Origin of the sequence: Variovorax sp. PBL-H6 (genome assembly GCF_901827155.1) — a bacterium.
GTDB lineage: Bacteria > Pseudomonadota > Gammaproteobacteria > Burkholderiales > Burkholderiaceae_C > Variovorax.
In genome coordinates this window covers 4104761-4159779 of the sequence record NZ_LR594659.1, presented here as the reverse complement: position 1 = coordinate 4159779, position 55019 = coordinate 4104761, and the positions used below count along the sequence as shown (strand labels likewise).

General features: G+C 66.7%; 53 protein-coding genes (2 of these 53 running past the window's edge). 29 read left to right on the top strand and 24 right to left on the bottom strand.

The features are described 5' to 3' along the window. The 6 genes from G3W89_RS19705 to G3W89_RS19680 form a co-directional block, all read left to right on the top strand. A protein-coding gene (locus G3W89_RS19705; protein ID WP_162575767.1) for a CaiB/BaiF CoA transferase family protein crosses the window boundary here: on the top strand, positions 1-1083 show its 3' portion. 147 nt of this gene lie to the left of the window's left edge; only the last 1083 of its 1230 coding nucleotides appear in the window; its start codon lies off the left edge, out of view; its stop codon occupies positions 1081-1083. Further along, complete coding sequence (locus tag G3W89_RS19700) at positions 1084-1950, top strand: alpha/beta fold hydrolase (protein ID WP_162575766.1); 867 nt, start codon at positions 1084-1086, stop codon at positions 1948-1950. 705 nt (positions 1951-2655) lie between these two features. Next, positions 2656-3840 carry a lipid-transfer protein gene (locus tag G3W89_RS19695; RefSeq protein ID WP_162575765.1) on the top strand — a complete coding sequence of 395 codons (1185 nt, stop codon included), beginning with the start codon at positions 2656-2658 and terminating at the stop codon, positions 3838-3840. Positions 3841-3949: 109 nt separating this feature from the next. Next, a complete protein-coding gene (locus G3W89_RS19690) occupies positions 3950-4975 on the top strand; it encodes a CaiB/BaiF CoA transferase family protein (RefSeq protein ID WP_162575764.1) in 1026 nt (341 codons plus the stop codon). Between the two features lie 171 nt (positions 4976-5146). Next, complete coding sequence (locus tag G3W89_RS19685) at positions 5147-5314, top strand: hypothetical protein (protein WP_162575763.1); 168 nt, start codon at positions 5147-5149, stop codon at positions 5312-5314. 66 nt (positions 5315-5380) lie between these two features. Further along, positions 5381-5749 (top strand): hypothetical protein, encoded by a 369-nt coding sequence (locus G3W89_RS19680; RefSeq protein ID WP_162575762.1) that lies wholly within the window; start codon positions 5381-5383, stop codon positions 5747-5749. 19 nt (positions 5750-5768) lie between these two features. Here G3W89_RS19680 and G3W89_RS19675 read toward each other — a convergent pair whose 3' ends face one another. Genes G3W89_RS19675 through G3W89_RS19665 form a run of 3 tightly spaced genes read right to left on the bottom strand, consistent with a single transcriptional unit; the run spans position 5769 to position 8942 of the window. Further along, complete coding sequence (locus G3W89_RS19675; protein ID WP_162575761.1) at positions 5769-6776, bottom strand: Bug family tripartite tricarboxylate transporter substrate binding protein; 1008 nt, start codon at positions 6774-6776, stop codon at positions 5769-5771. Positions 6777-6807: 31 nt separating this feature from the next. Continuing rightward, on the bottom strand, positions 6808-8145 hold the full coding sequence (locus G3W89_RS19670) for a Rieske 2Fe-2S domain-containing protein (protein ID WP_162575760.1): 1338 nt from the start codon (positions 8143-8145) through the stop codon (positions 6808-6810). Then, positions 8139-8942 (bottom strand): hydroxypyruvate isomerase family protein, encoded by an 804-nt coding sequence (locus tag G3W89_RS19665; protein ID WP_162575759.1) that lies wholly within the window; start codon positions 8940-8942, stop codon positions 8139-8141. Before G3W89_RS19665 ends, G3W89_RS19670 begins: the two co-directional genes overlap by 7 nt. A gap of 89 nt (positions 8943-9031) precedes the next feature. Here G3W89_RS19665 and G3W89_RS19660 point away from each other — a divergent pair, with 89 nt between their 5' ends. Beyond that, the gene (locus G3W89_RS19660) at positions 9032-9955 is read left to right on the top strand and encodes a LysR family transcriptional regulator (RefSeq protein WP_162575758.1); all 924 of its coding nucleotides are present in this window, start codon (positions 9032-9034) and stop codon (positions 9953-9955) included. 17 nt (positions 9956-9972) lie between these two features. Here G3W89_RS19660 and G3W89_RS19655 read toward each other — a convergent pair whose 3' ends face one another. Next, positions 9973-10254, bottom strand: a complete 282-nt coding sequence (locus G3W89_RS19655) for a hypothetical protein (RefSeq protein WP_162575757.1) — start codon at positions 10252-10254, stop codon at positions 9973-9975. Positions 10255-10379: 125 nt separating this feature from the next. On the opposite strand from G3W89_RS19655, the gene G3W89_RS19650 reads away from it, so the two are divergent. Next, positions 10380-10817 (top strand): DUF1810 domain-containing protein, encoded by a 438-nt coding sequence (locus G3W89_RS19650; RefSeq protein ID WP_162575756.1) that lies wholly within the window; start codon positions 10380-10382, stop codon positions 10815-10817. After that, complete coding sequence (locus tag G3W89_RS19645) at positions 10807-12426, top strand: phospholipase D family protein (RefSeq protein ID WP_162575755.1); 1620 nt, start codon at positions 10807-10809, stop codon at positions 12424-12426. Before G3W89_RS19650 ends, G3W89_RS19645 begins: the two co-directional genes overlap by 11 nt. A gap of 48 nt (positions 12427-12474) precedes the next feature. Here G3W89_RS19645 and G3W89_RS19640 read toward each other — a convergent pair whose 3' ends face one another. The 4 genes from G3W89_RS19640 to G3W89_RS19625 all read right to left on the bottom strand — a co-directional run bounded on the left by G3W89_RS19640 (position 12475) and on the right by G3W89_RS19625 (position 14926). Further along, positions 12475-13008 carry a peptidoglycan DD-metalloendopeptidase family protein gene (locus tag G3W89_RS19640; RefSeq protein WP_162575754.1) on the bottom strand — a complete coding sequence of 178 codons (534 nt, stop codon included), beginning with the start codon at positions 13006-13008 and terminating at the stop codon, positions 12475-12477. A gap of 174 nt (positions 13009-13182) precedes the next feature. Further along, positions 13183-13653 (bottom strand): CreA family protein, encoded by a 471-nt coding sequence (locus tag G3W89_RS19635; protein WP_162575753.1) that lies wholly within the window; start codon positions 13651-13653, stop codon positions 13183-13185. Further along, positions 13650-14201, bottom strand: coding sequence for an NUDIX hydrolase (locus tag G3W89_RS19630; protein WP_162575752.1), 552 nt, complete (start codon positions 14199-14201; stop codon positions 13650-13652). The genes G3W89_RS19635 and G3W89_RS19630 overlap by 4 nt, the downstream gene beginning before the upstream one ends. A 23-nt stretch (positions 14202-14224) precedes the next feature. Next, a complete protein-coding gene (locus tag G3W89_RS19625) occupies positions 14225-14926 on the bottom strand; it encodes a fumarylacetoacetate hydrolase family protein (RefSeq protein ID WP_162575751.1) in 702 nt (233 codons plus the stop codon). A gap of 105 nt (positions 14927-15031) precedes the next feature. Between G3W89_RS19625 and maiA the strand changes: the two genes are divergently transcribed. Both maiA and pgeF read left to right on the top strand, forming a co-directional pair. Then, positions 15032-15670, top strand: coding sequence for a maleylacetoacetate isomerase (gene maiA / locus G3W89_RS19620; RefSeq protein WP_162577556.1), 639 nt, complete (start codon positions 15032-15034; stop codon positions 15668-15670). A gap of 2 nt (positions 15671-15672) precedes the next feature. Further along, on the top strand, positions 15673-16428 hold the full coding sequence (gene pgeF / locus G3W89_RS19615; RefSeq protein ID WP_162575750.1) for a peptidoglycan editing factor PgeF: 756 nt from the start codon (positions 15673-15675) through the stop codon (positions 16426-16428). On the opposite strand, the gene G3W89_RS19610 is transcribed toward pgeF, so the two are convergent. Beyond that, complete coding sequence (locus G3W89_RS19610; protein WP_162575749.1) at positions 16360-16656, bottom strand: hypothetical protein; 297 nt, start codon at positions 16654-16656, stop codon at positions 16360-16362. The genes pgeF and G3W89_RS19610 overlap by 69 nt on opposite strands. A gap of 104 nt (positions 16657-16760) precedes the next feature. On the opposite strand from G3W89_RS19610, the gene phaC reads away from it, so the two are divergent. Both phaC and G3W89_RS19600 read left to right on the top strand, forming a co-directional pair. Next, the gene (gene phaC, locus G3W89_RS19605) at positions 16761-18485 is read left to right on the top strand and encodes a class I poly(R)-hydroxyalkanoic acid synthase (protein ID WP_162575748.1); all 1725 of its coding nucleotides are present in this window, start codon (positions 16761-16763) and stop codon (positions 18483-18485) included. A 59-nt stretch (positions 18486-18544) separates the two neighbouring features. Beyond that, positions 18545-19723 (top strand): acetyl-CoA C-acetyltransferase, encoded by a 1179-nt coding sequence (locus G3W89_RS19600; RefSeq protein WP_162575747.1) that lies wholly within the window; start codon positions 18545-18547, stop codon positions 19721-19723. 52 nt (positions 19724-19775) lie between these two features. Here the strand turns inward: G3W89_RS19600 and G3W89_RS19595 are convergent, their stop codons facing one another. Beyond that, positions 19776-20687, bottom strand: coding sequence for a LysR substrate-binding domain-containing protein (locus G3W89_RS19595; RefSeq protein WP_162575746.1), 912 nt, complete (start codon positions 20685-20687; stop codon positions 19776-19778). A 140-nt stretch (positions 20688-20827) separates the two neighbouring features. Here G3W89_RS19595 and G3W89_RS19590 point away from each other — a divergent pair, with 140 nt between their 5' ends. Genes G3W89_RS19590 through G3W89_RS19580 form a run of 3 tightly spaced genes read left to right on the top strand, consistent with a single transcriptional unit; the run spans position 20828 to position 24562 of the window. Further along, on the top strand, positions 20828-21997 hold the full coding sequence (locus tag G3W89_RS19590; protein WP_162575745.1) for an acyl-CoA dehydrogenase family protein: 1170 nt from the start codon (positions 20828-20830) through the stop codon (positions 21995-21997). 11 nt (positions 21998-22008) lie between these two features. Then, positions 22009-23190: a CaiB/BaiF CoA transferase family protein gene (locus G3W89_RS19585; protein WP_162575744.1), complete on the top strand. Its 1182-nt coding sequence runs from the start codon at positions 22009-22011 to the stop codon at positions 23188-23190. 1 nt (position 23191) lies between these two features. Further along, entirely contained in the window at positions 23192-24562 is a 1371-nt protein-coding gene (locus G3W89_RS19580; protein ID WP_162575743.1) for an MmgE/PrpD family protein, read from the top strand. Positions 24563-24593: 31 nt separating this feature from the next. On the opposite strand, the gene G3W89_RS19575 is transcribed toward G3W89_RS19580, so the two are convergent. Then, positions 24594-25469 carry an endonuclease/exonuclease/phosphatase family protein gene (locus G3W89_RS19575; RefSeq protein ID WP_162575742.1) on the bottom strand — a complete coding sequence of 292 codons (876 nt, stop codon included), beginning with the start codon at positions 25467-25469 and terminating at the stop codon, positions 24594-24596. Between the two features lie 156 nt (positions 25470-25625). Here G3W89_RS19575 and phbB point away from each other — a divergent pair, with 156 nt between their 5' ends. The 3 genes from phbB to ybaL all read left to right on the top strand — a co-directional run bounded on the left by phbB (position 25626) and on the right by ybaL (position 29575). Then, on the top strand, positions 25626-26363 hold the full coding sequence (phbB, locus tag G3W89_RS19570; RefSeq protein ID WP_162575741.1) for an acetoacetyl-CoA reductase: 738 nt from the start codon (positions 25626-25628) through the stop codon (positions 26361-26363). Between the two features lie 116 nt (positions 26364-26479). Further along, positions 26480-27847 (top strand): dicarboxylate/amino acid:cation symporter, encoded by a 1368-nt coding sequence (locus G3W89_RS19565; RefSeq protein WP_162575740.1) that lies wholly within the window; start codon positions 26480-26482, stop codon positions 27845-27847. A gap of 36 nt (positions 27848-27883) precedes the next feature. After that, positions 27884-29575, top strand: a complete 1692-nt coding sequence (ybaL, locus tag G3W89_RS19560) for a YbaL family putative K(+) efflux transporter (RefSeq protein WP_162575739.1) — start codon at positions 27884-27886, stop codon at positions 29573-29575. A 20-nt stretch (positions 29576-29595) separates the two neighbouring features. Here the strand turns inward: ybaL and G3W89_RS19555 are convergent, their stop codons facing one another. The 4 genes from G3W89_RS19555 to G3W89_RS19540 all read right to left on the bottom strand — a co-directional run bounded on the left by G3W89_RS19555 (position 29596) and on the right by G3W89_RS19540 (position 31409). Continuing rightward, a complete protein-coding gene (locus tag G3W89_RS19555) occupies positions 29596-30003 on the bottom strand; it encodes a hypothetical protein (protein WP_162575738.1) in 408 nt (135 codons plus the stop codon). 124 nt (positions 30004-30127) lie between these two features. Then, positions 30128-30433, bottom strand: coding sequence for a hypothetical protein (locus tag G3W89_RS19550; protein WP_162575737.1), 306 nt, complete (start codon positions 30431-30433; stop codon positions 30128-30130). 91 nt (positions 30434-30524) lie between these two features. Beyond that, positions 30525-30902 carry a helicase SNF2 gene (locus G3W89_RS19545; RefSeq protein WP_162575736.1) on the bottom strand — a complete coding sequence of 126 codons (378 nt, stop codon included), beginning with the start codon at positions 30900-30902 and terminating at the stop codon, positions 30525-30527. 309 nt (positions 30903-31211) lie between these two features. Beyond that, positions 31212-31409: a hypothetical protein gene (locus G3W89_RS19540; RefSeq protein WP_162575735.1), complete on the bottom strand. Its 198-nt coding sequence runs from the start codon at positions 31407-31409 to the stop codon at positions 31212-31214. Between G3W89_RS19540 and G3W89_RS19535 the strand changes: the two genes are divergently transcribed. Both G3W89_RS19535 and G3W89_RS19530 read left to right on the top strand, forming a co-directional pair. Further along, a complete protein-coding gene (locus G3W89_RS19535; protein ID WP_162575734.1) occupies positions 31408-31953 on the top strand; it encodes a hypothetical protein in 546 nt (181 codons plus the stop codon). The two genes, G3W89_RS19540 and G3W89_RS19535, sit on opposite strands and share 2 nt — an antisense overlap. Continuing rightward, on the top strand, positions 31950-32315 hold the full coding sequence (locus G3W89_RS19530) for a hypothetical protein (protein ID WP_162575733.1): 366 nt from the start codon (positions 31950-31952) through the stop codon (positions 32313-32315). Before G3W89_RS19535 ends, G3W89_RS19530 begins: the two co-directional genes overlap by 4 nt. 36 nt (positions 32316-32351) lie before the next feature. Here G3W89_RS19530 and G3W89_RS19525 read toward each other — a convergent pair whose 3' ends face one another. Together G3W89_RS19525 and G3W89_RS19520 are read right to left on the bottom strand one after the other, a co-directional pair. Then, positions 32352-32807, bottom strand: a complete 456-nt coding sequence (locus G3W89_RS19525) for a response regulator transcription factor (protein WP_162575732.1) — start codon at positions 32805-32807, stop codon at positions 32352-32354. 154 nt (positions 32808-32961) lie between these two features. Beyond that, positions 32962-37356, bottom strand: coding sequence for a DEAD/DEAH box helicase (locus G3W89_RS19520; RefSeq protein WP_162575731.1), 4395 nt, complete (start codon positions 37354-37356; stop codon positions 32962-32964). 368 nt (positions 37357-37724) lie between these two features. Between G3W89_RS19520 and dusA the strand changes: the two genes are divergently transcribed. Beyond that, on the top strand, positions 37725-38711 hold the full coding sequence (dusA, locus tag G3W89_RS19515; RefSeq protein ID WP_269474978.1) for a tRNA dihydrouridine(20/20a) synthase DusA: 987 nt from the start codon (positions 37725-37727) through the stop codon (positions 38709-38711). A gap of 3 nt (positions 38712-38714) precedes the next feature. Here dusA and G3W89_RS19510 read toward each other — a convergent pair whose 3' ends face one another. Together G3W89_RS19510 and G3W89_RS19505 are read right to left on the bottom strand one after the other, a co-directional pair. Continuing rightward, positions 38715-39593 carry a TauD/TfdA dioxygenase family protein gene (locus G3W89_RS19510; RefSeq protein ID WP_162575730.1) on the bottom strand — a complete coding sequence of 293 codons (879 nt, stop codon included), beginning with the start codon at positions 39591-39593 and terminating at the stop codon, positions 38715-38717. 19 nt (positions 39594-39612) lie between these two features. Next, positions 39613-40605, bottom strand: coding sequence for a tripartite tricarboxylate transporter substrate binding protein (locus tag G3W89_RS19505; protein WP_162575729.1), 993 nt, complete (start codon positions 40603-40605; stop codon positions 39613-39615). Between the two features lie 97 nt (positions 40606-40702). Here G3W89_RS19505 and G3W89_RS19500 point away from each other — a divergent pair, with 97 nt between their 5' ends. Further along, positions 40703-41488 (top strand): IclR family transcriptional regulator, encoded by a 786-nt coding sequence (locus G3W89_RS19500; protein ID WP_162575728.1) that lies wholly within the window; start codon positions 40703-40705, stop codon positions 41486-41488. A gap of 6 nt (positions 41489-41494) precedes the next feature. Here the strand turns inward: G3W89_RS19500 and G3W89_RS19495 are convergent, their stop codons facing one another. Continuing rightward, positions 41495-42142 carry a GntR family transcriptional regulator gene (locus G3W89_RS19495; RefSeq protein WP_162575727.1) on the bottom strand — a complete coding sequence of 216 codons (648 nt, stop codon included), beginning with the start codon at positions 42140-42142 and terminating at the stop codon, positions 41495-41497. Positions 42143-42262: 120 nt separating this feature from the next. Between G3W89_RS19495 and scpA the strand changes: the two genes are divergently transcribed. The 5 genes from scpA to G3W89_RS19470 are packed head-to-tail and all read left to right on the top strand — an operon-like array spanning position 42263 to position 49626. Next, positions 42263-44425, top strand: a complete 2163-nt coding sequence (gene scpA / locus G3W89_RS19490; protein WP_162575726.1) for a methylmalonyl-CoA mutase — start codon at positions 42263-42265, stop codon at positions 44423-44425. A gap of 26 nt (positions 44426-44451) precedes the next feature. Then, positions 44452-45528, top strand: coding sequence for a methylmalonyl Co-A mutase-associated GTPase MeaB (meaB, locus tag G3W89_RS19485; protein ID WP_232076638.1), 1077 nt, complete (start codon positions 44452-44454; stop codon positions 45526-45528). Then, positions 45525-47057, top strand: a complete 1533-nt coding sequence (locus G3W89_RS19480) for an acyl-CoA carboxylase subunit beta (protein WP_162575725.1) — start codon at positions 45525-45527, stop codon at positions 47055-47057. Before meaB ends, G3W89_RS19480 begins: the two co-directional genes overlap by 4 nt. An 18-nt stretch (positions 47058-47075) precedes the next feature. Then, on the top strand, positions 47076-49124 hold the full coding sequence (locus G3W89_RS19475) for an acetyl-CoA carboxylase biotin carboxylase subunit (protein ID WP_162575724.1): 2049 nt from the start codon (positions 47076-47078) through the stop codon (positions 49122-49124). Positions 49125-49137: 13 nt separating this feature from the next. Then, a complete protein-coding gene (locus G3W89_RS19470; protein ID WP_162575723.1) occupies positions 49138-49626 on the top strand; it encodes a VOC family protein in 489 nt (162 codons plus the stop codon). A gap of 4 nt (positions 49627-49630) precedes the next feature. Here G3W89_RS19470 and G3W89_RS19465 read toward each other — a convergent pair whose 3' ends face one another. The 4 genes from G3W89_RS19465 to G3W89_RS19450 all read right to left on the bottom strand — a co-directional run bounded on the left by G3W89_RS19465 (position 49631) and on the right by G3W89_RS19450 (position 53625). Continuing rightward, positions 49631-50266 (bottom strand): LysE family translocator, encoded by a 636-nt coding sequence (locus G3W89_RS19465; RefSeq protein WP_162575722.1) that lies wholly within the window; start codon positions 50264-50266, stop codon positions 49631-49633. Further along, positions 50263-50889, bottom strand: a complete 627-nt coding sequence (locus G3W89_RS19460; protein WP_162575721.1) for an RnfABCDGE type electron transport complex subunit B — start codon at positions 50887-50889, stop codon at positions 50263-50265. Before G3W89_RS19460 ends, G3W89_RS19465 begins: the two co-directional genes overlap by 4 nt. Positions 50890-50904: 15 nt before the next feature. Continuing rightward, entirely contained in the window at positions 50905-52317 is a 1413-nt protein-coding gene (locus tag G3W89_RS19455; protein WP_162575720.1) for a polyhydroxyalkanoate depolymerase, read from the bottom strand. A gap of 111 nt (positions 52318-52428) precedes the next feature. Next, a complete protein-coding gene (locus tag G3W89_RS19450) occupies positions 52429-53625 on the bottom strand; it encodes an amino acid aminotransferase (RefSeq protein WP_162575719.1) in 1197 nt (398 codons plus the stop codon). Between the two features lie 127 nt (positions 53626-53752). Here G3W89_RS19450 and uvrB point away from each other — a divergent pair, with 127 nt between their 5' ends. Further along, on the top strand, positions 53753-55019 hold the 5' portion of the coding sequence (gene uvrB, locus G3W89_RS19445; protein ID WP_162575718.1) for an excinuclease ABC subunit UvrB. It continues 842 nt past the right edge of the window; only the first 1267 of its 2109 coding nucleotides appear in the window; the start codon lies at positions 53753-53755; its stop codon lies off the right edge, out of view.

Genomic DNA, 55019 nt, shown 5'->3' with positions numbered 1-55019 from the left:
GATTCCAGCCGCACGATCCCACCCTATTTCGTCGAAGGTGACAGCGCGTATTTTCTGGGGATCAACAGGAGCAAACGCAGCATTGCGCTGGACTTGAAGTCGCCACATGGCGTCGCGCTGCTGAAAGAGATGATCGCAGTCTGTGACGTGGTGGTTGAGAACTACCGTCCCGGTGTCGCCGCGCGCATGGGCCTGGATAGCGAGAAGCTGAGAGCGCAGCACCCTCGCTTGATCTGGGCTTCGATAAGCGGCTTCGGACAGACCGGGCCGTGCAAGGATCACCCTGCCTACGACATGATCGTTCAGGCCTTGTCAGGCGTCATGAGCTTGACGGGGGAGGCCGGCCGCCCTGCGGTGAGACTCGGCATCCCTGCCGGGGACATCGTGGCCGGCATGTACGCCTCCATCGCGATCAATGCAGCGCTGGCGGACCGCGAGCGGACCGGGAAGGGGCGTGCGATCGACATCTCCATGCTGGACTGCCAGCTAGCGATGCTCTCTTACCAGAGTACGTATGCCTTGGTGGCCGGGATCACGCCACAACCGCAAGGTGCGAAGCATGACTCGATTCCCACCTACCGGTCGTTCGTCGGCAAGGACGGACGCGAATTGGTCGTGACCGCCAACACTGAGCGCATGTGGCGGGGGATGTGTTCGGCGATTGGGTGCCCGGAATTGGCTGACGACGTCCGCTTTTGCGATGCGCGCAGCCGCCTCGCCAACCGCAACGCGCTATGGCCCATCCTGGAAGCCGCATTCAGCAGCAAGTCCGCCGCCGATTGGATCGAGCCGCTACAGGTTCAGGGCGTCCCGGTTGCGCTCATCAAGAAGGTCCCGGAAGCATTGGCGGACGCGCGCGAAGCCGGCCGCGGCATGGTCATGCAACTCGACGACCTCGACGGGCGCTCCGTTGAAGTCGTGGGCAATCCGATCAAGCTGCAAGGTGAGTCGCCGCTGCTTCCACGATATCCGCCAAGACTCGGCGAAGGCGCCCACCCAGTGCTCGCATCCTGGTTGGGAAAAACGGAGCGGGACGTCGAGTCGATTGCCGCATTGGGTGCCTTGCAGTTGTCACGTGCGTGAATGAATCCCGTGTCGCAGGCATATGCGTCCACCTCTCCCTTTGCCTGCAAGGTCACGAAGTCGAGTTGCTGGACCTCGCGAGGGCGGATCGCCTACGACATCGCGGGCGAAGGGCCGTGCGTTGTCCTTCTGCACCCGATTGGCATCGACCGTTCCTGGTGGGACAGCTTTGCGACCGCTTGGTCGCCAGTGCGAACCCTCATCGCCATAGACATGCTGGGCCATGGCGAATCCGAGCTCCTGACGTCATCCATCACGTTGGCTGAGCATGCGCATTGCGTCTGGGAGGTCCTGGATGCGCAGGGAATCGGGGCAGCATCTTTCCTGGGCGTTTCCATGGGCGGCATGGTTGCGCAGCATGTCGCCATCCAGAGGCCGCAGGCTGTGCGCGCACTCATTGCCTGTGCCACTGCGGCGACATTTCCTGACGACGCGCGCACCACAATCCGCGCCCGGGGAAACACTGGCGTTGCCGGAAAGGTGGCAGACATGGCTCCGGAGACCCTGCGCCGATGGTTCAGCGATCATGCGCCTGCACAGCTGGTCGCGCGCTGCGAAACGGCGCTGCTCCAACAGGACTGGTACAGCTGGAGCGTGAACTGGCAGGCGATCTCCGCGGTGGAGACGATCCAGGGACTTTCCGCGATCAACGTGCCGACACTCGCCGTCGCATGTGCGGCCGACGCAAGTCTGCCCATCGCGGTGACGCGTCGCATCGCGGAAGTTGCACGGGGTGAATTCATTTGGATCGAGGGCGCGTCGCATTTCGGCATCTTCGAGACGCCTGCGCGCTTCATCGACCCGATCGACGCCTTCCTGCGCAGGCATGAGCGCCAGGCAGATAGGAGCAGCGCAAACGGCTCATGAAGGCACCAGGTCGCGCAGCCGTGAATTCAAACCAGGCCATTCTTGGGATGCGCGACACAGTCATCGGCGACGCGCTGGACGAACTCGCCGGTCGGTTCGCGGCGGACGGTGCCCTCGTTCGTGCGTGCTGATGCTCGCCCAGCCCGTTGGTCCGAATTGGTAGTCCAACCTGGCTATGACACCTTGCTGCGTGCATCGGCAGGCCGTAGCTAAGCGTTTCTGTGGTTTCCAATTCTTGTCAAGAAGCCTGCCGAACTGGCCGAGAGGCCCGGCGCCACCCAGAGCGAAGCGCTGGCGGTCCGCCGCACTGCGGTCGTCCTCTCCTCCATTCGGTCTCTCGCGCAGCTGTTCATCGAGCCATCGGCGCGCATCGCCAAGCGCTCAATCCATCTCGCAAAGCAGGGAAGGGCCCAGGCCGACAGGAAGCACAATGCTGTGGACTATGCTGGCACATGTTACTTACCGCACACGAGCGAGAACTGCAAGCTTGGACGAATGACTTCTCTTTGGTCATCACCGAGGTGGCGCGCATCGGCAATGACGGGCAGGGCGTGCGGACCCGGCCGCGGTCGAGGGCGATCACGACGTGATCGACGGCAGCAAGATCTTCATCTCGAATGGAGCGAAGCGCGCCCCGGATTTCGTTTGCCCGCGACCTGAACCGAACCCGACACCAAACCGGACCCGAGAGAAAGAGAGCCAACCATGAGCAACAACGTCTTCGTCACCGGCGTCGGCATGATCCCCTTCACCAAGCCCGGCCAGCACCCGCCGTATTACGAGATGGCCGCCTCGGCCACCCGCGCCGCGCTGGCCGATGCCGGCATCGGCTACGAGCAGATCCAGCAGGCCTACGTGGGCTACGTGTACGGCGACTCCACCGCGGGGCAGCGCGCGTTGTACGAGGTCGGCATGACGGGCATTCCCATCGTGAACGTCAACAACAACTGCTCGACGGGTTCGACGGCGCTGTTCCTCGCGCGCCAGGCGGTGGCGAGCGGTGCGGCCGACTGCGTGCTTGCGCTCGGTTTCGAGCACATGACCCCGGGCGCCCTCGGCGCGGTGTTCAAGGACCGCCCCAGCCCCTTCGACCATTTCGACGAAGCCACCGAGCAACTCGTCGGCCATGGCGAGATCCCGCTGGCGCTGCGCTACTTCGGGGGAGCGGGCCTCGCCCACATGGAGCAATACGGCACGCAGATGTCGACCTTCGCGAAGATCCGTGCCAAGGCGAGCCGCCATGCATCGAACAATCCAGTGGCGCTGTTCCGCACGGTGATCACCGAAGACGAGGTGATGGCCGCGCCGGTGATGTGGCCCGGCGTGATGACGCGGCTGATGGCCTGCCCGCCGACCTGCGGCGCCGCCGCGGCCATCATCTGCTCGGAGGCGTTCGCACAGCGCCACGGGCTGGACCGCAGTGTGCGCATCAAGGCGCAGGCGATGACCACCGACGGCGCGGCGACCTTCGGCGCCAAGGACATGCGCGAGGTGGTGGGCTTCAGCATGGCGCGCGCGGCGGCCGAGAAGGTCTATGCGGACGCGGGCGTGAGCCCTGCCGACATCGACGTGGTCGAGCTGCACGACTGCTTCGCGCACAACGAGCTGATCAGCTACGAGGCACTTGGGCTGTGCCCTGTGGGCGGTGCCGAGAAGTTCGTGGTGGACGGCGACAACACCTACGGCGGCAAGGTGGTCACGAACCCGTCGGGCGGCTTGCTGTCGAAGGGGCATCCGCTCGGCGCGACGGGGCTGGCGCAATGTACGGAACTGGTCCAGCAGCTGCGCGGCACAGCAGACAGGCGGCAGGTGGAAGGCGCGCGGCTGGCGCTGCAGCACAACCTGGGCCTGGGCGGCGCCTGCGTGGTGACGCTGTACGAGCGCGTGTAGAAGTGCGTGCAACCATGATCGACAAGAAATGGATCGGGCATGAACTGCCCGCCTCGGTGGTGCCCATCGAGCTGACTCTGGGCTCGGGCGGCATGACAGGGAGGTGAGCATGGGGCTTCAATCTCCCTTGCAGGGTATCCGCGTCGTCGAGTTCGAGGGCATCGGGCCGGGTCCGGTGGCCGGCCGCATGTTGGCGGCGCTGGGGGCCGAGGTCACCGTCATCGCACGTCCCCAGGCCGGTGCCGTGCAAGGCCTGGGCAGCAGCACCGACAACCTCTTGCGCGCCCACAAGCAGGTGCTGACGCTCGACCTGAAGACACCCGAAGGCGTGGCACAGGCGCTGGACCTCGTGGCCATGGCCGACGCGTTGATCGAGGGCAACCGTCCCGGCGTCATGGAGCGCCTCGGGCTCGGGCCGTCGGTGTGCGCGGCGCGCAACCCGCGCCTCGTCTACGGCCGCATGACGGGCTGGGGCCAGGAGGGTCCGCTGGCACAGGCGGCGGGCCACGATCTCAACTACGTCGCGCTGACAGGGCTGCTGTCGCTGTCGGCGCAGCCCGGCGCGACCCCGATGGTGCCACCGACCCTCGGTGACGCGAGCGGTGCGCTCAGCCTGGCCTTCGGCATGGTCTGCGCGCTGCTGAGCGCGCGCACCACGGGGCAGGGCTGCGTCGTCGACGCGGCGATCCTCGACGCGGTCGCCATGCTGGGCATGCTGGTGCACTGGCTGCACGCGAACAACAGCATCGGCAGCACACAACCCAGCGTGTTCCACGACTCGCCGTTCTACGACGTGTATGCCTGCAAGGGCGGTGGCTTCGTCACGGTAGGCGCTCTCGAGCCGCAGTTCTACGCCTTGCTGCTCGACAAGCTCGGCCTGACCGACGTCGACCCGCGCGAGCAGATGCAGCGCGAGAAGTGGCCGGCGCTGAAGCAGCGGTTTGTGGAGTGCTTTCGCACCCGGACGCGCGACGAGTGGTGTGCGCTGCTCGAGGGCACCGACGTGTGCTTTGCGCCGGTGCTGACGATCCCGGAGGCGGCCGTGCACCCGCACAACGTGGCGCGCAACCTGTTTCCGAAGACGCCTTCGGGGGCGATCGACACGCAGGTGGTGCCGCGCTTCAGTTCGCTGTGATTTCCAGTTTGGTCCCGTCTTCCGGGCATGCGCTCGGGAAGGCGGGCATTTCACGGCTTCATTCCCATGCGGTCGGCTCCTACAGACCTGGAGGCCCGGGACGGCGTAGCTTGGTCCCGACTTTGGAGTCCGTACCAGCGGCGGTAGCCGCATTTCCGCAAGGAGAACCCTATGACCGAGTACGTCAGGCCGCCCCAGAACAAGCCGGTGCTGGTGCCGGATCCAGATGCGCGCCGGGATGTCCCCGATGAGGAAGATGTCCTCGACGACGAGGCGGAGCCGGGGAAGGGCGAGAACGCTGCAGGCTTCGTGAAGCCCGCGCGCGACGACGGCAAATAGGCAGTCCCCGGGCGACCGCTGCCAGGACGCTGTGTTTTCCCCGGCCAGGGGAGGGACAATGCGTTCATGACTTTCAGGACTACCTTGTTCCAGGCACTGCGGGCGGCAGACATCATTGTCTGCAATGGTCAACGGGTCGTCAGCAAACTGCTGGACAGCGGGCCAGAGATGCTGCTCGAGCCCTACGTCGATCTTGCCGACGGCTCGACGCAGTACATCCAGGATGTGGAGATCCTGGTCGACGGCGAAGGCCGGGCCTACACGCCTGCCAAAGGCAGCGAGACGGAGCCGCTCGTGTGGGGCTTCCAGGTCGTGCGTTCGCTCAGGGCTGCCGACGTTGCCACGATCGAGCCGCCGCGCTTGAAGCTCGAGGAGGTGGTTGGACGCCTCAGGAAGATCGGCGGCCAGGGACGAAGGCGCGAAGAAGCCTCGTAGCCCGCAGCCAGGGCGAGCGTCACTCCGCCGTCACCCCCGCCGATTTCACGATCTTTCCCCACTTGTCGTACTCGGCCAAGAAGAAGCGATTGAATTGCTCGGGCGTGCCGCCGCGCACCGTGGCGCCCTGCGACGCCAGCGTGTCGCGCAGCTCCTTTTCCTCGAGCGATGCGTTGATGGCCTTCGACAGGCGCTCGATCACCGGTGCCGGCGTGCCGGCCGGCGCGAGCACGCCGAACCAGGTGCCGGCCTCGAAGCCTGCGATGCCCGCCTGCTGCATGGTGGGCACCTGCGGAAACTGCGGCGAGCGTTCGCTGGAGGTGATCGCGATCGCCTTCAGCTTGCCGCCCTTGACCAGCGGCGCCGCGGTGCTGAACACGTCGAACATCAGGTCGATCTGGCCCGCGACCAGGTCGACCAGTGCGGGGCCGCTGCCCTTGTACGGCACATGCACCATGTCCACGCCGGCCAGCGTCTTGAAGTATTCGCCGGCCAGGTGTGCGGCGCTGCCGTTGCCGAAGGAACCATAGGTGAGCTTGCCTGGTTTGGCCTTGGCCTCCTGCACCAGGTCCGCGACGCTGGCGGCCTTCATGGCCGGGTTGAGCACCAGCAGCAGCGGCTGCGTGGCGACCAGCGTGATCGGCTCGAAGCCCTTGATCGGCTCGTAGTTGAGCTTGGCGTAGGTGTGCGGCGTCACCGTGAGCGGCCCTGCGGCGCTGAAGAGCAGGGTGTAGCCGTCGGCCGGCGCCTTGGCGACGAACTCGTGGCCCAGCGCGCCGCCGGCACCCGCACGGTTCTCCACCACGATGGCCTGGCCGAGCCGCTCCGAGAGCGAGCGCGCCAGCAGCCGCCCCGTCTGGTCGGTGGAGCCGCCGACAGCGTAGGGAATGATGAGCTTGACGGGCTTGCTCGGGTAGGCCTGCGCGTGAGCGCCTGCCGCGCCCAAGAGCGCGCAGGCGGCCAGCGCCAGGGTGCGGTGCCAGCTGAGCGCAGGGCTGCGCGCTTGCCGGATGAGCTTGGGAATCATGCGCTTGTCTCCTTGTTGTCGTGGGCTCGCCTCACTCGGTGAGGGACGTGGCCGCCGGCGTCTCGCTGGCAGACGCGACACGGCCGACGGGATCGCCGAAGCGCTCCAGCATGACCTGCTCGAAGGTCACGCCTTCCGATGCGAACCAGCTGCCCGAGCGCAGCCGGTAGGCCTCGTGCTTCAGCGGCGCCTGCGGTTCGGTGCCAGCGGCCAGCGCCTTGGCACCGCCCAGCACCGCGCGCCGGAAGCGCACCACTGCCGCATCGGAAGCCGACAGGTGCTCCTGCGTCCGGTCGGCAATGCGGCCCTGGCTGTCCTGGACCATCGCGTCCTGCTCGGCCACGCCGCGCACGCCGGTAAAGCTGACGTGCTTCTGGTGGTGGCGATCGATCAGGTACTCGTTGGCCCGGTTGCGCACCGGGATGAAGTCTTGGTCGACCTCGGCGATGACGCCGTGGCCCGCCTTGAACTTGCGCAGCTCGTCTTCGGACAATGGCCGCTCGGGGTTCCAGGCATAGGTGTAGATCCAGCAGTTCTCGTCGTCGATCGGCACCCAGGTGTAGCCGAAATGGGTCTCGCCCGGCAGTGTCGAGGGGGTGGTGCTGTGGGCGGGCAGGGCAAACTGCGCGGTGCGCCAGTAGCGCACGCCATCGTCGGCACGGCGGGCGCCTCCGACCACGAAGCCGACCTCGTGCTCGAGGATGGAGAAGCGTGGCAGCGGGTCCTCGCGGATCCAGCGGAGGCGCTTCTCGTCGGCCGGTGCGTCAGGGTTCGCGTTCGATGGCACGCCAGGGGCCGGCATGTGCAGGAACGAGAAATGCGAGGTGTCGAGCGCACCTTCGATCGACTGGGCCCAGTTGCACTCCTGCAGCTTCTTGGTGACGAAGCGGTGCGTGGCCGGCAGGGAGCCGAACTCGAGCCGGGGCACTTCGGGCAGCGCGCAGCTCCAGGGATCGGGGCCCATGTAGGCCCACACCACGTCCCCGTACTCGCGCGTGGGATAGGCCTTGAGCCGCAGCGTGTCGTGGTAGGCCACGCCCGGCGGCACATTCGGCAGCTCGACGGGGCGGCCCTGCAGGTCGAACTTCCAGCCGTGGAACACGCATCGAATGGCGCAGTCCTCGTTGCGACCGAAGTAGAGATCCGCGCCACGGTGCGGGCAGCGTGAATCCACGAGGCCCACTGCACCGTGGCTGTCGCGGAATGCGACCAGCTTCTCGCCCATGATGTTCACGCGCAGCGGCACGCCGTCGCGTTCGGGCAGTTCACGCGACAGCGCCACCGGTTGCCAGAAGCGGCGGAAGTACTGCCCCATCGGCGTCGCCGCGCCCGTGCGGGTGAGCAGTTCGTTGTCGGCGGCGCTCAGCATGTCGCTGCCTCCGAGCGTGCGCCCAGGCCGTAGGGGGCGCCCCAGCCCAGGGTGTCCAGCGTGGGGCCGGAAGGGGTGTATTCGCAACCGATCCACCCTTGCCAGCCCAGTTCCTCGATCAAGCCGAGCAGGTAGGGGAAATGGATCTCTCCCGTGCCGGGCTCGTGGCGCCCCGGCACATTGCCGACCTGGATGTGGCCGATGTGCGGCCAGACGGCGCGCAGCCGATCGGCGATGGCGCCTTCCTCCATCTGGATGTGGAAGGTGTCGAAACACAGCTTGACGTTCTCGCGGCCCAAGGCTTTCACGACCGCCACGCCCTCGTCGATGCGGTGATAGAGGAAATCGGGAAAGCGCGCGCGGCAGCAAGGCTCGAGGATCAGCGTCAGCCCGGCCGCACGGGCCGCGTCGGCGGCCCAGCCGATGTTCTCAAGGAACAGGTCCATGCACCGCGCGCGTTCGAGTTGCGGCCCGATCTTCCCGGGCATCACGTGGATCAGTGGGCCGCCCACCTGGACCGCGTAGTCGATGGCCGTGCGGATGCTCGCCTTGAAGTCCTGCTCGCGTCCCGGCAGCGCGGCCAGGCCGCGCTCGCCCGCATCCCAGTCGAAGGGGGAGAGGATCTGCACGAGTTCGAGCCCATTGGACGCGAGCCGCGCGGCAACCTCCTTGGCCGGGTACTCATAGGGAAAAGCCACCTCGACACCGCGAAAGCCCGCAACCGCCGCGGCCTCGTAGCGCTCCAGCATGGGCAGTTCCGTGAACAGCCATCGGAGATTGGGATCGAATCGCAGCATCGTGGGAGAGCCTCCTTGTGATGCCGATGGTAGATTCGCCTGATCGTTGAGACAAACCAGCAATATTAAGCGGGCATTGAGTTTTTCTGATGAATCCGGCCCATGTCACGCTGCGCCAGCTGCGCGCCTTCGTTGCCATCGCCGATGCGGGTGGCTTCGCTGCCGCCGCGCGGCGTTTGCATCTCACGCCCTCGGCGCTGAGCCTGCTCATCAAGGAACTGGAGCGCGGCATCGAGGTGCGCCTGTTCGACCGCACTACCCGTGCGACTGCGCTGTCGCTGGCAGGCAGCGAGTTCTATCCGCTGGCGCGCAAGGTGCTGGACGACCTCGCCAGTGCGCTCGAAAGCACGCAGGACCTGGAGCAGAAGAAGCGCGGCACTGTGCGCATCGCCTGCACGCCGCTGTACGCGGCCACCACCTTGCCCGAGCTGGTGCTGCGCTATCGGCAGAAGTTTCCGGCCATTGCCGTGCACGTGCTGGACTCACTCAACCAGCAGGCGCTGGCGCGCGTCATGAGCGGCGAGGCCGACCTGGGCGTCGCGCCGCAGCGCCAGGCACCGCCGGAGCTGGTGCAGCAAAGTCTTCTGCGCGACCGCATGTGGCTGATCTGCCGGCCTGATCATCCTTTGGCCGCCCGCGGCCGCGTGAGCTGGGCGCAGGTGCTGCAGGAGCCTTTCGTCAGCCTCACGCGCGACTTCACCAAGCGGCTGCAGGCCGACCTCTTCAAGCACTCGGCCACGCTCGCGCTGAATCCGGCGCACGAGGTGTCCTTCATCACGACCGCGCTGGGCATGGTGCAGTGGGGGCATGGCATCACGGCGCAGCCCGGCCGCTCATTGACGCTGATCGAGCCCTTCGGCCTGGTGGCACGGCCTCTGGTCGGGCCAGTGGTGCACAGGCACCTGTCGCTGTTCTGCAAGCGCGACCAGGCGTTGTCGCCGGCGGCGGCCAGCTTCAGGGACTTCCTGCGCGGGGCGATGCCCGCGTTGCCGGTATCGCCGGCGCGCGGCTGATGCCGTCGCGTTGGGAGTCAGTGGAGCACCGCGCAGGCCCTGAGGTCTGCAGGCTCCAGCACGATGGGCACCGAGGGCGCAGCGCGGTAGCGCTCCAGCGCCTTCGCCTCGATGCACGCGAAGTAGGCCTCGCAGGTGAGGGTCAGGTCGGAGTCGGGGTCCGCGTCCGGGTCATCGCAAAGGTCGCGAAGGGCGGCCTCGGAAACATGGGCCATGATGCGGGGTCCGTCGAGTCCATCGGGGTAGATGGCAAACCGGACGGTCTTGGTGTCGGCGCAGTGGATCGCTTCGCAGTTCATTGTCGTTCTCTGGGGGAGCCTCTCTTTTCTTATGCGTCCAGATTTGACTGTGGCACGCACGCGGGGTGGCGCGGCATACTTCGCCACCTGGAGAAAGACGACACCTACAGAGAAGCTCCACGCCCATGAACGATGTCTTCGATTTGCAGCGCTTCGTCGATGCGCAGGCGCCCGTGGTCGATGCGGTGCGCGGCGAATTGCGCAGCGGCCGCAAGCGCACCCACTGGATATGGTTCGTGTTCCCGCAACTGGCGGGCCTGGGCCGCAGCGCGATGGCGCAGCGCTATGCCATCGGCTCGCTGGACGAGGCCCGCGCCTACCTGGCGCACCCCCTGCTCGGGCCGCGGCTGCGCGAATGCAGTGCGCTGGTGCTCGCGGTCGAGGACCGCAATATCCACGAGATATTCGGCGCGCCGGACGACCTCAAGTTCTGCTCATCCATGACCCTGTTCGATGCGGCCGATCCGTCGGAGCCGGTGTTTCGGGACTGTCTGCACAAGTACTTCGGCGGCCTGCGCGATCGCGAGACCCTCGCCCGGATCGAAGGCGGCGATGGGGGCTGAGATCGCGAAGCATCCTGCCCGCGCATGGGGCAGGGGAGTCGACTGGCTGGTTGCGCTGACGCTCGCCGTACTGCTGACCGGCTGCGCAGGGCTGCCGAAGGAGGTGGAGCGCTCGCCCTCGTATGCGATCGCCGACACCGCGAACACGGCGCTCGGCCGCCTCGGCGCGGCCGGTGCGCCGGATGCGCAGCAAAGCGGTTTCCGGCTGCTGCCGCTGCCGCCCTATTCGATGCACGCACGCCTCGAGCTGGCGCGGCGCGCGCAGCGCAGCATCGACGTGCAGTACTACCTGATACAGAACGACGAGACCGGCCGCTACCTGTTGCGCACGCTGCGCGACGCGGCCGAACGCGGCGTGCGCGTGCGCGTGCTGGTGGACGATCTCTACACGGCCGGTGCCGACACGCTGCTGGCGAGCCTGGCGGCACATCCGAACGTGGAGGTGCGCCTCTTCAATCCCTTCCCGGCGGGGCGCGGGCGGTTGTCGACGCGGCTGGCCGCCTCGCTGCTCGACATGAACCGCGTTCATCGCCGCATGCACAACAAGCTCTTCGTCGCCGACAACGCGATGGCCGTGGTCGGCGGTCGCAACATCGCCAACGAATACTTCATGCGCGATGCGGGGGCCAACTTCATCGACATCGACACGCTGGTGACGGGCGCGGTGGTGCCCCGGCTGTCGTCGCTGTTCGACCTGTACTGGAACAGTCCCTTCGTGTATCCGATCGAGTCGATCGTGCAGGTCGAGGGCACGCCGGCGCAACGGCGACAGCGTTTCGAGGAGATGACCTGGGACGCCGCGATGTGGGCCCCGCAGACGCCGATCGAGCGCGACCTGCTGGGCTACCAGGCGCTCGCCGAGGACCTGGACGCGGGCACGCTGCCACTGGTCTGGGCACGGGCGGAGGCCCATGCCGACACGCCGCACAAGGCCCTGGGCCCGCGCGAGGAGCGCCCCCGCGTCCCGGCCGATGCACCCGAGGGCGTGCTCTTCAATGTCCGGCGCTACGTGCGCGCGGCCGAGCGCGAAGTGCTGATAACCACCCCCTACCTGATCCCGGGGCGCGGCGGCATGGAGTCCGTGCGCCAGCTGCGCGAGCGCGGCGTGCGCTTCGCGCTGGTGACCAACTCGCTGGCCGCCACCGACGAGTCACTGGTGCACCTCGGCTATCGCCGCTACCGGCCCGCGCTGGTGCGCCTCGGCGTGGAACTGTATGAACTGAGCCCGAAGCGCGTCGAGAAGTCGCAGCGGTTCGGCATCTTCGGCTCGGCCAGCGGGCGGCTGCACGGCAAGTCGGCGGTGATCGATGGCAAGGTGGTGTTCATCGGGTCGCTCAACTTCGATCCGCGGTCGGACTTGCACAACACGGAGCTCGGCCTGTTCATCCACAGCCCGCAGCTCGCGGCGCAGCTCACCAGCCTGATCGGCTTCATCACGATGGACGCGGCCTACCGCGTGCGGCTGGGACCGAAGGGCGGCATCGAATGGGTGAGTCCGTCGGAAAACGGCGGGGCCGATGTCGTGCAGCACGAGGAACCCGAGACTGATTTCGGCTCGCGGCTGAAGCTGGACCTGCTTGCGCCGCTGGTGCCGGAGAGCTTGCTGTAGCTGCAGTCGTTGCTGCCGTGGCTTGCGCAGCTTGTGCGCTGGTCGCACTCAGCGCAGTTGGCCGTTGAGGTAGGGCTCGGGATCGACCGCGACGCCCTGCTTGCGCAGCTCGAAGTGCAGCTTGACCCGATCGGTGCCGCTGCTGCCCATCTCGGCGATCTTCTGGCCCTGGCGCACAACGTCTTTCTCCTTCACCAGGATCTGCTGCGCGTGCGCGTAGGCACTGAGGAAGGTGTCGTTGTGCTTCACGATCACCATGTTGCCGTAGCCGCGCAGCTCGCCGCCGACATAGACGACGCGGCCGTCGGCCGTGGCGAGGATCGGTTCGCCGATGCTGCCAGCAATGTCCAGCCCCTTGTTGACCTTGCCGTCGAAACGCGACAGCGTGGCCCCCGTGGCGGGCCGGATGAACGCGGGCGCTGCCGGCGCTGCCGGCGGTGGGGGCGCAGGCGGCTTGACGGTGGCGCCCGGTGGCGTTGGAAGTGGGCGCTGGGGCGGCAGGGGCGTGGTACTGCAGGCGAGCAGGCTGGCGACCGCTGCGGCCATGAGGGCGGCGCGGAGAACAAGGGTATTGATTGGCATGGCGCTTTTTTCGAACGCATTCTGACGCGCTGGTTCCTGTGGGCGCGTAGGACCGTGGCGGTTTTTAAGGCTGGAGGCCGTGAGCGCCGCGGCAATACGCGCATCAAATGCACCGGCCCCGCCTCGCGCACATGCAGGCCCACGTTGCGCTCGAGCTTGCGTCCCGGCCGTGGACTACTTCAGCGGGATCGGGTTCGCGCGATCGATGGGCACTGCGGTGATGCTGTTCTTCGGGGAGCCTTCGACCAGGCGATCGGAGTAGGTCAGGTAGACCAGCGTGTTGCGCGGGCCATCGACCATGCGCACCACACGCAGGCGCTTGAAGAGGATGGAAAGCCGCTCGCTGTACACCTCTTCGCGCTTGGGGAGCGGCTGGGTGACACGCACGGGCCCGACCTGGCGGCAGGCGATCGAGGCCTCGGCCTTGTCTTCGGCCAGGCCGAAGGCGCCGGAAATGCCGCCGGTCCTGGCGCGCGAGATATAGCAGGTCACACCGGTGACCTTGGGGTCGTCGTAGGCCTCGACCACGATCTTGTGATCGGGGCCGATCAGCTTGAAGGCAGTGTCGACCTCGCCGACCTGTTCGGCCTGTGCCTGTGCAGCCATCAGCAGGACGCAGCACAGCGGTGCGCGAAGGAGCTTCATACGATGTCCAGTTGATGGACCCGGTCGAAGCTTCCGCGCCGGCGGTCCTCGAAATAATGGGTGAGCGCTTCGCGCACGGTGCGAAAGGCGATCTCGTCCCAGGGGATCTCTTCCTCGGTGAAGAGGCGGGCCTCGATGGTTTCGTGCCCGGGGTCGAACCTGTCGCTGAGAAGGCGAGCCCGGTAGAAGAGGTGCACCTGGCCCACCCGCACCACGCTGATCACCGCGAACAGGCCCTCCATCTCGTACTCGGCGCCGGCCTCCTCGTCGGTCTCGCGGGCGGCGCCCTGCGCGGTCGTTTCGTTGAGTTCCATGAAGCCGGCCGGCAGCGTCCACTTGCCCCAGCGCGGCTCGATGTTGCGCTTGCAGAGCAGCACGCGGTCGCCCAGTACGGGGATGGTGCCCACCACGTTGAGCGGGTTCTCGTAGTGCACCGTGTGGCAGGCCGGACAGATGGCTCGCTCGCGCGTGTCGCCGTCGTCGGGAATGCGGTACACCACCGCCGTGCCGCAGTTCTTGCAGTGCTTGATAGGGACGCGCAGGAGCATCGGGTATGGACCGGCGGCGTGTTTCAGACCACCTTGACCGTGAGCGTCGGGAGGCCCGCGACCTGGCCGACCAGGGTGTCTCCGGCCACTACCGCGGCCACGCCTTCGGGGGTGCCGGTGAAGATCAGGTCGCCGGGCTGCAGTTCCCAGGCGGCCGAGAGGTGCTCGATGGTTTCGGCCATGTTCCAGATCAGCTTGCTCACGTTGCTGCGCTGGCGGTGCTGGCCATTGACCTGCAGGGAGATCTCGGCGTGCTCGATGTCGCCGGCCTGGGCCGCCGGCACGATCGGCCCGGTGGGCGCGCTCTGCTCGAAACTCTTGCCGATGTCCCAGGGGCGGCCCTGCTTCTTCATGTCGCCCTGCAGGTCGCGGCGCGTCATGTCCAGCCCCACGGCGTAGCCGAAGATGTGCTTCATCGCATCGGCCGCCTTGATGTTCTTGCCCCCGGTGCCGATGGCCGCCACCAGCTCGATCTCGTGGTGCAGGTTCTTGGTCAACGTGGGGTAGGCCATGGTGCCGGTCTGGTCCGCATCGACGGCAACCACGGCATCGGCAGGCTTCATGAAGAAGAAGGGCGGCTCGCGGCCGGTAAAGCCCATTTCCTTGGCGTGCTCTTCGTAGTTGCGGCCGACGCAGTAGATGCGGTGCACGGGAAAGCGGGCGGCCCGGCCGACCACGGGCAGGGACACCGTTGCCGACGGAGTGAAGACGTATTCGGAAGCCATGGCGCAAAAGTCCTTTTTCATGCGAAAGCGGCAGTTTGCCAGAGGGCGGAAGCCGTCGCCCGCCTGCAGGCCAGGCCTGGGCACCGGCGCTATGCTCTGGCCATGATGAAGCTCTACAACTACTTCCGCTCCTCTGCTTCGTTCCGGGTCCGCATCGCGCTCAATCTCAAGGGCCTGGACTACGACTACCTCCCGGTGCACATCGCGCGCGGCGAGCACAAGACCGGGCCCTTCTCCGCCATCTCGCCCGACATGCTGGTGCCACTGCTGGAAGACGATGGCGAGCGCCTCACGCAGTCGATGGCAATCATCGAATACCTGGACGAGATCCATCCCGAGCCCGCGCTGCTGCCACGCGACCCCTTGGGCCGGGCGCATGTGCGGGCCCTGGCGCAGTCGATTGCCTGCGAGATCCATCCGCTGAACAACCTGCGCGTGCTCAAGTACCTGGTGCGCGAGCTCAAGATCGGCGACGACGCCAAGAACGCCTGGTACCGCCACTGGGTGCGCGAGGGCATGCTGGCCTTCGAGCGGCAGCTGGTCCAGCGCCCGGCGAGCCTCTATTGCTGGGGCGACACGCCCACGCTGGCCGACTGCTGCCTGGTGCCGCAGGTCTTCAACGGCCAGCGCTTCGACTGCGACTTCAGTGGGTTGCCGCGCACCATGGCGGCGTTCGAGGCCTGCATGCAGCTCGACGCGTTCCAGCGCGCCCAGCCCTCGCGCTGCCCCGACGCGGAGCCCTGAACATGGGAATCGGCGAGGCGCTGGTGCCCGACTGGCCCGCGCCGCCCGGCGTGCATGCGCTGTGCACCACGCGCGAAGGCGGGGTGTCCCGGGGGAGCTACCGGAGCCTCAATCTCGGGGACCACGTGGGCGATGCGCCGGCTGACGTGGCCGTCAATCGTGCGCGGCTGCGCGATGCCCTCGGCGCGCGGGCCGTTTTCCTGCAGCAGGTGCATGGGACCCGGCTGCTGGCACTGGATGCGCAGACGCCGGACGGCGCCGCGGGCGATGCCTGCACCACCACCGCGGCCGGCATTGCCTGCAGCATCATGGTGGCCGACTGCCTGCCCGTTCTCTTCACTGACCGCCGGGGCCGGCGCGTGGCTGCTGCGCATGCCGGATGGCGCGGCCTGGCGGCGGGCGTGCTGGAGGAAGCTGTAAGCGCTTTCGCAGCCGAAGCGGGACCGGGCGAGCTCCTGGCCTGGCTCGGCCCCTGCATCGGGTCCGAAGCCTTCGAGGTGGGCGACGAAGTCCGGACCGCCTTCGAGGCCGCGGCGCCGCAGGCCCGGCAGTGCTTCAAGCCCGCCGCCACGTCGGGCAAGTGGCTCGCAGACCTCGCGGGCCTGGCGCGGCAGCGCCTGCAGGCGGCAGGCCTCGCCCAGCTCTATGGCAACGACGGAAGCGCACCCTGGTGCACGGTGAACAACCCGTTACGTTTTTTCTCGCACCGGCGGGACCGCGTCAGCGGCCGTTTCGCCGCCTGCATCTGGCGCGACTGAGGGCTTGGCCCCCGCCTGCATGGCGGCGTCGCGCTCGGCGGCCTCTCGAGCGCGGATGGCCTTTCGGCGTGCCGGTGCGCCCATCAGGTAAACCACCAGTGCCACCGGCGCCAAGCCATAGAGTAGAAAGGTGAAGACCGCACCGAGCACCGTGCCGTTGGTGTTGGTGGCTTCCGCCACTGCCATCATCAGGGCGACGTACAGCCAGGCGATGACGACGAGGTGCATGGGAGAGGTTTTCAGGAAGGTATGGCGGGCTTTTGCTTTCCGCGCCCTGCCGGATGCAGCATACTCAAAAGCCGATGCGGCAAGGTGAGGAACCAGGAGACGATATGAGACAAGAACAACAGGCTGCGGCCGAATCCGCCTTCGCTCCGTTCCAGCAGGCGCTGGCGCAGGGTTGGGAGAAGGCCCTCGGGTCCTTCCAGTCGCTCGGCAAGGGGGCCCCGGTCGATACGCCTTGGGAGATGCCCCGGTTCACCTTCTCAGCCACTCGGCTCCAGGAACTCCAGAAGCAATACGTCGAGGAAGCCACCGAGCTGTGGCGCCAGGACATGGCGGCACGTGCCCGCGGCGACCGGCGCTTTGCCGCCGAGGCGTGGGGCAGCAATCCGGTGGCGGCCTTTTCGGCGGCGGTCTACCTGCTCAACACGCGCACGCTGCTTGGCATGGCCGAAGCGGTGGAGGCCGACGCCAAGACCCGCGCCCGCCTGCGCTTTGCGATCGAGCAGTGGGTGGCAGCCTCGGCGCCCAGCAACTATCTCGCTTTCAACGCCGAGGCCCAGAAGAGGGCACTCGAAACGCAGGGCGAGAGCATCGCCAAGGGCATGGAAAACCTGCTGAAGGACGTTCGGCAGGGGCACCTGAGCATGACCGACGAGAGCGCCTTCGAGGTCGGCCGCAACGTCGGCACCACCGAGGGCGCGGTGGTGTTCGAGAACGAGCTGTTCCAGTTGCTCGAGTACAAACCGCTCACGGCCAAGGTCTACGAGCGGCCTTTGCTGCTGATTCCGCCCTGCATCAACAAGTTCTACATCCTTGACCTCCAGCCCGAGAACTCGTTGATCCGCTTCGCGGTGGAGCAAGGCCATCGCGTGTTCGTGGTGAGCTGGCGCAATCCGGACGCCTCGCTGGACAAGGCCACCTGGGACGACTACATCGAGAACGCCGCCATCAAGGCGATCCAGGTCACGCGCGAGATCAGCGGCCAGGACAAGAAGGGCGGGCAGATCGACACGCTGGGCTTCTGCGTCGGCGGCACCATCCTGTCCACGGCGCTGGCGGTGCTGGCCGCGCGCGGGGAGCAGCCGGCCTCGTCGGTGACGCTGCTCACCACGCTGCTCGACTTCAGCGACACCGGCATCCTCGACATCTTCATCGACGAGGCTTTCGTGCGCTTCCGCGAGATGCAGATGGCATCGGGCGGGCTGCTGGCCGGCAGCGAGCTCGCTTCCACCTTCAGCTTCCTGCGGCCCAACGACCTGGTGTGGAACTACGTGGTCGGCAACTACCTGAAGGGCGAGACTCCGCCCCCCTTCGACCTGCTCTACTGGAACAGCGACGCCACCAACCTGCCCGGGCCCTGGTACTGCTGGTACCTGCGCAACACCTACCACGAGAACAAGCTGGCCCAGCCGGGTGCGCTGACGGTGGCCGGGGAGCAGGTCGACCTGGGCCGCATCGATGCGCCGGTCTACGTCTACGGCTCGCGCGAGGACCATATCGTGCCGATCGGCGGGGCCTACGCGTCGACCCAGCTGCTCCAGGGCAAGAAGCGCTTCGTCATGGGGGCCTCGGGCCACATCGCCGGCGTGATCAATCCGCCTGCCAAGAAAAAGCGCAGCCACTGGATTCGTGCCGACGGCAAGCTGCCGAAGACCCAGGCCGAATGGCTGGCCGGTGCCACAGAGCATCCCGGCAGCTGGTGGACCGACTGGTCCAACTGGCTCAAGACCCACTCGGGCAAGCAGATCCCTGTCCCCAAGGCCTACGGCAAGGGCAGCGCCTACAAGGCGATCGAGCCCGCGCCGGGCCGCTACGTCAAGGCGAAAGCCTGACTTTCGTTGTTCATTCCTACTTCCCCCTTTTTCAATCGCAGCCTCGGAGAGCACACATCATGGAAGACATCGTCATCGTTTCGGCCGCACGCACGGCCGTGGGCAAGTTCGGCGGATCGCTCGCCAACATCGCGGCCACCGAGCTCGGCTCGATCGTGATCAAGGAAGTGCTCGAGCGCGCGAAGGTCGGCCCGGACCAGATCGGCGAGGTCATCATGGGCCAGGTGCTCGCTGCGGGCAGCGGGCAGAACCCGGCGCGCCAGGCGCTGCTGAAGAGCGGCATCACCAAGGAAACGCCGGCGCTCACCATCAACGCGGTGTGCGGCTCGGGGCTCAAGGCGGTGATGCTGGCTGCGCAGGCCGTGGCCACGGGCGACAGCGAGATCGTGGTGGCCGGCGGGCAGGAGAGCATGAGCCTCGCGCCGCACGTGCTGCCCAACTCGCGCAACGGGCAACGCATGGGCGACTGGAAACTGGTCGACTCGATGATCGTCGACGGCCTCTGGGACGTGTACAACCAGTACCACATGGGCATCACGGCCGAGAACGTGGCCAAGAAGTACGACATCAGCCGCGCCGCGCAGGACGAGCTCGCGCTCGCCAGCCAGACCAAGGCCGCGGCCGCGCAGGACGCCGGCAAGTTCAAGGACGAGATCGTCGCCGTCAACATTCCGCAGAGGAAGGGCGACCCTGTCGTCTTCGCCCAGGACGAATTCATCAACCGCAAGACCAGCGCCGAAGGCCTGGCCGGCCTGCGCCCTGCCTTCGACAAGGCCGGCGGCGTGACGGCCGGCAATGCGTCGGGCCTCAATGATGGCGCCGCCGCCGTGATGGTAATGACCGCCAAGAAAGCGGCCGCGCTGGGCCTGAAGCCGCTGGGCCGCATCGCCAGCTACGCCAGCACCGGGCTCGACCCGGCCTTCATGGGCATGGGCCCGGTGCCAGCCTCGCAGAAGGCACTGCAGCGCGCCGGCTGGAAGCCGCAGGACCTCGACGTGCTCGAGATCAACGAGGCCTTTGCCGCGCAGGCCTGCGCCGTCAACCGCGAGATGGGCTGGGATGTCAACAAGGTCAACGTGAATGGCGGTGCCATCGCCATCGGCCATCCGATCGGCGCCTCCGGCTGCCGCATCCTGGTCACGCTGCTGCACGAGATGCAGCGCCAGAACGCGAAGAAGGGCATCGCGTCGCTGTGCATTGGCGGCGGCATGGGCGTTGCGCTCACCATCGAGCGCTGAGGCGTCCTGCCGTTCGTGCAAGCGCCGCGTTCATGCGCGGCGCTTTTTTTTCTCAACCCGAGCGAACTCCCTGCTGCGCGTAGTGCGCGCACAGGGTGTCGACCAGCGCCTGCGCATAGGCCGGCAGCGCCGCGCGGTTGCGCACCAGCAGGTAGCGCTCGCGCACGCACCACGGATCGCTGAGCTCGATCAGCGCCAGCTTCATGGTTTCGAGGTTGCGGCGCGCGGCGGATTCCGGCACCACGCCGATGCCGACACCGCTGCCGATCATGCGGCACATGGCGTCGAATCCCCCGAGCTGGATTCGCAGCTTCTGGCTCTTGCCGAGGCTTTCGGTGATCTGCGCCAGGAACGCATGCAGCGTGCTGCCCGACTGCATGCCGACGGCGTCCTCGTCCAGCGTCTCGGCAAAGGCGATGCGGCGGCGCCGGGCGAAGCGGTGCTTGCGCGAGGTCACGAGCACCAGCCGATCGGTGCTGAAGTGAATCGCCTCCAGCCCTAGCGTGTCGATGCGGCCGGCGACGATGCCGATGTCGGCGCGGCCATCGAGCACGCCGTGCGGGATCTGTGCGTTCGGTTTTTCCTGAAGGTCGATGTTGATCCGCGGATGGCGCGCCAGGAAGGCGGGCAGGATCTCGGGAAGGAAGTCGCTCACGGCGGTGGTGTTGGCGAACACCCGCAGATGGCCGCGCAGGCCGCCGCCGTACTCCTTGAGCTCGGCGCCGAGCTGGCTGGCCTGGTGCAGCAACAGGCGCGCGTGGTGGAGGAAGGCCTCGCCCGGCGGCAGCAGGCGCACGCCGCGCGCCTCGCGCGCCAGCAGCGCCAAGCCCGATTGCGCCTCCAGCGCCTTGATGCGTGCGCTGGCCGCTGCCAGCGACAGGTGCTGGTGCTCGGCCGCGCGCGTCAGGCTGCCGAGCTCGGCTGCGGCAACGAAGAGGCGCAGGTCGGTCAGGTCGAATTGCATGGCCGCAGCATCCTAGCAAGCCTTCGGAATTCCTGAAGGCTCGGTCTCGAATTCGCAGATTGCGTGCAGGCCCGGCCATGGCCACCATGCAGGGTGGGGCGCTACGGAGCGTGCCACCCTTGCCCTTGCCTGAAACACCGATGAAGACCCAGATCCCCACCCCCGACGCGCATCAAGACATGCGCGAAGCCCTGCGCGACCTGTGCGGCCGCTTCGACTCCGCCTACTGGCAGAAGGTCGACCATGAGCGCGGCTATCCCGAGGCTTTCGTGAATGCGCTGACCGAAGCCGGCTGGCTGGCGGCACTGATCCCGGCCGACTTCGGCGGCTCCGGCCTGGGCCTCGCCGAGGCCTCGGTGATCATGGAAGAGGTCAATTTCTCCGGCGGAAACGCCGGCTCGTGCCATGGCCAGATGTACAACATGGGTACGCTGTTGCGGCACGGCAGCGAGGTGCAGAAGCGCCAGTACCTGCCGAAGATCGCGACCGGCGAACTGCGCCTGCAGACCATGGCCGTGACCGAGCCCACCACCGGGACCGATACGACGCAGCTCAAGACCACCGCTGTGAAGAAGGGCGACCGCTACGTGGTCAATGGGCAGAAGGTCTGGATCTCGCGCATCCAGCACTCGGACCTGATGATCCTGCTGGCGCGCACCACGCCGCTCGCGGAGGTGAAGAAGAAGTCAGAGGGGATGTCGATCTTCATCGTCGACCTGAAGCAGGCGATAGGGAGCGGGATGACCGTGCGGCCTATCCTCAATATGGTCAATCACGAGACGAACGAGGTCTTCTTCGACAACCTCGAGATCCCCGCGGAGAACCTGATCGGCGAGGAGGGCAAGGGCTTCAAGTACATCCTCGACGGCCTCAACGCCGAGCGCACGCTGATCGCGGCCGAATGCATCGGCGATGCGTGGTGGTTCATCGAACGCGCGCGTCGCTATGCGAGCGACCGGCAGGTGTTCGGCCGCGCCATCGGGCAGAACCAGGGCATCCAGTTCCCGATCGCCGCCGACTACATCGAGGCCGAGGCGGCCAACCTCATGCGCTTCAGGGCCTGTGCGCTGTTCGATGCGGGCCAGCCCTGCGGGGCTGAGGCCAACATGGCCAAGTACCTGGCGGCCAAGGCCTCCTGGGAGGCGGCCAACACCTGCCTCCAGACCCACGGCGGCTTCGGCTTCGCGTGCGAATACGACGTGGAGCGCAAGTTCCGCGAGACACGGCTCTACCAGGTGGCGCCGATCTCGACCAACCTTATCTACTCCTACGTGGCCGAGCACCTGCTGGGCTTGCCGCGTTCGTTCTGAAGGGCTGTGCCATGACGAGACCGCTGGATGGCATCACCGTCGTTTCGCTGGAACACGCGATCGCCGCACCTTTCTGCACCCGACAGCTGGCCGACCTCGGTGCCCGCGTGATCAAGGTCGAGCGCCCGGGCGTCGGCGACTTCGCCCGCGCCTACGACCAGCGTGTGGGCGGCGAGGCCTCGCATTTCGTGTGGGTCAACCGGTCGAAGGAAAGCCTCGCGTTGGACCTGAAGCAGGAGGCGGCGCAGGCCGTGCTGCAGGAACTGGTGTCCGGGGCGGACGTGCTGGTGCAGAACCTCGCACCGGGCGCGGCGGCGCGCATGGGGCTGGGCGCCGAGGCGCTGATGGCGAGGCATCCCGCGCTGATCGTGTGCGACATCTCCGGCTACGGGGAGGACGGTCCCTACCGCGACAAGAAGGCCTACGACCTGCTCATCCAGAGCGAGGCCGGCTTCCTGTCTGTCACCGGCACCTCGGACGCGCCCTGCAAGTCGGGAAACTCGATCGCCGACATCGCTGCCGGCATGTACGCCTATACCGGCATCCTTGCGGCCTTGTTGCAGCGAGGCAAGACAGGCAAGGGCTCGCACATCGACGTGTCGATGCTGGAGTCGCTGGCCGAGTGGATGGGCTACCCGATGTACTACGCCTACGAGGGCGCGCCGCCGCCGCCGCGCAGCGCGGCCTCGCACGCGACCATCTACCCCTATGGTCCCTTCGCCACGGGCGATGGCGGTACCGTCATGCTCGGCCTGCAGAACGAACGCGAATGGAAGCAGTTCTGCGAGTGCGTGCTGCTGCAGCCGCAGCTCGCGGCCGATCCGCGCTTCGACGCGAATGCCAGGCGCAATGCCAACCGCGATGCGCTGCAGGCCGTCATCCTCGAGACCTTCGCGGCGCTCGACACGGCGCAGGTGCTCGAGCGGCTCGACACGGCGCAGATCGCCAATGCGCGGATGAACGACATGGCAGGGCTCTGGGCGCACCCGCAATTGAAGGCGCGCGGCTGCTGGCGCGAGGTCGAATCGCCTGCGGGTGCCATCCCGGCCCTGCTGCCGCCGGGACGGCAGAGCGCTTTCGACTACCGCATGGATCCGATTCCCGCGGTCGGTGCGCACACCGGATCCATCCTGCGCTCGCTCGGGCGCAGCGAGGCTGACATCCACGCGCTGCGTGCGAAGGCGGCGATCTGAAATGACCTCCATGACCTCACCCACCGAAACCCTCGCGCGTTTTGCTGCTTGCCTTCGCTTCGGCGATATCCCGGCGCCAGTCGTGCGCCGTGCCGAGGATCTGCTGGTCGACTGGTTCGGCTCGGCCATTGCCGGGCATGGCGCACGGCCGGTCGAGACCATCGCCGCCTTCGCGCGCGAAATGGGACCCACGACGGGGCCCAGCGAAGTGCTGGTGGGCCGCACGCGCAGCAGCCCTTACTTCGCGGCCATGGTCAACGCCGCAGCTTCTCATGTGGCCGAGCAGGACGACGTGCACAACGGCTCGGTCTTTCACCCCGCGACGGTGGTGTTCCCGGTCGCGCTGGGCTTGGCGCAGGCGCTGGGCGCAAGCGGCGAGCGCTTGTTGGCGGCCGCGGTCGCGGGCTACGAGGTTGGCATCCGCGTGGGCGAGTTCCTCGGGCGTTCGCACTACAAAGTCTTCCACACCACCGGCACGGCCGGCACGCTCGCGGCGGCGGCGACCGCCGGGCATCTGCTGGGGCTCGATGCCGCGCGCATGCAGCATGCCTTCGGCTCGGCTGGCACCCAGTCTGCGGGGCTCTGGGAGTTCCTGCGGACCGGGGCAGACTCCAAGCAATTGCACACGGCGCATGCCGCTGCCGCCGGACTCATGGCCGCGACGTTGGCACGCGATGGTTTTACCGGGGCGCAGCAGATCCTCGAAGGTCCGCAGGGGCTGGCTGCGGGCATGTCGCAGGACGCCGATCCGAAGCGCCTGGTGGATGGCCTCGGCACACGATGGGCGCTGGCGGAAACATCCTTCAAATACCACGCCTCGTGCCGCCACACGCACCCCGCGGCCGATGCGCTGCTGGCGGTCATGCGCGACCACCAGTTGCGACCGGAGGACCTGGCGCAGGTGACCACGCATGTGCACCAGGGCGCCATCGACGTGCTGGGGCCAGTGGTCGACCCGGCCACGGTGCACCAGTCGAAATTCTCGATGGGCACGGTGCTCGCGCTGGCGGCACGCTTCGGGCAGGCCGGGCTTGCCGAGTTCGATACGCATTTTCGGGATGCCGAGACACAGGCACTGCGCGAGCGCGTGCGGATGGAACTTGACGCCGAAGTGGACGCCGCTTACCCGAAGCGCTGGATCGGCAAGGTCACTGTCCATACCCACGACGGCCGAGTGCTGCAAGGCCGCGTGGACGAGCCCAAGGGCGATCCCGGCAACACGCTCGACCGCGAGGAGATCGCCGCCAAGGCCCTGCGCCTCTGCGCCTTCAGCGGCGGCGCGAGCGAGGCGGAGATGCAGGCAGCGCTGGAACGCCTTTGGCATGTGGCGCGTGCGCCTGCCGTCGGCATGTTGCTGGTCCGCGCGTCGTGAGCGAGGCGAACGCGCCGGGGCTCTGGCGCGCTCAGTCGCCGAGCTCGATCATCACCGGCTGGTGGTCGGAGGCGCGCGTCTGCAGATCGACCTCCATGCGCCGCACGCGTGGTGCCAGGGTGTCGCTGACGAACACGAAGTCGAAGGCGGCGGGGACCTTGCCGTAGGTCTCGTCGAACAGCCTGAAGGTGGGATCGCGCGGTCGCTCTGGATGCGCAAGCGGCCAGGCGTCCTGCAGGCGCTTGTCGGGCGCTCCGCCGGCAGGCAGGGCGGGGGCGGTGAACGGCAGCTGGATCTCCGCATGGGCCGGGTCGCTGGCCTCCATGTTGAAGTCGCCGCACAGGATGGCGTGCTGCGTGTGAGGCTTGGGCTGGAAAGGCGAGCCGTCGAAGGCTGCGGCAGGCGGCGCTGCGGCCTGCTGGCAGGCCTCGATGTGGAGGGCGCGCAAAGCCTGGGCCTGGGCGCGGCGCTGTACGGCTGAGTAGTACTCGAGATGCGTGGTCATCACGCGCACGGTGCCCAGTTCGGGGCTGGCCAGCGTTACCGCCGTGCACATGCGCGGCATGCTGCTCACCGTGGGGTCTGGCGGCCATGGCAGGGGATGGTGCCGGACCAGGGAGACCGGCAGGCGCGTGGCGACGAGGTTGCCGAAGCGCTGCGGGCGGCTCTCGCGGTCGAACTCCTCGACGGCGGCGCCGAAGAAAAGCCGGAAGCCCGGCAGCAGCGCGCCCAGCTCCGCCGGCTGGTTGCCGGGGGCACCCGGCATACGCTCGTAGCCCGAGGCGATTTCCTGCAGGCACAGCACATCGAAGTCGGCCAAGGCGCGCGCGCAGTCGACGATACGCTTTGTGCTCACCACGCCGTCGAGGCCGCGGCACCACTGGGTGTTCCAGGTCACGAGTTTCATGGCAGCCTGCCTTTTCCGATAGGGACCGCAGCATCTGGGCGGGGCTGTGACACCCCGTTGCATTGAGGGGTCAGTGTTTTCCTGAGCCGGAGCCCGTGGAAAACTTGGCTACAGTGAACAGCGCCTTTTCAGGCGCGTCAACATCGAGGGAAAATCATGAGCAAGAAAGTTGCATACGTCACCGGCGGCATGGGGGGCATTGGTACGGCCATTTGCCAACGCCTGTACAAGGATGGGTTCAATGTCATCGCCGGGTGCGGCCCCACGCGCGACCATGCCAAATGGCTGTCGGAACAAAAGGCGCTGGGTTTCGACTTTCATGCCTCGGTCGGCAATGTCGGCGATTGGCAGTCGACGGTAGAGGCCTTCACCAAGGCCAAGGCCGAGCATGGCAGCATCGACGTGCTGGTCAACAACGCCGGCATCACGCGCGACCGCATGTTCCTGAAGATGACGCCCGAGGACTGGAGCGCGGTGATCGAGACCAACCTCAACAGCATGTTCAACGTCACCAAGCAGGTGGTGGGCGACATGGTCGAGAAGGGCTGGGGCCGCATCATCAACATCAGCTCGGTCAACGGCGCCAAGGGCCAGGCCGGCCAGACCAACTACTCGGCCGCCAAGGCCGGCATGCACGGCTTCACGATGGCGCTGGCGCAGGAGCTGGCGGCCAAGGGCGTGACGGTGAACACCGTGAGCCCGGGCTACATCGGCACCGACATGGTTCGCGCCATCCGCCAGGAGGTGCTCGACAAGATCGTGGCCACCATTCCCGTCAAGCGGCTCGGCGAGCCCAGCGAGATCGCTTCGATCATCGCGTGGCTCGCGACCGACGAGGGCGGCTACTCCACCGGGGCCGACTTCTCGGTCAACGGTGGCCTGCACATGCACTGAGGCGCGCCACGAGGCCTGCCCAAAAAGACTCGCCCCGGCGGGTCTTTTTTGTTTGGGGCGGGACTACAGTGGCATTCGGAGCTTTCTCCCGCACCACACGCACACAGGAGATTTTCATGGCCATCGCCACCGATCCCGCTCCCGCCGCCGTGCCTGCACCGAAGACCAAGCTTCCGATCTACCGCTCGCTCTACGCGCAGGTGATCACCGCGGTGGTCATCGGCGTGCTCCTCGGGCACTTCTACCCTTCGGTCGGCGAGTCGATGAAGCCGCTGGGCGACGGCTTCATCAAGCTGATCAAGATGATCATCGCGCCGATCATCTTCTGCACGGTGGTGATCGGAATCGCCGGCATGGAGGACATGAAGAAGGTCGGTAAGACCGGTGGGCTCGCCCTGCTGTACTTCGAGATCGTGAGCAGCATCGCGCTGCTGGTCGGGCTGGTGCTGGTCAATGTGCTCAAGCCCGGGGCTGGCATGAACGTGGACCCGGCGACGCTGGACACCAAGGCGATCGCCGCCTACACCGGGCCCGGGAAGATGCAGGGGACGGTCGATTTCCTGCTCAACGTCATTCCCAGCACTGTCGTGGATGCCTTCGCCAAGGGCGAGATCTTGCAGGTGCTGCTGATCGCGATCCTCTTCGGCTTTGCGCTGCACAGATTCGGCGGCCGCGGCACGCTCGTGTTCGACGTGATCGAGAAGGGCTCGCACGTGCTCTTCACGATTGTGGGCTACATCATGAAGCTGGCGCCGATCGGTGCCTTCGGGGCGATGGCATTCACTATCGGGAAGTACGGCGTCGGCACGCTGTTTTCCCTGGGCAAGCTGATGGGCACCTTCTATTTGACGTGCCTGCTTTTCATCTTCGTGGTGCTCGGGCTGATCGCACGCTTCCACGGGTTCAGCATCTGGAAGTTCGTCAAGTACATCAAGGAGGAGCTGCTGATCGTGCTGGGCACCTCCTCGTCCGAATCGGTGCTGCCGCGCATGATGGAGAAGATGGAGAACCTGGGCGCGAGGAAGACATGCGTGGGCCTGGTGATCCCCACCGGCTATTCCTTCAACCTCGATGGCACGTCGATCTATCTGACGATGGCGGCGGTCTTCATCGCGCAGGCGACCAACACGCCGATGACGCTGATGCAGGAGATCACGCTGCTCGCGGTCCTGCTGCTGACGTCGAAGGGCGCTGCCGGCATCACGGGCAGCGGCTTCATCGTGCTCGCGGCCACGCTGTCGGCCGTCGGGCATGTGCCGGTGGCCGGCCTGGCCTTGATCCTGGGCATCGACCGCTTCATGTCGGAGGCCCGGGCGCTCACCAACCTGATCGGCAACGGCGTGGCCACGATCGTGGTTGCCAAATGGACCGGCGAACTGGATGAGGCGCGGCTGCGGGCCGCCTTGAACAACGAGAGCTGGATCGAGGCCCAGGAACCGGAAGAACTGGTCAACGCGCGCACCGCGACAATGGCGGGGCATTGACGAGAGGCGGGGCTCGCTCTTGCACAATGCAAGTCGATGCCCCACAGCGTTTCCCTGATCAATACCATCGCCGCGGGTCTTGGCCTGGCGCTGATCCTCGGCTTCCTGGCGGCACGGCTGCGCTTGCCGGCGCTGGTGGGCTATCTGATTGCGGGCGTGATCCTCGGCCCCTTCACCCCGGGCTTCGTGGCCGACGCGGGCATCGCCGCGCAGCTGGCCGAGATCGGGGTGATGCTGCTGATGTTCGGCGTCGGCCTGCATTTTTCGCTCGATGACCTGCTTGCGGTGCGCAAGATCGCGCTGCCCGGCGCGCTTGTGCAGATGGCCGTGGCGACGCTGCTGGGCGGCGCGCTCGCGAGCTGGTGGGGCTGGAGCCCGGGCGGCGCGCTGGTCTTCGGGCTGGCGCTCTCCGTGGCGAGCACGGTGGTGCTGCTGCGGGCCCTCGAAAGCCTGGGGCTGCTCGATTCCTTCACCGGCCGCATCGCGGTGGGCTGGCTGGTCGTGGAAGACCTCGCGATGGTGCTGGTGCTGGTGCTGCTGCCCCCTTTGGGCGCGGCGCTGGGCAACGGCGCGGCGCGCTCGGACGCGGCACCGCTCTGGCAGACGCTCGGACTCACGCTGCTGCAGGTCGGCGGCTTCGTGTTCCTGATGCTGGTGGTGGGGCGTCGGGTCTTTCCCTGGCTCCTGTGGCAGGTCACGCGAACCGGTTCGCGCGAGTTGTTCACGCTGTGCGTGGTCGCTGCGGCGGTGAGCATCGCCTTCGCCTCGGCGGCACTGTTCGGCGTGTCTTTCGCGCTGGGCGCCTTTTTCGCCGGCATGGTGATGCGCGAGTCCGAATTCAGCCATCGGGCGGCGCAGGAATCGCTGCCGCTGCGCGATGCCTTCGCAGTGCTGTTCTTCGTCTCGGTCGGCATGCTGTTCGATCCCTCGGTGCTGGTCGAGCGCCCGCTGCAGGTCCTCGCCGTGGTGCTGGTGATCGTGTTGGGCAAGTCGGTCGCTGCCTGCGCGTTGGTGCTGCTCCTTCGCTATCCGCTGGGGACGGCGCTGACGGTGAGCGCAAGCCTCGCGCAGATCGGCGAGTTCTCCTTCATCCTCGCCGCGCTGGGGGTCTCGCTGGGGTTGCTTCCGCAAGAGGGCCAGAGCCTGCTGCTGGCCGGCGCGCTGATCTCGATCGCGAGCAATCCGCTGTGGTTCGGCCTCGTCGGGCCGCTGCAGAAGTGGCTGCATGCGCATTCGCGCCTTGCGCGCGGGCTCGCCCAGCGCGACGACCCGCTGGCCGAGCTGCCGATGAGCACCGAAGCGAAGTACCTGTCCCGCCAGGTGGTGCTGGTCGGCTATGGCCGGGTGGGTCGGCGCATCGCAGCAGAACTCGCGGCCCACGATCTTCCGTTCGTGGTGGTGGAGCAGAACCGGGAGCTGGTCGAGAAACTGCGCGCCGAGGGGCGGGCGGCGGTGTGGGGCGATGCGGCGGACCCGGCCGTGCTGATCCAGGCGCATATTGCGCGGGCGCGCGTGCTGGTAGTGGCAACCGCGGATGCCATCAATGTCCGACAGATGATCGAGGCCTCGCGCACGCTCAATCCCGCAATCCAGACCGTGATCCGAAGCCACAACGAGGACGAGGCGCGCTTGCTGACGCAGGAGGTCGAGGCCACCGTCTTCCTGGGCGAGCAGGAACTCGCGCAGTCGATGGCGCGCGCCGTCCTCAGCCGGGCCACGCCGGCCTGATCCGGCGAGGCTGCTTCATATCAGAGATCTTCGATGACCAGCCGACAGTAGCGCTCGGCCACCGAGTAGGGCACGGTGCGGACAACCTCCATCAGGCGTTCGGCCGCGGCGCGGTTCTCGGTCTTGACCAGAAGGCCCGTGTGGCCTTCTCGGGCCAGCTTGGTGTAGACCCTCACAGTGGCCCCATCGGTGCCGGCGGAAGGCAGAGGCGTATCGGAGTCCTCCCGGACGGTCGGTGAGATCTGGGAGAGCATCGTGGGGGGCGGAATCAGGTAGACCTCGTCGCCGCTGAAGCCGCGGTCGATCAACTGGTGCCCGACGCTGCTGGCGTCTTCGGCCTTCGGGAACATCACGATCGAATGGCCCGTCGGGTAGAACGCGCCCCCGAAAGCTGCGCACATGTGGGAGTCGAGGACGAAGTGCTTCACGGTGCCTCCTCAATCACGCTAGTTTTTGACGAGACTCAGCTTAGGCTCCGCCGGATCCGCGTGCCGTAGGAAAAGCCCTCATGAAATGCCGGCAGCCTTGCGTGGGCGGTGCGCTGCCGGCGCATCAGGAGGTGACGCGCTCGTCCGAAAGCGGCCACAAGCGGCGCCACCACGGGCGCTTGGGTTCGGGCCCGGCGGCGGAGGCGCTGGCCATCAGTTCGGCGGCCATCGAGGCGCGCACGCGCTCTCGAAGTGCGGTCTCGTAGGCGTGTGCGGGCGCGCGCGCGGTGCGGTCGCCGCGGAGCGCCAGGCGCCGCCAAGCGTGGGCCTGTTCCGCGAGTTCCGCATCGCTCAGGTCGTCAGGGTGGGGCAGTTGCTGCGTCATGCTGAACGAGATTGTGCCGCGCTCCGGGTCTCGGAGCATGGGCATTCTCGATGCCGGCGCGGCTTCGCGACAGAAGAAAAAAGCCGGGTTCATGCATTTCGCATGAACCCGGCTTGCTGCGCGGTGCGCGAGGCGCTTAAAGCGCGAGTTGCTGGCCGCGAGCGGCGGCGCGCGCCTCGGCGCGAACTGCGGCCCGGTCGACGGTGCTCGCCAGCACCGGCGTGGCGCCTTGCCCATAGCCCTCGGCGTAGGGGTTGGGGCCGCGTGCGGCGGCCACGGCCTCATTGCGGACCACGTCACGCGCGGCAGAGGCGGTCAAGATGGGCGCGACGCGCGACGAGACGCCTTCGGCGTACGGGTTCTCGCTGTGCGCGGCGACAACCGCCTGGGTCCTCACGTCGGCGCGGCTGTTCGCCGACACCGGTGCTTGCACACCTTCGTAGGTTTCGGCTTGAGCGCCAGCGGCGGCGAGAAGCGAAAGAGCGGCTGCGGCGATGATATTTGAGGTCTTCATTTCAGTTCCTTGCGAATGACTTGGGATTGATTTCGAACCGGTCTTGGGTGGGGTTGGCGTCCAAAGGGGGACGACCACCACGCTCGGTGCCCTGTTCACTCAGAACAGTGAATGGCTGCTCTGTGGGATCAAGTTTGCACCCGAAACTAGGTGAAAACCCTAGCGTTTGGGAATCAGGGTGTTTGGCTGACGGAAACAATCCGTCAGAATCTCGCGGCCCTCGGACCCGTGCTTCGCTTTTCGTCTCGAAGGGTGGAGATTGGTTGTCAGAGATGGGGACAGGCGAGTCGAGGCGCCGCTCTCCCGGGTTCAGGGTCTGTTCAATCCAGCGTTCAGCTCGCGGGTGAGCAGGCGGGTGAGTGCGTCGAGTTCCCGCGCCAGGCGAATGGCTTCGGCGCGCGCCTCGTCGTCCCCTTCCTTCATGCGCGAGAGGTGTTGTTTGAAGGCGTCCGACAGCCGCGTCCATTGGTCGAACGACGTGTCGATAGGCGTCAAAGAGTCGTGCATGTCTGCCTCCATTCGGCATGAGCGAGCCTCGGCGACGCTCGCAAGCCTAACGAATCAAGACTACACAAAGCGCCAGCCCACGGCGGGCAGGGACGGGCAAACGCACGCGGCATCCGCAACTTCTTCATGTTTTGGGCTGCTCTCGATGGCGCTCGGCGGCGCCCGCACCCTGGAGATGTCTGCACGCGTCTATTTCGTGAAATGCCGCACAAGAAGAGTAGCCTGTAAGTACTACATGAAATTACAATTGGCTACATGCCTTCACGTGCCGAGACGAAAACCCGACCGCATTTCCAGCGGGACTGCGGAGGCACCCTTGTCCTCCTATAAGGTGCTTCAGCGAGTGGCGAAAGGACCGCTTCCGATGGTCTTCACGTCGATGGAGGACATCGAGGCGTTGCGCATCCTGAAGGATGGCGGCTGGGTCAAGGCATCGTTTTCCGCGGCGGCCGGCCGCGTCGGGACGGCGACGGTGACGGAACTGACCCCGTTAGGCCGGTTTGCGATGCAGTTCGTGCAACCCGATGACAAGGACACGCCATGAGAGTCTTCGTTTGCCTGCTTGCCAGTGTCTCGATCTTTGCTGGTTGCGTCGGCGCCTGGTGGTTCTACTGGCCGGTGTGGCAGGTTGAGTCACGCGTGAAGAGCAGGCTGCCCCAACCCCGTACGGCAAACCTCTCAGGTGTCTTTTACAACAAGGCAACAGGAACGGCCTGCGGCTATGTCAGCGCGCAGGATCCGGGCGGAAGCCCGGGTGGGAAGACCCATTTCATCCTCATGCCCGACGGTGAGCTCCGCCTGGATCCCAAGGATCCTATCGAGGGCAACACGCTGCAGCAGCTGGAGAGTCTTCGCAAGCACGCCGACTACCTGGCGCTGGTCTACGCGAGCTGCCAGCGGGGTTGAATCGGCGGCCGGTGCCCACGACAGGCATGGCTCGCTTCAGCGTGCCAGAAGCGCGCCCGACGAAAGAGAGCCGGGCGCTGCCGGGAGCATCGAAGGGGAAGCCGAGGCTGGGCGAAGGCGAGCAGCTTGGCGCAAGGCATCGCCGAGTTGCTCGATGCTGAAGGGCTTGCACAGCCAGAAAGCGCCGGCGATCGGCCTCTCGGGCGCTTGGCTTGCGGTCGCGAAGATGATCGGCAATCCGCAGCGGGTCTGCAGCTTGTCCGCCAGCTCCAGACCGGAGAGTCCGGGCAGTCCGATGTCGGCCATCAGCACGTCGAAGGCACCTTCAAGGAAGCGATCGATCGCGCCTTCGGCACTGCGTACGCCCGTCGCCCAGTGGCCGAGCAGTTCAAGTGCTTCCAGGGACGCTTCCAGAACCTCGGGGTCGTCTTCCACCACCAGCACGCGCAAACTACGGCAGGCATCGGCTGGACATGCCGGTTCGCTGGTCATCAGAAATCCTCCATGTCTGCCGAGAATGTGGAGCATTGGCGAGCATCGAGGCTTTGGTTGTAGGAGCACGCCGCGACTGACTGTCGCCTCCTCTGCGCCGCCGGCGCCCAGGCTCCAAGGATGTGCGCAGCCGCGGAGGACGCCCGCCCATTCCTCAGCCCGGGGCGGCCATGGCGGCTACGGACAACGAGCGCCATGCCGGGTCCAGCGTCAGCGCCTTGCGCGCCTCCCTCTCCGACGCCTCGTCCAGCGGCGCGAGAATCCGGATCTCGCCCGCAATGCTGGTCGCAATGGGCTCGCCGTCCCTGTAGAGCACGCGCGAGCCCGGCACGCGCGGCACCCGGTCGCCTGCCAGAACGCTTCCGAGCAGATTGGCGGGGTCGGCCGCCGAGAGGCAGATCAGCCTTGCATCCGGTGGTTGCCGGCGCACGTTGCGCATCAGCCCGATCGCCTCCGGCAGCGCGAACTGCTCGCCCGACAGCCCGGCGATGAAGCGGCCGCCGCGGATTTCGCCGCGGGCTTCCAGCCGCCGGTAGCTGCGCACCAAGTCGCGCCACGGTGGAAGCCATGCGGCCTCGCGCTCGATCAGGTGCCAGCACATCACGCCGTAGCGCCGCAGCAGCACGCGCGCGACCTGCTCGATCGCGTCGGGAACCGCGTTGTTGCTTCCCGGCGGCCGCACCAGCGACCAGCGGCCGGCGTCTTCGATGCCGAACAGGGCGCCGCGCCGACGACGATGGGGCGAATGGGAGGCCGAGCGCTTCGAGGCCGGCACCAGCAGCGCCCGCAGGCCCGCATAGCTGTCGCAGCGCACGCGGCCGCGCGCCACCAGTTCGGACAGCGCATCCTCGAGTTCGGTGCCCAGCAGACGGCTGCCGTCTGCGATCTCGTCGAAAAAAGAAGCGCCGTGCTCACCGAGCCAGGCTGCCACGCGCTGCGCGCGCGAGCCCAGCCCAGCATCGTCGACGGGCACAGGCGCGAGCTGGGTCCAGAGTGCAGCGCTGCGGCGTGGGAGCAGGAGAATCGGCGTGGCGCGCAGCGAGCTGCCGGCGCGGCCGGTCCGGCTCTCGGGCGCAGTGGGGCGCAGGCGCGACCACATCACGCGGCCGGCAGTGCAGAGATCGTCGAGCCAGGCGCTGGCGTAGTCGTTCACACGGGCCGGCAGCAACTCGGCCTCCCATATTCCGGCCGGCGCCTCGTAGCCTTCGAGTTGGGTCAGCACGCCGGACAGCGCCTCGGGACCGTTGACTCTGGACGCGGCGCTCACATGCTGCCACTCGAACAGGAATCGCGCAAAGTCGCGCGGCTCGACGGGCTCGATCTCGCGCCGCAGTCGTTTGAGGGTGTAGCGGTGGATGCGGGCCAGCAGATGGCGCTCGCACCATTCGGGCTCGGTGGCACCGGGGGTGAAGCGCCCCTGCAACAGGACGCCTTCGCCCTGCAGGCCGAGCAATGCCGTCTCGACTTCGGTCTCGGGCAGCTGAAGCTGTCGCGCCAATACGTGCGTGGACACCGGCCCGAGCCCGCCCAAGCGCGACTGCAGCAGCTCGCGCAATGCTTCGTCGCGCGTCGACGGGCCTTGGGCGTACTCGACCGGTGGCTCGATGGCGGGCTGGAAGACGGCCGAAGGATAAAGCGCGCGTGCGAGCGACAGGCGTTCAGCCGCTACCCACAGGCCCGCGCCCGGGCCCGCCGGTAGAAGGCGGGTCGCGCGGCCTGCCTCGGCCAGCGCTGCAAGCCACGGTGTCCACGCCGCATCGCGCGCGACCTCTTCATCGGTGAGCGCGGCCAGGCCGTTGAGCGCTTCGTGCATTTCGTCGCAATGACGCGGATGCGGCCAGGCTTCCTCACGGACACTCTCGATGGCGTCTGCGTCGAGCCGGCCCAGATCGTCCGCACTCTCGGGATCGGCGTAGCGCCGGCTCTGCACGGCCTGCGTTCGCCGCTCCTCCAGCGGGGCGTCGTCGAGGAAGGCATAGGGGCGCGCGTTGAGGACTTCGGCCGCGAGCGGGGAGGGGGCGGGCAAGTCGCACGCCGTCACCTGTACCTCGCCAGCCTCCATGCGGCGCAGCAGGCGCAGCCAGCCTTCGGCGTCCATCGCCTCGTGCAGGCAGTCGTCCAGCGTCTGCGCGACCAGCGGGTGGTCGGGGATCTCGCGCTCGCCGGCCAGGTTCTCGGCGCAGGCCACCTGGTCGGGAAAAACACTGGCGAGCAGATCCTCGGACTTCATGCGCTGCAGCTGCGGCGGCACCTTGCGGCCGCCGACGAAGCGCGGCAGCGCCAGCGCGGTGGTCGCGTTCCAGCGCCAGCGCACACCGAAGAGCGGCGCGTCCAGCAGGGCCTGCACAAGCACATCGAGCGCAGTGGCCGAATGCAGGTAGCGCGCCACCTCATCGAGGGCGAAGCTGTGGCTGGTCGACAGCGACAGCACGATCGCGTCCTCGGTGGCCGCGGCCTGGAGCTCGAAGTTGAACTTGCGGCAAAAGCGCTTGCGCAGCGCCAGCCCCCAGGCGCGGTTGAGGCGGCTGCCGAACGGCGAGTGGATGACCAGCTGCATGGCCCCCGTCTCGTCGAAGAAACGCTCGAGGACGATCTGCCGCTGCGTCGGCAGCACGCCGAGGATGGCGAGCGTGCGCGCCAGGTGGTCGACGAGCTGGCGAGCGGCATCCTCGGACAGCGCGATGGCCGCCTGCAGCCATCGAACGGCACTGTCGGCGCCGTGCACGGCGATGTGTTCGCCGAGTTCCTCGCGCAGCCGCGAGACACCGAAGGAGAGCTCGTCGCTGCGCCCGGGCGCCTCGCCCAGCCAGAAGGGGATGTTGGGCGCTGCGCCCTGCGCGTCCTCCACGCGCACGCGGCCAGTCTCGATGCGCAGGATGCGATAGCTGGTGTTGCCGAGCTGGAACACGTCGCCGGCCAGGCTCTCGACGGCAAAGTCCTCGTTCACTGTACCGATCGGGTGTGCCTGGGGTTCCAGCACCACGCTGTAATCGCCGGTCTCGGGAATGGTGCCGCCCGAGGTCAGGGCCGTAAGACGGGCGCCGCGGCGCTCGCGCAGCCGGTGGTGCACCGCGTCCTTGTGCACATAGCCGGCACGCGGGCCATTGCGGGTGGCGAAGCCCTCGGACAGCATGCGCACCACGGCGTCGTACTGCTCGCGTGCGAGCTGTGCATAGGGCCAGGCGCGGCGCACCAGGGCGAACAGCGCGTCCTCGTCCCATTCGCGGCAGGCGGTCTCGGCCACGATCTGCTGTGCCAGCACGTCGAGCGGGGCGGTGGGCACGCGCAGGGCGTCGAGCTCGCCGCGGCGGATGCAGTCCAGCAGGGCGGCGCACTCGACCAACTCGTCGCGCGACTGCGGGAAGAGGCGCGCCTTGGGCGTGCCCCCCACCGAATGGCCCGAGCGTCCGGCGCGCTGCAGGAAGGTGGCAATGGAGCGCGGCGAGCCCAGTTGGCACACGAGGTCCACGTCGCCGATGTCCAGGCCGAGCTCCAGCGAGGCGGTCGCCACCAGCACCTGGAGCTCGCCGCGTTTGAGGCGCTGCTCGGCTTCGAGGCGCGCCTCCTTGGCGAGGCTTCCGTGGTGCGCAGCGACCGCGTCCTTGCCCAGGCGCTCGCCGAGATGGCGGGCGGCGCGTTCGGCCATGCGGCGGGTGTTGACGAAGACCAGCGTGGTTCGATGCAGCAGCACCAGCTCGGCCACGCGCGCATACACCTGGTCCCATTGCTCGTGGGTCATCACTGCGCCCAGTGGCTGCGGGGGCAGCTCGAGCGCGAGGTCGCGTTCCTTGGCGTAGCCGATGTCGACGACCTCGCAGTCGGCAACACCTTCATGCACGTGGCCCGCGCCCACCAGGAAGCGCGCGACTTCGGCGATCGGCTTCTGGGTGGCCGACAGGCCGATGCGGATGAGCGGCCGACCGCACAGCGACTGCAGCCGTTCCAGCGAGAGCGACAGATGGCTGCCCCGCTTGCCTGCGGCGATGGCGTGGATCTCGTCGACGATCACCGTGCGCACGGTGGACAGCATGCCCCGGCCCGAAGCCGAGCCGAGCAGCACGTAGAGCGACTCGGGCGTGGTCACGAGGATGTGCGGTGGCTTGCGCAGGTTCTGCTGGCGTTCCCTGGAAGGTGTGTCGCCGGTGCGCACGGCGCTGCGGATCTCCACGTCGGGCAAGCCCAGTGCCGCCAGCTCGGTACGGATGCCCGCCAGCGGCGCTTCGAGGTTCAGGCGGATGTCGTTGGACAGCGCCTTGAGGGGCGAGACATACAACACGGCGGTCTCGTCCGGCAGGCCCCCGGGCGCGAGGCCCTGGCGCACGAGCCCGTCCAGCGCGGCGAGAAAGGCGGTCAGGGTCTTGCCCGAGCCGGTGGGTGCCGCGACCAACGTGTGGCGCCCGGCGCGAATGGCGGGCCAGGCGGCTTTCTGCGCTTTCGTGGGCACGGGAAAGCTGCGGCTGAACCAGCCACTGACGGCAAGATGGAAATCGGCGAGCGGCACGTGCGGAGATCGGGAGAGGGCGATCGACCGGCGACCGCCTCCAGGCATGTTACGCGGCCATGGCGAGGTGCGCGTGATCAACGAGATCCGGCCCGAGAAGCAGGTCAACCGGCACGGGTGCCGTGGTCTCGAGGGCCGAGTCGCGCAAAAAATTGCAGGATCTGCCATGCCTGCGACAAAGCATCAGGGTGCGGCCACGCTTCCGTCTATTTCTTCACGCGCGTCCTGGCGGAATCGGCGCAAACTACGTTCATGGTTTCTCTGGGGGATTGCTGCAAAGGCAATCATTTGGCTCGCTTCGTGCGAGCCTTTTTTTTGGCCGGCCGGTCGGCCCTGAGAGGCGTCTCCACTGCGGTCAGCGCATGGATCGCGTGAGAAACTACGGGGCCTGCCACGGTTGAAATGGTGAGTCCGGTTTGCTGAACGACAACGAAAAGATCATCTCGGTTGCGCCCATGATGGACTGGACGGACCGCCATTGCCGCTACTTTCACCGGCTGCTGACACGCCGCGCCTTGCTCTACACCGAGATGGTGACCACCGGTGCCCTGATGCATGGTGACGTGCCGCGCCATCTGCGCTTCAACGCCCAGGAGCATCCGGTCGCCCTCCAGCTGGGCGGCAGCGAGGCGACCGACCTGGCGCATTGCGCAAAGCTCGGCGAAGACTGGGGCTACGACGAGATCAATCTCAATTGCGGATGTCCCAGCGAGCGCGTGCAGCGCGGCGCTTTCGGCGCTTGCCTGATGAACGAGCCGCAGCTCCTGGCCGATTGCGTGAAGGCGATGGTCGACGTGGTGAGCGTGCCGGTCACGGTCAAGCACCGCATCGGCATCGACAAGACGGAGTCCTATGAATTCGTGCGCGATTTCGTCGGCATGGTGAGCGAAGCCGGCTGCCGGACCTTCATCGTCCATGCACGCAATGCCTGGCTGAAGGGCCTGTCGCCCAAGCAGAACCGGGAGGTGCCGCCGCTGCGCTACGAGCTGGTGCATCGGCTCAAGCATGACTTCCCCGAGCTCGCCATCTCCATCAACGGCGGCTTCAACGACAACGCGCAGATGCAGGCGCATCTCCGGCTGCTGGACGGCGTGATGATCGGGCGCGAGGCGTACCACAACCCGTGGTGGCTCGCGCAATGGGACGAGGTCTTCTACCGCCAGCCGCCCTCCGTCCTCACGCGCGAGGACGTGGAGCGCAGGATGTGCGACTACATGGTTCGCGAAGCGGCCGAGCACGGCACGGCGTGGTCGAACATCGCGCGCCACATGCTGGGCCTGCGCAACGGGCTGCCGGGCGCGCGTCGCTGGCGCCAGGTCTGGAGCGACCACCGGCTCAAGGCGCTGCCGCCCCACGCGGTGATGGCGATTGCCCATGAGCCGGCGGAGGCGGCCGCCGCCTGAGCCTCAGGCCGCCATCAGCCGCGCCTCGGGCACATCCTCGATGGTGGTGCGGCGCAGCTCGCGCCGCTCGGCGATGTCGTAGCGCCGGCCGCGGTGCAGAGTGCTGCGGTTGTCCCACATCACCAGGTCGCCGACCTGCCATTCATGGCGGTAGACGAACTCGCGCTGGGTCGCGTGCTCCAGCAGGTCCTGCAGGTACATGCGTGACTCGGCCGTGGGCCAGCCGATGACCTGCCGCGCATGCACGCCGACGAAGAGCAGCTTGCGTCCCGAGCCTGGGTGCGTCTGGACCAGCGGCCAGACTGCGGGCGGGATGGCCTTCTTCTGGTCGTCGGTGTATGCCTCATCGCCCAGCAGGATGCGCGTGTGCAGCGCATAGTGCTCGGAGCGCAGGTCCTGGACCTCGGCCTTGGTGCGATCGGGCAAGGCGTCGTAGGCGGCGCGCAGGTCGGCGAACTCGGTGTTGCCGCCCCAGCTCGGCAGCACCAGCGCCTGCAGCATCGAGTAGGCGGCGCGCGGATCCTGGAAGGAGCTGTCGCTGTGCCAGAGCTGGTTGGCGAAGTTCGAGAGGTTCTTGGGCGAGTCGCGCCGCGCTACGTTGCCTTCGGCATCGACGTTGGAGATGTCGATCAGGCGCTCGTCCTCCAGCCTCTCCTTGCGCTTGAAGACCTTCTTGAGGCCCAGGTCCAGCGGGCCGAAGGACTTGGCGAAGTCGATCTGCTGCTGGCCCGTCAGCGGCTGGCCGCGCCACACCAGCACGGCGTATTCATTCATCGCGGCGTTGATTTGGCGCACCTCGGTGTCGGACAGCGGACATGCGATGTCGATGCCGCTGGCTTCGGCGGCGAACAGGGGATGCAGGGGCTTGAGTCGGAGGGACATGGGAGGTCTCGGGAACGGGTTATTCGGCCTGGATGCCGGCTTCGTTGATCACGCGGGCCCAGCGCTTCATCTCGGATTGCACGAAGGCCTCGAACTGCTCGGGCCTGGAGGCGACCACCTCCATGCCCTGTTCCTCGATGCGCTTGCGGATGTCGGGAGTGCGCAGCACCTTTTCCGTGTCAGCCTGGATCTTCTGGATGACGGCCATGGGTGTGCCGTGCGGCGCAACGAATCCCAGCAGCGCGTTGACGTTGAAGCCGGGGAGCGTCTCGGCCACGGTCGGGTAATTGAAGCCGGCCACGCGCTTGTCGCCGAGCGTGGCGATCATCTTCATCCGGCCGGCCTTCACGTAGGGCAGGATCGACAGGAAAGGATCTACCACGATGTCGATGCGCCCGCCCATCAGCTCGGTGTGCGCCGGCGCGCTGCCCTTGAAGGGCGAGTGGAGCATGTCGAAGCGGGCCTCGCGCTTCAGGAGCTCGGCGCCCAGGTGCGTGGTACTGCCGGCGCCGGGCGTGCCGTAGGTGAGCTTGCCCGGGTTCTTCCTGGCATAGGCGATCAGCTCGGGCACGGTATTGAAAGGGGCGTCGGGCCTGGCGACCATCGCCAGCTGCAGGTTCGCGATCTGCGTAATGGCTGCGAGGTCCTTCACCGTGTCGTACGGCAGGTTCTTGCGAAGCGACGGGTTCACGGCGAAGGAAGAATTCACCATGCCGAAGGTCAGGCCGTCGGGCGGTGCCTTGGCGACGAAGTCCACGCCGATAGCGGTCCCGGCGCCGGGCTTGTAGTCGACGATCACCGGCTGTCCCCAGATTTCCTGCAGCTTCTGCGCGATGAGCCGGCCTACCGTGTCGGTCGGCCCGCCAGGCGCGAACGGGATGATGATCTTGACGGGGCCCTTAGGAAACTCCTGGGCTGCGGCCTCGAGGCTGCTGCCCAGGCCGGCGACTGCGATGGTGGCGCCGGCCAGCAAGACTCGGCGACGGGTGGTGGTGAATGTGTCTTGTCTCATCGGATTTGTGTTAATGGAACATTGTTTTGAAATAATATCGACTAGAGTAGGCAAGTCAACAAAAATATGAAACATTGTTTTAAAAAAGCTGGATTTCATGGCTGAGCAAGGAGCAGGAGCCGAAGTCAGCGCGTTGGCACGGGGCTTGGCAGTGCTGAAGGTGGTTGGCGACGCGGCCGGCCCGTTGAGCAACCGCGAGCTGGCCGATGCGACGGGCATTCCGAAGCCGACGGTCTCTCGCCTGGCCGCGACGCTGGTTGCGAGCGGCTACCTGCGGCAGGCGCCCGACAGCGAGCGCTTCAGCCTGGGCCCCGCACTGCTGGACATGAGCAACCGCTACCTTCGGCATTTCGATCTGCGGGGGGTGGCCCGGCCGCGCCTGCTGGCGCTGGCGGAGTTCGCCGGCGCCAGCGTCCACATGGGCGTGCGCGACGAGCTGGACATGCTGATCATCGATTCGCTGCGTCCGCGCTCGGCCATGATCAGCTCGCGCATCGACGTGGGCTCGCGCATGACCATCGCCACCTCGGCGGCCGGACGGGCTTACCTCGCGGCGCTGCCGTCGGGCGAGCAGGCCGAGTTGCTGGACCAGATCCGGCTCGCCAGCGGCGAGAACTGGGCCGCGCTGGAGCCGCGCGTCATGGCGGGGCTCCAGGAGCACGCGCGACTGGGTTATTGCAGCTCCTTCGGCGAGTGGCACCCGCACATCCATGCGCTGGGCTTCTCGCTGCGCGGACCGCGCGGCGAGCGCTACGCCTGCAGCTGTGGCGGGCCGGCCTACCTGCTGCCGCGCGAGACGATGGTGGCGCGCATCGCGCCGAAGCTGCTGGAGACCCTGCAGCGGATCAATGCCGACATCGGCACGGCGTCGCCCGCCGACTGAGGGGATTCAGTTCGCTGCTTCCAGGCCGCTGCGGAAGTGCTCCTGCATGCGCGCCATGGCGCCGGCCCCGTCGCGTGCCTTGATCGCGGCCATGATCGCCCGGTGCTCCGCGAGCGACTCCGCAATGCGGCCGGCCTTGAGCAGCGAGTTGTGGCGATTGAGCTTCATCACCTTGCGCAGGTCGGCCACCATCTGGTCGCGCCAGCGGTTGTCGGCCATCGCCAGGATGCGCATGTGGAAGCGTTCGTTGATGGCGAAGAAGTGGGCGCGGTCCACCTTGCCTGGCACGGCGGCCGCTTCGAGCTCCGCATGCAGCGCTTCGAGTTCGGCCAACTGCGCGCTGGAGGCCCGTTCAGCTAACACGCCCACTGCGTCGCTCTCGAGCAGGCTCAGCAGGTGATACACGTCGGCGAGGTCCTTCTCCGACACCTCGGTCACGTAGGCGCCGCGCCGTACCTTCATCGTCACCAGGCCTTCGGCCGCCAGCACCTTGAGCGCCTCGCGCAGAGGCGTGCGGCTGATTCCGTATTCCTCAGCGAGCTTGAGCTCGTCGATCCAGCTGCCCGGCTCGAGCTCGCGATTGAAGATGCGTTGGCGCAGCAGCTCCGCCACCTCTTCGTAGAGGGCGCGCGGGGTCAGGGTGAGGGCGGACATGCGCGAAATGTACCGCAACGCCGAGAGTTTGAATTAATAATTACAGATGAGTTAGACTCGCACCGAACTCGTCACGCGCCTGCGCGGACGTTTCCCTTCCACCCTCGCAAAGCCCGCGCAATGAGCAGCAAACCCGAACCGAACTTCCAGACCGCGACCCTCGAAGCCTGGGCCAAAGCTGCAGCCAAGTCCGCGCCTGGCGGCGACGTGCAGGCGCTCAACTGGATCACGCCCGACGGCATCACGGTCAAGCCGCTCTACACCGCGGCCGATCTCAAGGGCTTGAAGTACAGCGACACGCTGCCCGGCTTCGAGCCCTACCTGCGCGGACCGCAGGCCACGATGTACGCGGTGCGCCCCTGGACCATCCGGCAGTACGCGGGCTTCTCCACCGCCGAAGAATCGAACGCCTTCTATCGCAAGGCGCTGGCCGCCGGCGGACAGGGCGTGAGCGTGGCCTTCGACCTGGCGACCCACCGCGGCTACGACAGCGACCATCCGCGCGTGACCGGCGACGTCGGAAAGGCCGGCGTGGCCATCGACAGCGTGGAGGACATGAAGATCCTGTTCGACCAGATCCCGCTGGACAAGGTCAGCGTCTCCATGACGATGAACGGCGCCGTGCTCCCCGTGCTGGCCGGCTACATCGTCGCGGCCGAGGAGCAGGGCGTGGCGCAGGACCAGCTCTCGGGGACCATCCAGAACGACATCCTCAAGGAGTTCATGGTCCGCAACACCTACATCTTTCCGCCGGAGCCCTCGATGCGGATCATCGGCGACATCATTGCGTACACCGCGCAGAAGATGCCGAAGTTCAACTCCATCTCCATCAGCGGCTACCACATGCAGGAGGCCGGTGCCAACCAGGCGCTGGAGCTGGCCTTCACGCTGGCGGACGGCAAGGAGTATGTGAAGACGGCGCTGGCCAAGGGGCTGGATGTCGACGGCTTTGCCGGGCGGCTGAGCTTCTTCTGGGCCATCGGCATGAACTTCTACCTGGAGGTTGCGAAGATGCGCGCGGCACGCCTGCTCTGGTGCCGCATCATGAAGGAGTTCGACCCCAAGAACCCGAAGAGCCTGATGCTGCGCACCCACTGCCAGACTTCCGGCTGGAGCCTGACGGAGCAGGACCCGTACAACAACGTGGTGCGCACCACCATCGAGGCCATGGCCGCGGTCTTCGGCGGCACGCAGAGCCTGCACACCAACGCGCTGGACGAGGCGATTGCCCTGCCCACCGAGTTCAGCGCGCGCATCGCGCGCAACACGCAGCTCATCATCCAGGAAGAGACGCACATCACGAACGTGATCGACCCCTGGGCCGGTAGCTACATGATGGAAAAGCTCACGCAGGATATGGCGGACGCGGCGTGGGCGATCATCGAGGAGGTCGAGGCGATGGGCGGCATGACCAAGGCCGTGGACAGCGGCTGGGCCAAGCTCAAGATCGAGGCGGCCGCGGCCGACAAGCAGGCGCGCATCGATTCGGGGCGGGACGTGATCGTGGGCGTCAACAAGTACAAGCTCCAGAGCGAGGACACGCACGACATCCTGCAGATCGACAACGTCAAGGTGCGCGACAGCCAGATCGCCCGGCTCAAGGCAGTGCGCGAGAAGCGCGACAGTGCCAAGGTGCAGGCCGCGCTCGACGCGATGACCACGGCGGCCGAGAGCGGCGAGGGCAATCTGCTGGCGCTGAGCGTCGACGCCGTGCGCCTGCGCGCGACCGTGGGCGAGATCAGCGATGCGCTCGAGAAGGTCTACGGCCGCCATCGCGCCGACACCCAAAAGGTGACCGGCGTCTACGCCGCGGCCTACGACTCGGCCGAAGGCTGGGAGGCCTTGCAGAAGGAGATTGCCGGGTTTGCCGAGGAGCAGGGCCGGCGTCCGCGCGTGATGATCTCCAAGCTCGGCCAGGACGGCCACGACCGCGGTGCCAAGGTCGTCGCTACGGCCTTCGCCGACCTGGGCTTCGACGTCGACATGGGCCCGCTGTTCCAGACCCCCGAGGAATGCGCGCGCCAGGCGATCGAGAACGACGTGCATGCGGTGGGCGTCAGCACCCTGGCCGCGGGGCACAAGACATTGGTGCCGGCCATCATCGAGGAGCTGAAGAAGCAGGGCGCCGACGACATCATCGTCTTCGTCGGCGGCGTGATTCCACGTCAGGACTACGAGTTCCTCTACGAGGCCGGCGTCAAGGGCATCTACGGGCCGGGGACGCCGATTCCGGCCAGTGCGAAGGACGTGCTGGAGCAGATTCGCGCGGCGGTCGCGGCTTGAGCATGTCGGCCGCGGCTCGAAGCGTCGTGACAGCCGAAGCGCTGGCGGACGGCGTCGGTCCCCGACAGCGGCGCGCGATCGCGAAAGCCATCACGCTGCTCGAATCCACGCGGGCCGACCATCGCGCGCAAGCCGATGAACTGTTGACGGCGCTGCTGCCTCGCACCGGCAGATCCTTCCGCCTGGGCATCTCGGGCGTGCCCGGCGTCGGCAAGTCCACCTTCATCGAGACGTTGGGGCTGTACCTGATCGATCGCGGCCATCGCGTGGCAGTCCTCACCATCGACCCCTCGTCCACCGTCTCCGGCGGCTCCATCCTCGGCGACAAGACGCGCATGGAAAGACTCTCGGTGCACGAGCGCGCCTACATCCGTCCCAGTCCGTCGAGCGGCACTTTGGGCGGCGTGGCCGAGAAGACGCGCGAGGCCATGCTGGTCTGCGAAGCCGCCGGCTACGACATCGTCATCGTCGAGACCGTGGGTGTCGGCCAGAGCGAGACCGCGGTCTCGGGCATGACCGACATGTTCGTGCTGCTGCAACTGCCCAATGCCGGCGACGACCTGCAGGCAATCAAGAAGGGCGTGATGGAGCTGGCAGACCTGGTGGTCATCAACAAGGCTGACATCGACCCCGATGCGGCGACGCGCGCGCAGGCGCAGATCACCTCCGCGCTGCGGCTTTTCGGCCACCACGGCAACCCGGTGCATGCGCATGTCGTGCACGGCGCTGCGGACACGGCGCTGCGTCAGTGGCAACCCAGGGTGATTCAATCCAGTGCCTTGCTGGGCACGGGCGTCGACGGCTTCTGGGACACCGTGCTGGAGTTCAAGGCCCTGCAGACCGCCACCGGCAAGACCGCCGCACGGCGCGAGAAGCAGGCGCTCGCGTGGATGTGGGAACGCATCGACGCGGGCCTCAAGCAGGCCTTCCGCCAGCACCCGAAAGTGCGCGAGCTGCTCCCGCAGACCTTGGCCCAGGTGGGGGCGGGCACGCTGCCCGCCTCGACGGCGGCACGCAACCTGCTCGCAGCGCAGGCGGGGCAGGCGCGACAGGGCCAGCGCGTCGAAGAACACATCAACATCACTTCCGGAACAGGACCATGAAAGAGATCCTCGAACAACTCGAAAAGCGGCGCGCCCAGGCGCGCCTGGGTGGCGGGCAGAAGCGCATCGACGCGCAGCATGCCAAGGGCAAGCTGACGGCGCGCGAGCGCATCGAGCTGCTGCTCGACGACAACACCTTCGAGGAATGGGACATGTTCGTCGAACACCGTTCCAGCGACTTCGGCATGGCCGAAACGAAGATTCCGGGGGATGGCGTGGTCACGGGCTACGGCATGATCAACGGCCGCCTCGTGTTCGTCTTCAGCCAGGACTTCACCGTTTTCGGCGGCGCGCTCAGCGAAGCCCACGCCGAGAAGATCTGCAAGGTGATGGACCAGGCGATGAAGGTGGGCGCGCCCGTCATCGGCCTCAACGACTCGGGCGGCGCGCGCATCCAGGAAGGCGTGGCCTCGCTCGGCGGTTATGCCGAGGTGTTCCAGCGCAACGTGATGGCCTCCGGCGTGGTGCCGCAGATCAGCATGATCATGGGGCCCTGCGCCGGCGGCGCCGTCTACTCGCCCGCCATGACCGATTTCATCTTCATGGTGCGCGATAGCTCCTACATGTTCGTTACCGGCCCGGAGGTGGTGAAGACGGTGACGCACGAGGACGTCACGGCCGAGGAACTGGGCGGCGCCACCACCCACACCACCAAGAGCGGCGTGGCCGACATGGCCTTCGAGAACGACGTCGAGGCGCTGATGATGCTGCGCCGGCTCTACAACTACCTGCCGCTCAACAACCGCGAAAAGCCGCCCGTGCGGCCCAGCGGCGACCCGGCCGATCGTGCCGACCTGTCGCTCGACACCCTGGTGCCTGACAACCCGAACAAGCCCTACGACATCAAGGAGGCGATAACGAAGGTCGTCGACGACGGTGAGTTCTTCGAGCTGCAGCCCGACTACGCAAGGAACATCGTGATCGGGTTCGCGCGCATGGATGGGCAGAGCATCGGCATCGTTGCCAACCAGCCGCTGGTGCTGGCCGGCTGCCTCGACATCAGGTCGTCCATCAAGGCGGCGCGCTTCGTGCGCTTCTGCGACGCCTTCAACATTCCGGTCGTCACCTTCGTCGATGTGCCCGGCTTCATGCCCGGTACCAGCCAGGAATACGGCGGCATCATCAAGCATGGCGCCAAGCTCCTCTACGCGTATGCCGAGTGCACGGTGCCGAAAATCACCGTCATCACTCGCAAGGCCTACGGCGGCGCCTATGACGTGATGGCCTCCAAGCACCTGCGCGGCGACGTCAACCTGGCATGGCCGCGCGCCGAGATCGCGGTGATGGGTGCCAAGGGAGCGGTAGAAATCATCTTCCGCGAGGACAAGAACGATCCCGAGAAGCTGGCCGCGCGCGAGGCCGAGTACAAGGCCCGCTTCGCCAATCCCTATGTGGCCGGCACGCGTGGCTACATCGACGACGTGATCCTGCCCAGCGAGACGCGCAAGCGCATCTGCCGCAGCCTGGTCATGCTGCGCGAGAAGAAGCTCGACAACCCGTGGCGCAAGCACGGGAACATTCCGCTCTGAAGACGTGGGGACCACAACATGTTCAAGAAAATCCTGATTGCGAACCGCGGCGAGATCGCCTGCCGTGTCATCAAGACCGCAAGAAAAATGGGCATCATCACCGTTGCCGTCTATTCCGACGCCGACAAGGATGCACGCCATGTCGAGCTGGCCGACGAGGCTGTGCACATCGGTGCCTCGCCCAGCCGCGAGAGCTATCTGCAAGCCGATCGCATCATCGCGGCGTGCAAGAAGACGGGCGCAGAGGCGGTCCATCCCGGCTATGGCTTCTTGTCCGAGAACGAGGGTTTTGCGAAGAAGGTCGAGGAGGAGGGCATCGTCTTCATCGGCCCCAAGCATTACTCGATCGCTGCGATGGGCGACAAGATCGCCTCGAAGAAGCTCGCGAACGAGGCCAAGGTCAACACCATCCCCGGCTGGAACGACGCGATCGAAACGGCGGAGCGCGCAGTCGAGATCGCGCGAGACGTGGGCTATCCGGTCATGATCAAGGCCTCGGCGGGCGGCGGCGGCAAGGGCCTGCGCGTGGCCCACAACGACAAGGACGCGTTCGAAGGCTTCACCTCCTGCCGCAACGAAGCGCGCAACAGCTTCGGCGACGACCGCGTTTTCATCGAGAAGTTCGTCGAGGAGCCGCGCCACATCGAGATCCAGGTGCTGGGCGATGCGCACGGCAACGTGATTTACCTGAACGAGCGCGAATGTTCGATTCAGCGCCGCCACCAGAAGGTGATCGAGGAGGCGCCTTCGCCCTTCATCAGCGAGGCCACTCGCAAGGCCATGGGCGAGCAAGCTGTGGCGCTCGCCAAGGCGGTGAACTACCAGAGCGCGGGCACCGTGGAGTTCGTGGTCGGCAAGGACCAGAGCTTCTACTTCCTGGAGATGAACACGCGGCTGCAGGTGGAGCATCCGGTGACGGAAGCGATCACCGGGCTGGACCTCGTCGAGCTCATGATCCGTGTCGCCGCCGGCGAGAGGCTGCCGCTGGCGCAGGAGGACGTGAAGCGCGAGGGCTGGGCGATCGAGTGCCGGATCAATGCGGAAGACCCGTTCCGGAACTTCCTGCCGTCGACCGGTCGCCTGGTGCGGTTCCAGCCGCCGAAGGAGACGATGTTCTCCGCGGACACGGAGCACTTGTATGGCGTGCGCGTCGACACTGGCGTCTACGACGGCGGCGAAATCCCGATGTTCTACGACTCGATGATCGCCAAGCTGATCGTGCATGGGCGTGACCGCACACACGCGATTGCGCTGATGCGCGAGGCGCTCAACGGCTTCGTGATCCGCGGCATCAGCAGCAACATCCCGTTCCAGGCCGCGTTGCTGGCGCATGCCAGCTTCGTGAGCGGGGCCTTCAATACCGGCTTCATCGCCGAGCACTACGGCAAGGGCTTCCGCGCCGAGGACGTGCCCCACGACGAGCCCGACTTCCTGGTGGCGCTCGCCGCCTACATGCATCGGCGCTACCGCGCGCGGGCTTCGCGCATCAGCGGCCAGCTCGAGGGGCATGGCGTGAAGGTGGGGGAGCAGTTCGTGGTGGTCGTCCTCGACGCCAAGGGGGAGCATGTGCATCAGCCCGTGACGGTCACCGACTACCAGGGCCCCACGGGTTCGAGCGCGGTGACGGTGGGCGCGAACACCTACAAGATCGAAAGCCAGGCCGGGTTGGGCAGCATCCGGGTCGAAGGCAGCGTGAACGGCCGTGGCTTCACGGCGCAGGTCGAGCGCGGTGTCGGCAAGAATCCCCTGGCCTTGCGCATCGCGCACAACGGCAAGCAGATCGAGGCGCTGGTGCTGTCGCCGCGGGGCTCAAGGCTGCTCAAGCTCATGCCCTACAAGGCGCCGCCCGATCTCAGCAAGTTCCTGATGTCGCCGATGCCGGGGCTCCTGGTCGAAATCTCCGTGCAGCCGGGCCAGCAGGTGCAAGCCGGCGAAAAGCTTGCGGTGATCGAGGCGATGAAGATGGAGAACGTGCTCTTCGCCTCGCAGGACGGCGTGGTCGGCAGCATCTCGGCCGGCAAGGGCGAGTCGCTCGCGGTGGACCAGGTGATCCTGGAATTCACGTGAAGGAGACCATCGCATGAAAACGTCGCAAGAGCGCCCTTTCAAGGTACTGGGCCTCCAGCAGATCGCGATCGGCGGGCCGGACAAGATGCGGCTGCGCAAGCTATGGGTCGACATGCTGGGACTGGAGGTCACCGGCAGCTTCAGCAGCGAGCGCGAGAACGTCGACGAGGACATCTGCGCGATCGGCAGCGGCCCCTTCAAGGTCGAGGTCGACCTGATGCAGCCGCTGGATCTCGACAAGAAGCCGGCCGTTCACGCAACACCGCTCAATCACGTGGGGTTGTGGATCGACGATCTGCCCGCCGCGGTCGGCTGGCTCACGGCCCAGGGGGTGCGCTTCGCGCCGGGCGGCATCCGCAAGGGCGCGGCCGGCTTCGACATCTGCTTCCTGCATCCCAAGGGCAACGAGGCGTTCCCGATCGCGGGCGAAGGGGTGTTGATCGAGCTGGTGCAGGCACCACCGGAAGTCGTAACGGCCTTCGCGGCACTGGCCGCGGGCTAATACTTCAGGCGCCGGGGCGGCGCCAGACGGCCAGCGTTGCCGCGAGCAGCCACATGCCCGCGGCGCAACCGCGGTTGAGCAGGCGCAGGCTGCGTCGCGAGAGCCAGCGCACAGCCTGTGTGCCGGCGGCGGCGTACCCGATCATGACGCAGCTGTCGATGCCGATGAAGATGGCGCCGAGTACCGCGTATTGCGGCCCTTGTGGACCGGCGGTGTCGACGAACTGCGGGAGAAATGCGGCGAAGAAGAGCAGGGTCTTCGGGTTCGACAGCGCCACCGTGAGGCTGCGCAAGAAAGCAATGCGGCCGCTCAGGACATCGGCGGCCGTTGCGGCGAGCGCCGCGTGGATCTCGATCGGCTCGCTGCGCCACATCTTGACGCCGAGCCAGACCAGGTAGGCGACGCCGGCCACGCGGATCGCATTGAACAGCCACTCCGAGGCTGCGAGCAACGAACCCAACCCCAACGCCACGACGGCGATCAGGATGGCAGCCCCCAGCGATGCGCCTGCGATGCCCCAGGCCGCGGCGCGCATGCCACCGGCGATGCCATTGGACATCGCCAGCAGCATGGTGGGGCCCGGCGTGATCGCCAGCGCAACGGAGGCGATCAGGTAGAGGAGCAGGGTATCGAGCGTCATGGGCGTGCCTTCGGATCGGTGCGTGACGCGGCGGCGGCACGTGCGCGCGCCAACGCCGCTTCGACGATCGCCCGTTTGCGATCGGGCGCAGCGGCCTCGGGCGGCGAGGCTGCAGACGGCTCGTCGTCTTTGCCTTGTCGGCGTCGATGCGCCTCATAGCGGATGCGCGCCTCGTCGGCCTGCGCCTGCGACCAGGCTTGCCAGCCGCTCTTCCCCGGCGTGGCCACTTCGAGCGAGATGCAATCCACGGGGCAGACAGGAACGCAGAGTTCGCAACCAGTGCAGTGGGCCTCGATGACGGTGTGCATGCGCTTGTGGATGCCGAGGATCGCGTCGGTCGGGCAGGCTTCGAGGCACAGCGTGCACCCAATGCACCAGGCCTCGTCGATCACCGCCATCATGCGGGGGCCTTCGATGCCGAACTGCGGGCCGATGGGCCGCACCGGTTGGCCGGTCAGGCGCGACAGGCGCGCCACCCCTTCGGCGCCGCCCGGCGGACATTGCTGAATGCCGGCCTCGTCGGCAGAGATCGCCTCGGCGTAACCGGCGCAATCGGGATAGCCGCAGCGTGTGCACTGCGTCTGCGGCAGCGCGTCCAGGATGCGCCGGGCCAGCGCGTTCACTGGCTGATCCCCGCGCTACCGCGCAGAGCCGCGTGCGCGACGGGCCGGCGCGGACTTCCGCGCGACGGCGGGCTTCTTCGCGGCGGCGGCGGCCCTGATCTTCTTGACAGCAGGGGCCTTGATCGTGTCTTCGGCCGATACGGTGGGCAGCCCCGCCCGCTTCTGGGGCTTGTCATGGGCGGCGATGAAGGTCTTCACTTCCGGGTAGACCTTGTCGCGCCAGCGACGCCCGCTGAAGATGCCGTAATGGCCCGCGCCCTTGACCTCGTAGTGCCGCTGGTGTTCTGGCGGGACACCCGTGCACAGATCGTGCGCGGCGCGTGTCTGGCCTGCGCCTGAGATGTCGTCCAACTCGCCCTCGACCGTGAGCACACCAGTCGAATGAATGTCCTGCGGACGAACGAGCTCGGGCGTGCCAGCGGGGCTCTTGACCGCCCAGGTGCCGTTGACGAGGTCGAAGTCCTGGAACACTGTGCGGATGGTGTCCAGGTAATAGTCTGCATCCATGTCGAGCACGGCGTTGTACTCGTCGTAGAACTTGCGATGGGCCTCGGCGCTGGCGTCATCGCCCTTGATCAGGTCCTTGAAGTAGTCGTAGTGGCTGCTTGCGTGACGGTCCGGATTCATCGCCACGAAGCCCGTGTGCTGCAAGAAGCCGGGGTATACCCGCCGGCCCACGCCCGGGAACCCCTCCGGCACGCGGTAGATCACGTTGTTTTCGAACCACTCGTAGCTCTTGTTCATCGCCAGGTTGTTGACCGCGGTGGGCGACTTGCGAGCATCGATGGGGCCGCCCATCATGGTCAGCGACAAAGGCACCTTCTCGCTGCGGCTGGCCATCAGCGATACCGCCGCCAGCACGGGCACAGTAGGCTGGCAGACGCTGATCACATGGCAGTTGCCGTACTCGGCCTGCAGGTGGCGGACGAACTCCTCGATGTAGTTGACGTAGTCGTCGAGGCGAAACTCGCCCTCGGACATCGGCACGAGGCGGGCGTTGACCCAGTCGGTGATGTAGACCTTGTGGTCCTGCAGCATGGTGCGCACCGTGTCGCGCAGCAGCGTGGCGTAGTGGCCGGACAGTGGCGCCACGATCAGGACAACGGGTTGGGCCTTGAGCGTCTGCAGGGTCTTGGGATCGTCGGTGAAGCGCTTGAAGCGGCGCAACTGGCAGAAGGGCTTGTCGATCTCGACAACTTCCTGGATGACCACGTTGTCGCCATCGACTTGCACCGTCTTGATGTCGAATTCGGGCTTTTCGTAGTCCTTGCCCAGTCGATAGAGCAGGTCGTAGCCGGCCGCCATGCGCTGCGCCAACGGGATCTGGCCGAACACGCCGCCTTGGCCGTAGAGTTTGGAAGCAGCTTGCGCGAAATCGGCGAAGGGCTCCATGAGGGAGCGCTGTGCTTCGTAAAGGTGGTAGAGCATGTAAATGTCAACTGATGTTGCAATGCAATATATCAGTTGAGTGCCCGGATGTGCTAAATGTTCCGGGCAGAATTGCCCAAAACGGGGCGCATGTGGCGCCCACGAGGAATGTCACAGCACCTTCGCGATGCTCTGGCAGACGTAGTCGATGTTCTTGCTGTTGAGCGCGGCGACGCACATGCGGCCGGTATCGGTGCCGTATACGCCGAACTCCTGGCGCAGGCGCACCATCTGGTCTTTGCTCAGGCCGGAATAGCTGAACATGCCGATCTGGTCGGTGATGAAGTGCATGTCTTGCTTCACGCCGGCAGCAGCCAGGCCATCGACCAGCTTGTGGCGCATCAGCTTGATGCGGTCGCGCATCTCCCCGAGCTCCTTCTCCCAAAGGGTGCGCAGCTCTGGCGTGCCCAGCACGGTTGCAACCACGGCGCCGCCGTGCGTGGGCGGGTTGCTGTAGTTGGTGCGAATCGCAATCTTGAGCTGGCTCAGCACGCGGCTCGCTTCTTCCTTGCTCTCGCAGAGGACGGATAGGGCACCCACGCGCTCACCGTAGAGGCTGAAGCTCTTGGAGAACGAAGTAGAGACGAAAAAGTTCAGGCCGGCGCCGACGAACTTGCCGATCGCGGCCCCGTCTTCCTGGATGCCATAGCCGAAGCCCTGGTAGGCCATGTCCAGGAAGGCGACCAGCTGCTTTTCCTTGACCGCGGTAACCACCTGGTCCCACTGGTCGGCGCGGATGTCGTAACCCGTCGGGTTATGGCAGCAGGCGTGCAGCACGACGATGGTTCCGGCCGGGGCGGCGTTCAGCGCGCTCAGCATGCCGTCGAAGTCGATGCCACGCTTGGCGGCGTCGTAGTACGGGTACTCCTCGACAATGAAGCCAGCGCTGGTGAAGAGGGCGCGGTGGTTCTCCCAGCTCGGGTTGCTGATCAGCACCTTGGACTCGGGGTTGAGCTTTCTGAGAAAGTCGGCGCCGACCTTCAGGCCGCCGGTGCCGCCGATGCCCTGGATCGTGGCCACTCTGCCGGACTTGACGGGTTCGCTGCCGGCGCCGAAGACCAAACCCTTCACCGCTTCGTCGTAGGCGGCAATGCCGTCGATGGGCAGGTAGCCGCGCGCCTTGGGTGCCTTGATCATGTCCTCCTCGACCGCCTGCACGCAGCGAAGCAGGGGGAGTTTGCCGTTGTCGTCGTAATAGACGCCAACACCGAGGTTGACCTTGTTGGGATTGCTGTCGGCGGCGAACTGCTCGTTGAGACCGAGGATCGGGTCGCGCGGCGCCATCTCGACGGCGGTGAACATTGACATGGAAGAAGTCCTTTGGTGATGCGATTCGCGCCCGGCTGCATCCGGGTTTGCGCCATGGCTCGCGGGTCGGGTAGCCTCACGAGTTCGCTTGAATTTTACCGGCCGAGCCGCACCTCCCCTGGACGCCATGCCTGAAATCACCGAAGTCATTCCGGATCGCCCCGCGGCCGAGCCCGTCGGCCCCGTCAAGCCCGGCGAATTCATCCACTTCCCGGATTCGCCCTTCGAGCTCTACCAGCCCTATCCGCCCGCCGGGGACCAGCCCGGCGCGATCGAAGGCCTGGTCGAGGGCGTTCGCGACGGCGAGGTTTACCAGACCCTGCTGGGTGTCACCGGCTCGGGCAAGACCTTCACCATGGCCAACGTGATCGCCCGGCTAGGCCGCCCGGCCATCGTGTTCGCGCCCAACAAGACGCTGGCTGCGCAGCTCTACAGCGAGTTTCGCGAGTTCTTCCCGAAGAATGCGGTCGAGTACTTCGTGAGCTACTACGACTACTACCAGCCCGAGGCCTACGTGCCTCAACGCGACCTGTTCATCGAGAAGGACAGTTCGATCAATGAGCACATCGAGCAGATGCGCCTGTCGGCGACCAAGAGCGTGCTGGAGCGCCGGGACACGGTGATCGTCGCGACGGTGAGCGCGATCTACGGCATCGGCACGCCCGAGGACTACACCCAGATGCGCTTCATCATGCGCACGGGCGACAAGATCGGCCAGCGCGACGTGATCTCGCGACTGATCCGCATGCAGTACACACGCAATGAGCAAGACTTTGCGCGCGGCACTTTCCGGGTGCGGGGGGACACGATCGACGTGTTTCCGGCCGAGCACAGCGAATTGGCTATCCGCATCGAGCTTTTCGACGACGAGATCGAGACGTTGCAGCTTTTCGATCCGCTGACTGGGCGCATCCGGCAGAAGATCCCGCGCTTCACCGTCTATCCGTCGAGCCACTATGTGACGCCGCGGGACAAGGTGCTGACTGCCGTCGAAACCATCAAGATCGAGCTTGACCAGCGGCTCAAGGAGCTGGTGGCCGCGGGCAAGCTGGTCGAGGCCCAGCGACTCGAGCAGCGGACCCGGTTCGACCTCGAGATGCTGGCCGAGATCGGCCACTGCAAGGGTATTGAGAACTACACCCGCCATCTCTCCGGAGCGGCACCGGGCGAGCCGCCAGCCACGCTGACCGACTACCTGCCGAAGGACGCGATCATGTTCCTCGACGAGAGCCACCAGATGATCGGTCAGCTGGGCGGCATGTACAACGGCGATCGGGCCCGCAAGACCACGCTGGTCGAGTACGGCTTTCGTCTGCCCTCGGCACTGGACAATCGGCCGCTCAAGTTCGACGAGTTCGAGACCCGCATGCGCCAGTGCATCTTTGTGTCCGCGA

Coding starts and splice junctions, on each gene's coding strand:
- G3W89_RS19700 (WP_162575766.1), top strand. CDS start 1,084: ATGAATCCCGTGTCGCAGGCATATGCGTCCACCTCTCCCTTTGCCTGC.
- G3W89_RS19695 (WP_162575765.1), top strand. CDS start 2,656: ATGAGCAACAACGTCTTCGTCACCGGCGTCGGCATGATCCCCTTCACC.
- G3W89_RS19690 (WP_162575764.1), top strand. CDS start 3,950: ATGGGGCTTCAATCTCCCTTGCAGGGTATCCGCGTCGTCGAGTTCGAG.
- G3W89_RS19685 (WP_162575763.1), top strand. CDS start 5,147: ATGACCGAGTACGTCAGGCCGCCCCAGAACAAGCCGGTGCTGGTGCCG.
- G3W89_RS19680 (WP_162575762.1), top strand. CDS start 5,381: ATGACTTTCAGGACTACCTTGTTCCAGGCACTGCGGGCGGCAGACATC.
- G3W89_RS19675 (WP_162575761.1), bottom strand. CDS start 6,776: ATGATTCCCAAGCTCATCCGGCAAGCGCGCAGCCCTGCGCTCAGCTGG.
- G3W89_RS19670 (WP_162575760.1), bottom strand. CDS start 8,145: ATGCTGAGCGCCGCCGACAACGAACTGCTCACCCGCACGGGCGCGGCG.
- G3W89_RS19665 (WP_162575759.1), bottom strand. CDS start 8,942: ATGCTGCGATTCGATCCCAATCTCCGATGGCTGTTCACGGAACTGCCC.
- G3W89_RS19660 (WP_162575758.1), top strand. CDS start 9,032: ATGAATCCGGCCCATGTCACGCTGCGCCAGCTGCGCGCCTTCGTTGCC.
- G3W89_RS19655 (WP_162575757.1), bottom strand. CDS start 10,254: ATGAACTGCGAAGCGATCCACTGCGCCGACACCAAGACCGTCCGGTTT.
- G3W89_RS19650 (WP_162575756.1), top strand. CDS start 10,380: ATGAACGATGTCTTCGATTTGCAGCGCTTCGTCGATGCGCAGGCGCCC.
- G3W89_RS19645 (WP_162575755.1), top strand. CDS start 10,807: ATGGGGGCTGAGATCGCGAAGCATCCTGCCCGCGCATGGGGCAGGGGA.
- G3W89_RS19640 (WP_162575754.1), bottom strand. CDS start 13,008: ATGCCAATCAATACCCTTGTTCTCCGCGCCGCCCTCATGGCCGCAGCG.
- G3W89_RS19635 (WP_162575753.1), bottom strand. CDS start 13,653: ATGAAGCTCCTTCGCGCACCGCTGTGCTGCGTCCTGCTGATGGCTGCA.
- G3W89_RS19630 (WP_162575752.1), bottom strand. CDS start 14,201: ATGCTCCTGCGCGTCCCTATCAAGCACTGCAAGAACTGCGGCACGGCG.
- G3W89_RS19625 (WP_162575751.1), bottom strand. CDS start 14,926: ATGGCTTCCGAATACGTCTTCACTCCGTCGGCAACGGTGTCCCTGCCC.
- maiA (WP_162577556.1), top strand. CDS start 15,032: ATGAAGCTCTACAACTACTTCCGCTCCTCTGCTTCGTTCCGGGTCCGC.
- pgeF (WP_162575750.1), top strand. CDS start 15,673: ATGGGAATCGGCGAGGCGCTGGTGCCCGACTGGCCCGCGCCGCCCGGC.
- G3W89_RS19610 (WP_162575749.1), bottom strand. CDS start 16,656: ATGCACCTCGTCGTCATCGCCTGGCTGTACGTCGCCCTGATGATGGCA.
- phaC (WP_162575748.1), top strand. CDS start 16,761: ATGAGACAAGAACAACAGGCTGCGGCCGAATCCGCCTTCGCTCCGTTC.
- G3W89_RS19600 (WP_162575747.1), top strand. CDS start 18,545: ATGGAAGACATCGTCATCGTTTCGGCCGCACGCACGGCCGTGGGCAAG.
- G3W89_RS19595 (WP_162575746.1), bottom strand. CDS start 20,687: ATGCAATTCGACCTGACCGACCTGCGCCTCTTCGTTGCCGCAGCCGAG.
- G3W89_RS19590 (WP_162575745.1), top strand. CDS start 20,828: ATGAAGACCCAGATCCCCACCCCCGACGCGCATCAAGACATGCGCGAA.
- G3W89_RS19585 (WP_162575744.1), top strand. CDS start 22,009: ATGACGAGACCGCTGGATGGCATCACCGTCGTTTCGCTGGAACACGCG.
- G3W89_RS19580 (WP_162575743.1), top strand. CDS start 23,192: ATGACCTCCATGACCTCACCCACCGAAACCCTCGCGCGTTTTGCTGCT.
- G3W89_RS19575 (WP_162575742.1), bottom strand. CDS start 25,469: ATGAAACTCGTGACCTGGAACACCCAGTGGTGCCGCGGCCTCGACGGC.
- phbB (WP_162575741.1), top strand. CDS start 25,626: ATGAGCAAGAAAGTTGCATACGTCACCGGCGGCATGGGGGGCATTGGT.
- G3W89_RS19565 (WP_162575740.1), top strand. CDS start 26,480: ATGGCCATCGCCACCGATCCCGCTCCCGCCGCCGTGCCTGCACCGAAG.
- ybaL (WP_162575739.1), top strand. CDS start 27,884: ATGCCCCACAGCGTTTCCCTGATCAATACCATCGCCGCGGGTCTTGGC.
- G3W89_RS19550 (WP_162575737.1), bottom strand. CDS start 30,433: ATGCCCATGCTCCGAGACCCGGAGCGCGGCACAATCTCGTTCAGCATG.
- G3W89_RS19545 (WP_162575736.1), bottom strand. CDS start 30,902: ATGAAGACCTCAAATATCATCGCCGCAGCCGCTCTTTCGCTTCTCGCC.
- G3W89_RS19535 (WP_162575734.1), top strand. CDS start 31,408: ATGTCTGCCTCCATTCGGCATGAGCGAGCCTCGGCGACGCTCGCAAGC.
- G3W89_RS19540 (WP_162575735.1), bottom strand. CDS start 31,409: ATGCACGACTCTTTGACGCCTATCGACACGTCGTTCGACCAATGGACG.
- G3W89_RS19530 (WP_162575733.1), top strand. CDS start 31,950: ATGAGAGTCTTCGTTTGCCTGCTTGCCAGTGTCTCGATCTTTGCTGGT.
- G3W89_RS19525 (WP_162575732.1), bottom strand. CDS start 32,807: ATGACCAGCGAACCGGCATGTCCAGCCGATGCCTGCCGTAGTTTGCGC.
- G3W89_RS19520 (WP_162575731.1), bottom strand. CDS start 37,356: ATGCCTGGAGGCGGTCGCCGGTCGATCGCCCTCTCCCGATCTCCGCAC.
- G3W89_RS19510 (WP_162575730.1), bottom strand. CDS start 39,593: ATGTCCCTCCGACTCAAGCCCCTGCATCCCCTGTTCGCCGCCGAAGCC.
- G3W89_RS19505 (WP_162575729.1), bottom strand. CDS start 40,605: ATGAGACAAGACACATTCACCACCACCCGTCGCCGAGTCTTGCTGGCC.
- G3W89_RS19500 (WP_162575728.1), top strand. CDS start 40,703: ATGGCTGAGCAAGGAGCAGGAGCCGAAGTCAGCGCGTTGGCACGGGGC.
- G3W89_RS19495 (WP_162575727.1), bottom strand. CDS start 42,142: ATGTCCGCCCTCACCCTGACCCCGCGCGCCCTCTACGAAGAGGTGGCG.
- scpA (WP_162575726.1), top strand. CDS start 42,263: ATGAGCAGCAAACCCGAACCGAACTTCCAGACCGCGACCCTCGAAGCC.
- G3W89_RS19480 (WP_162575725.1), top strand. CDS start 45,525: ATGAAAGAGATCCTCGAACAACTCGAAAAGCGGCGCGCCCAGGCGCGC.
- G3W89_RS19475 (WP_162575724.1), top strand. CDS start 47,076: ATGTTCAAGAAAATCCTGATTGCGAACCGCGGCGAGATCGCCTGCCGT.
- G3W89_RS19470 (WP_162575723.1), top strand. CDS start 49,138: ATGAAAACGTCGCAAGAGCGCCCTTTCAAGGTACTGGGCCTCCAGCAG.
- G3W89_RS19465 (WP_162575722.1), bottom strand. CDS start 50,266: ATGACGCTCGATACCCTGCTCCTCTACCTGATCGCCTCCGTTGCGCTG.
- G3W89_RS19455 (WP_162575720.1), bottom strand. CDS start 52,317: ATGCTCTACCACCTTTACGAAGCACAGCGCTCCCTCATGGAGCCCTTC.
- G3W89_RS19450 (WP_162575719.1), bottom strand. CDS start 53,625: ATGTCAATGTTCACCGCCGTCGAGATGGCGCCGCGCGACCCGATCCTC.